At 59.3% G+C, this 57,671-nt stretch carries 37 protein-coding genes, 2 tRNA genes and 1 CRISPR repeat array (2 of these 40 running past the window's edge); of the genes, 30 read left to right on the top strand and 9 right to left on the bottom strand.

Annotation, left to right across the window (positions count from 1 at the left end; translation table 11 throughout):
- From ACTQZF_RS02350 to ACTQZF_RS02290, 13 genes are all read left to right on the top strand, one after another.
- Nucleotides 1-1,361, top strand: the 3' end of a protein-coding gene (locus ACTQZF_RS02350; RefSeq protein ID WP_441554471.1) for a PD-(D/E)XK nuclease family protein. 1,738 nt of this gene lie to the left of the window's left edge; 1,361 of the gene's 3,099 nt are visible here — the last part of the coding sequence; its start codon lies beyond the left edge, outside the window; its stop codon occupies nucleotides 1,359-1,361.
- A gap of 3 nt (nucleotides 1,362-1,364) precedes the next feature.
- Entirely contained in the window at nucleotides 1,365-4,988 is a 3,624-nt protein-coding gene (locus ACTQZF_RS02345; RefSeq protein WP_441554470.1) for a UvrD-helicase domain-containing protein, read from the top strand.
- Nucleotides 4,989-5,124: 136 nt separating this feature from the next.
- Nucleotides 5,125-5,634, top strand: a complete 510-nt coding sequence (locus tag ACTQZF_RS02340; RefSeq protein ID WP_441554469.1) for a DUF3284 domain-containing protein — start codon at nucleotides 5,125-5,127, stop codon at nucleotides 5,632-5,634.
- A gap of 103 nt (nucleotides 5,635-5,737) precedes the next feature.
- Nucleotides 5,738-6,937, top strand: coding sequence for an MFS transporter (locus ACTQZF_RS02335; protein ID WP_441554468.1), 1,200 nt, complete (start codon nucleotides 5,738-5,740; stop codon nucleotides 6,935-6,937).
- 240 nt (nucleotides 6,938-7,177) lie between these two features.
- A complete protein-coding gene (gene dnaE / locus ACTQZF_RS02330; protein WP_441014911.1) occupies nucleotides 7,178-10,981 on the top strand; it encodes a DNA polymerase III subunit alpha in 3,804 nt (1,267 codons plus the stop codon).
- Nucleotides 10,982-11,143: 162 nt separating this feature from the next.
- Nucleotides 11,144-14,617, top strand: coding sequence for a DEAD/DEAH box helicase (locus ACTQZF_RS02325; RefSeq protein WP_441554467.1), 3,474 nt, complete (start codon nucleotides 11,144-11,146; stop codon nucleotides 14,615-14,617).
- A 165-nt stretch (nucleotides 14,618-14,782) separates the two neighbouring features.
- Entirely contained in the window at nucleotides 14,783-15,145 is a 363-nt protein-coding gene (locus ACTQZF_RS02320; RefSeq protein ID WP_154515902.1) for a desulfoferrodoxin family protein, read from the top strand.
- A 117-nt stretch (nucleotides 15,146-15,262) separates the two neighbouring features.
- The gene (locus ACTQZF_RS02315) at nucleotides 15,263-17,248 is read left to right on the top strand and encodes a hypothetical protein (protein WP_441554466.1); all 1,986 of its coding nucleotides are present in this window, start codon (nucleotides 15,263-15,265) and stop codon (nucleotides 17,246-17,248) included.
- 137 nt (nucleotides 17,249-17,385) lie between these two features.
- Complete coding sequence (gene ruvC / locus ACTQZF_RS02310; RefSeq protein ID WP_035137351.1) at nucleotides 17,386-17,907, top strand: crossover junction endodeoxyribonuclease RuvC; 522 nt, start codon at nucleotides 17,386-17,388, stop codon at nucleotides 17,905-17,907.
- Nucleotides 17,907-18,527 (top strand): Holliday junction branch migration protein RuvA, encoded by a 621-nt coding sequence (gene ruvA, locus ACTQZF_RS02305; protein WP_154515896.1) that lies wholly within the window; start codon nucleotides 17,907-17,909, stop codon nucleotides 18,525-18,527. The genes ruvC and ruvA overlap by 1 nt, the downstream gene beginning before the upstream one ends.
- Nucleotides 18,527-19,594 (top strand): Holliday junction branch migration DNA helicase RuvB, encoded by a 1,068-nt coding sequence (gene ruvB / locus ACTQZF_RS02300; RefSeq protein ID WP_128620210.1) that lies wholly within the window; start codon nucleotides 18,527-18,529, stop codon nucleotides 19,592-19,594. The genes ruvA and ruvB overlap by 1 nt, the downstream gene beginning before the upstream one ends.
- A 144-nt stretch (nucleotides 19,595-19,738) precedes the next feature.
- Entirely contained in the window at nucleotides 19,739-21,406 is a 1,668-nt protein-coding gene (locus tag ACTQZF_RS02295; RefSeq protein ID WP_441554465.1) for a formate--tetrahydrofolate ligase, read from the top strand.
- 180 nt (nucleotides 21,407-21,586) lie between these two features.
- Nucleotides 21,587-22,543: a hypothetical protein gene (locus ACTQZF_RS02290; protein WP_441554464.1), complete on the top strand. Its 957-nt coding sequence runs from the start codon at nucleotides 21,587-21,589 to the stop codon at nucleotides 22,541-22,543.
- 110 nt (nucleotides 22,544-22,653) lie between these two features.
- On the opposite strand, the gene ACTQZF_RS02285 is transcribed toward ACTQZF_RS02290, so the two are convergent.
- Entirely contained in the window at nucleotides 22,654-23,835 is a 1,182-nt protein-coding gene (locus tag ACTQZF_RS02285; protein WP_441554463.1) for a cation diffusion facilitator family transporter, read from the bottom strand.
- 218 nt (nucleotides 23,836-24,053) lie between these two features.
- On the opposite strand from ACTQZF_RS02285, the gene ACTQZF_RS02280 reads away from it, so the two are divergent.
- The 9 genes from ACTQZF_RS02280 (at nucleotide 24,054) to ACTQZF_RS02240 (ending at nucleotide 35,422) form a co-directional block, all read left to right on the top strand.
- On the top strand, nucleotides 24,054-25,391 hold the full coding sequence (locus ACTQZF_RS02280) for a hypothetical protein (protein WP_441554462.1): 1,338 nt from the start codon (nucleotides 24,054-24,056) through the stop codon (nucleotides 25,389-25,391).
- Between the two features lie 361 nt (nucleotides 25,392-25,752).
- Nucleotides 25,753-29,940 carry a type II CRISPR RNA-guided endonuclease Cas9 gene (gene cas9 / locus ACTQZF_RS02275; RefSeq protein ID WP_441554461.1) on the top strand — a complete coding sequence of 1,396 codons (4,188 nt, stop codon included), beginning with the start codon at nucleotides 25,753-25,755 and terminating at the stop codon, nucleotides 29,938-29,940.
- Nucleotides 29,927-30,808, top strand: coding sequence for a type II CRISPR-associated endonuclease Cas1 (cas1, locus tag ACTQZF_RS02270; RefSeq protein WP_441554460.1), 882 nt, complete (start codon nucleotides 29,927-29,929; stop codon nucleotides 30,806-30,808). The genes cas9 and cas1 overlap by 14 nt, the downstream gene beginning before the upstream one ends.
- Before the next feature lie 23 nt (nucleotides 30,809-30,831).
- Nucleotides 30,832-31,140 carry a CRISPR-associated endonuclease Cas2 gene (cas2, locus tag ACTQZF_RS02265; protein WP_441554459.1) on the top strand — a complete coding sequence of 103 codons (309 nt, stop codon included), beginning with the start codon at nucleotides 30,832-30,834 and terminating at the stop codon, nucleotides 31,138-31,140.
- Nucleotides 31,137-31,817, top strand: coding sequence for a type II-A CRISPR-associated protein Csn2 (csn2, locus tag ACTQZF_RS02260; RefSeq protein WP_441554458.1), 681 nt, complete (start codon nucleotides 31,137-31,139; stop codon nucleotides 31,815-31,817). The genes cas2 and csn2 overlap by 4 nt, the downstream gene beginning before the upstream one ends.
- A 55-nt stretch (nucleotides 31,818-31,872) precedes the next feature.
- Nucleotides 31,873-34,279: direct repeats of the CRISPR family, unit length 36 nt; unit sequence GTTTTGGAGCAGTGTCGATCTAACTGGTAATCAAAC.
- Nucleotides 34,280-34,351: 72 nt separating this feature from the next.
- Complete coding sequence (locus ACTQZF_RS02255; protein WP_441554457.1) at nucleotides 34,352-34,912, top strand: hypothetical protein; 561 nt, start codon at nucleotides 34,352-34,354, stop codon at nucleotides 34,910-34,912.
- 53 nt (nucleotides 34,913-34,965) lie between these two features.
- Nucleotides 34,966-35,039 (top strand) — tRNA-Trp (locus tag ACTQZF_RS02250).
- Nucleotide 35,040: 1 nt separating this feature from the next.
- Nucleotides 35,041-35,125, top strand: a tRNA-Leu gene (locus ACTQZF_RS02245).
- A gap of 102 nt (nucleotides 35,126-35,227) precedes the next feature.
- Nucleotides 35,228-35,422: a hypothetical protein gene (locus tag ACTQZF_RS02240; protein ID WP_441554456.1), complete on the top strand. Its 195-nt coding sequence runs from the start codon at nucleotides 35,228-35,230 to the stop codon at nucleotides 35,420-35,422.
- Here ACTQZF_RS02240 and ACTQZF_RS02235 read toward each other — a convergent pair.
- Nucleotides 35,419-36,207 (bottom strand): ADP-ribosylglycohydrolase family protein, encoded by a 789-nt coding sequence (locus tag ACTQZF_RS02235; RefSeq protein WP_441554455.1) that lies wholly within the window; start codon nucleotides 36,205-36,207, stop codon nucleotides 35,419-35,421. The genes ACTQZF_RS02240 and ACTQZF_RS02235 overlap by 4 nt on opposite strands.
- Nucleotides 36,208-36,349: 142 nt before the next feature.
- Complete coding sequence (locus ACTQZF_RS02230; protein WP_441554454.1) at nucleotides 36,350-36,802, bottom strand: helix-turn-helix domain-containing protein; 453 nt, start codon at nucleotides 36,800-36,802, stop codon at nucleotides 36,350-36,352.
- Between the two features lie 210 nt (nucleotides 36,803-37,012).
- Here ACTQZF_RS02230 and ACTQZF_RS02225 point away from each other — a divergent pair, with 210 nt between their 5' ends.
- The gene (locus ACTQZF_RS02225; protein WP_441057771.1) at nucleotides 37,013-37,267 is read left to right on the top strand and encodes a hypothetical protein; all 255 of its coding nucleotides are present in this window, start codon (nucleotides 37,013-37,015) and stop codon (nucleotides 37,265-37,267) included.
- 171 nt (nucleotides 37,268-37,438) lie between these two features.
- On the opposite strand, the gene ACTQZF_RS02220 is transcribed toward ACTQZF_RS02225, so the two are convergent.
- The 3 genes from ACTQZF_RS02220 to ACTQZF_RS02210 all read right to left on the bottom strand — a co-directional run bounded on the left by ACTQZF_RS02220 (nucleotide 37,439) and on the right by ACTQZF_RS02210 (nucleotide 42,644).
- On the bottom strand, nucleotides 37,439-39,892 hold the full coding sequence (locus ACTQZF_RS02220; protein ID WP_441554453.1) for a phosphatidylinositol-specific phospholipase C: 2,454 nt from the start codon (nucleotides 39,890-39,892) through the stop codon (nucleotides 37,439-37,441).
- Nucleotides 39,893-40,197: 305 nt separating this feature from the next.
- A complete protein-coding gene (locus ACTQZF_RS02215) occupies nucleotides 40,198-40,791 on the bottom strand; it encodes a hypothetical protein (protein WP_441554452.1) in 594 nt (197 codons plus the stop codon).
- Nucleotides 40,792-41,147: 356 nt separating this feature from the next.
- On the bottom strand, nucleotides 41,148-42,644 hold the full coding sequence (locus tag ACTQZF_RS02210) for an InlB B-repeat-containing protein (RefSeq protein ID WP_441554451.1): 1,497 nt from the start codon (nucleotides 42,642-42,644) through the stop codon (nucleotides 41,148-41,150).
- 449 nt (nucleotides 42,645-43,093) lie between these two features.
- On the opposite strand from ACTQZF_RS02210, the gene ACTQZF_RS02205 reads away from it, so the two are divergent.
- From ACTQZF_RS02205 to ACTQZF_RS02175, 7 genes are all read left to right on the top strand, one after another.
- On the top strand, nucleotides 43,094-43,726 hold the full coding sequence (locus ACTQZF_RS02205) for a cyclodeaminase/cyclohydrolase family protein (protein WP_441554450.1): 633 nt from the start codon (nucleotides 43,094-43,096) through the stop codon (nucleotides 43,724-43,726).
- A 2-nt stretch (nucleotides 43,727-43,728) separates the two neighbouring features.
- The gene (locus ACTQZF_RS02200) at nucleotides 43,729-44,583 is read left to right on the top strand and encodes a bifunctional 5,10-methylenetetrahydrofolate dehydrogenase/5,10-methenyltetrahydrofolate cyclohydrolase (protein WP_441554449.1); all 855 of its coding nucleotides are present in this window, start codon (nucleotides 43,729-43,731) and stop codon (nucleotides 44,581-44,583) included.
- A gap of 99 nt (nucleotides 44,584-44,682) precedes the next feature.
- Complete coding sequence (locus tag ACTQZF_RS02195; protein WP_441554448.1) at nucleotides 44,683-46,206, top strand: C69 family dipeptidase; 1,524 nt, start codon at nucleotides 44,683-44,685, stop codon at nucleotides 46,204-46,206.
- Between the two features lie 147 nt (nucleotides 46,207-46,353).
- Nucleotides 46,354-46,770: a hypothetical protein gene (locus ACTQZF_RS02190; RefSeq protein ID WP_154515830.1), complete on the top strand. Its 417-nt coding sequence runs from the start codon at nucleotides 46,354-46,356 to the stop codon at nucleotides 46,768-46,770.
- Between the two features lie 8 nt (nucleotides 46,771-46,778).
- Nucleotides 46,779-48,542 carry an ABC1 kinase family protein gene (locus ACTQZF_RS02185; RefSeq protein ID WP_441554447.1) on the top strand — a complete coding sequence of 588 codons (1,764 nt, stop codon included), beginning with the start codon at nucleotides 46,779-46,781 and terminating at the stop codon, nucleotides 48,540-48,542.
- Nucleotides 48,543-48,974: 432 nt separating this feature from the next.
- A complete protein-coding gene (locus ACTQZF_RS02180) occupies nucleotides 48,975-53,804 on the top strand; it encodes a DUF4430 domain-containing protein (protein ID WP_441554446.1) in 4,830 nt (1,609 codons plus the stop codon).
- Between the two features lie 9 nt (nucleotides 53,805-53,813).
- On the top strand, nucleotides 53,814-54,704 hold the full coding sequence (locus ACTQZF_RS02175) for a DUF4430 domain-containing protein (RefSeq protein ID WP_441554445.1): 891 nt from the start codon (nucleotides 53,814-53,816) through the stop codon (nucleotides 54,702-54,704).
- A 586-nt stretch (nucleotides 54,705-55,290) separates the two neighbouring features.
- Here the strand turns inward: ACTQZF_RS02175 and ACTQZF_RS02170 are convergent.
- The 3 genes from ACTQZF_RS02170 to ACTQZF_RS02160 all read right to left on the bottom strand — a co-directional run.
- Nucleotides 55,291-55,698 (bottom strand): GtrA family protein, encoded by a 408-nt coding sequence (locus tag ACTQZF_RS02170; RefSeq protein WP_370450581.1) that lies wholly within the window; start codon nucleotides 55,696-55,698, stop codon nucleotides 55,291-55,293.
- A gap of 221 nt (nucleotides 55,699-55,919) precedes the next feature.
- Nucleotides 55,920-56,315, bottom strand: a complete 396-nt coding sequence (locus ACTQZF_RS02165; protein ID WP_427719820.1) for a GtrA family protein — start codon at nucleotides 56,313-56,315, stop codon at nucleotides 55,920-55,922.
- Between the two features lie 78 nt (nucleotides 56,316-56,393).
- A protein-coding gene (locus ACTQZF_RS02160; protein ID WP_427719821.1) for a fructose-1,6-bisphosphatase crosses the window boundary here: on the bottom strand, nucleotides 56,394-57,671 show its 3' portion. The gene runs 639 nt beyond the window's last position; 1,278 of the gene's 1,917 nt are visible here — the last part of the coding sequence; its start codon lies off the right edge, out of view; its stop codon occupies nucleotides 56,394-56,396.

Here is a 57,671-nt window from a genome sequence, read left to right as displayed (position 1 = left end):
ACGAGGAAGGACCGTTGGCCACGTTGGCTGCGGGCCTTGGTCGCGAGGGCGTGACGCTTGAGCCTGCGGCCTTGTTGCGCGTGCGCTTTGGCCACGCGATGGAGGCGGCACGTGGCCCGGTTGCGCTTGCGCGCGTGACGCACGATCGCCAGGCGCGCGAGTGCTATCCGGCTGCCGTGTGGACCGAGTTGCGGGCGCATGCCGAGGCCACCGGTGCCGCTCAGGTGACATGCGTGGGCGAGGGCGATATCGTAGGTGATTTTGACCCTGCAGTCGGCAAGGGCCTCAAGCGCGAGCGCGTGGCATGCGAGGCTCCTCAGCATTTGAGCGAGGCAGCCGTGCCATATCTGGTCTTGCGCCATCGGGACGGTGAGGGCGAGGACGCGCCGCTTGTACCGCGTCTGACGTCTGCCTCGCAGATCGAGGCCTATTCCACCTGCCCGCTGTGCTGGTTCGTCTCGTATCGCGTTAAGCCCCAGTCTATCGACGCGGGTTTTGGCAACATGGAGAAGGGCAACTTTGTCCACGACGTGCTGGAACATCTGCATGCCCGTTTGCCCCAAGAGGGCATGGAGCGTGTGACGCCCGAAAACCTGCCGCGTGCGCAGGAGCTGCTGCACGAGGTCTTTGACGAGACCTTGGTCGAGCACGCCGGCAAGCGTGGCAACGAGGGCCCGCTGGTGCCGCTCTCGCCGGTGGAGGAGCGTCAGGTGGCCGAGATCTTGCCGCAGCTGGAGGGCGTGCTTGCCTACGAGTCCGAGGCGCTTGCCCCCTTCGCTCCGCGCTACCTGGAGTTTGCGTTCAACGAGCTCCAGGTCGAGTATGCCGGCTGGCCGCTCGGCGGGCGCATCGACCGTGTGGATGTGGATGCCGAGAATCGCGCTGTGGTGATTGACTACAAGCATCGCACGGGCGTTGAGGAGTTTAAGCTCGCCGATCCTACGGTGCGCGACGAGGAATCGGGCACGGCGCCCATCGACGATCCGCGCTGGTTGCCGCCACATACCCAAACGCTCATCTACGCCCAGGCCATGCGCCGGGCGCTGGATTTGGATACCCGTGCGGCACTCTATTTTTCGACCAAGGGCGGCAAGCCGGCGTTGCGCGGTGCCGCGAGCGCCGAGCTGCTCGAGGAAGAGCGTGGCGACGGTCGCATCCCGGGCCTTAAGAAAGGTTTCCCCGGCGAGGGTGGCAGCATGGACTTCGACGCCCTGCTCGATCGCGTGGAGGCCGGCATCGCCGAGCGCTTGCGCGAACTCGAGGCGGGCAACGTCACTGCTGTCGACCCGGCGTCGACGCAGGCCGCGCATGCCCGCTGCTCGTATAACCACGAAGGAACGTTTGTAAGGAGGGACGTGTAGACCATGGATCTTTCGACCTTGATGCCGCAACAGCTGCAGATCGTCAAGACGCTCGACCGTCCGCTGTTTGTCTCGGCGGGCGCCGGTTCGGGCAAGACCTTTACCCTCACGCGCCGCATCGTCTACGCGCTCTCGCCCGAATCCGGTCCGTTCGTCGAGCATCTGGACCAGGTGCTCGCCATTACCTTTACCAAGGATGCCGCGGCCGAGATCCGCGACCGCGTGCGCCGTGCGCTTATCGACGAGGGCATGGACGAGGAAGCGCTGACCGTCGACGACGCGTGGATCTCGACCATTCACGGCATGTGCTCGCGTATCCTGCGCGCACACGCGCTGGAGTTGGGCATCGACCCCGAGTTCACGGTGCTCACCGATACCGACGAGCTCATGGACCAGGCTGTTGAGCATGTGCTGGCCCGCGCGACGGCACCCGATGCCGCCCCCGAGCTCGCGGCATCGCTCAAGGCCCTCTACGCCTGGTATCCCATGGCGGGCGAGGGCGGCCCCTTTGGTGCCGGCACGACCATCAAGGGTCTGGTGCGCGACCTGCTGGAGCTCTCGAGCCAGCTGCCGGGCGGCATGGACGACGTGTGCGTGGCGCGTGGCCAGGCCGATACCTCGGCGCTCGCCGATGCCTATCGCGCGGCGCTGGGCGCAAGCAAGGCGGCGACCGAGAAGGCGCAGACGGCGCTCGACGCCATCGACGCGTTCGAGGCGAGCGGCAAGACCATGGCCGATGCGGCGCGGCTCATGATGTCGTGCACCATGCCGCGCGCGAGCAAGGCGTTCCCCAAAGAGCAGGTCGAGCTGCTCAAGGCCGAGACCGCCGATGCATTTATCAATATCGTGCTTGCCTGCGGTGGCCCCGCGCTCGATGCACTGGTGGGCTTGGCCCGCTCTGTAGAGGCCGAGTATCGCGCACTGAAGGCTGCCCAGTCCGCCCTCGATAATAACGACCTGCTGCGCATGGCCTACGAGGCCCTGCGCGATTACCCTGCCATTCGTGCTGCGTACGAGGGCCGCTTTAAGATGGTCATGATCGACGAGTTTCAGGATACCGATCAGATGCAGGTCGATCTAATCCGCTACCTGACGGGTGCGGGGGAGCGCGCGCTGTGCACCGTGGGCGATGCGCAGCAGTCGATCTATCGCTTCCGCGGCGCCGAGGTCGAGGTGTTCCGTCGCCAGGAGCGCAAGGTGGGATCGGCGGCGTCCGCGGCGACTGCCGTGGCCGACACCCCCGCCGGCGAGCTCGTCAAGCTCGTTCGCAACTTCCGCAGCCACGACGAGGTGCTGCGCTATGTGGCCCGCGTCTTCGACGGCGATGACGGCGGCCTGATGCAGGGCTTTTTGGATCTTGAGGCGAGCGACGGCCGCAAGGACACGCTGGTGGCGGATGCCTCGCGCCGCCAGGCCCTCTTTGTTGCCGGCGGCAGTGCGCAGGAGCGCACACAGGCCAAGGCCCGCGCGATCGCGGAGCGATTCCGCGCGCTTGCCGATGCCGGCCAGCCCCAGGGCGGCATGGTGCTGCTGCTGGGCCGCATGACCAACGCAGACGTCTACGCACAGGCCTTCCGTGACCAGGGGCTCGACTGCGTCATCGCGGGCGGCTCGGTTTTTGCCCAGGCTGCCGAGGTGCAGACGGTGCGCGCCCTGGTTTGTGCCCTCGCCAATCCGGCCGATACGGCGCAGGGTCTTATGCCACTGCTGGCCTCGCCGATGTTTGCGCTGGGCGCCCAGGAGTTCCTGGCGCTGGCGACCAAACTCGACGATCAGACGGGCGAGACGTCGCGCCGCAACATCGATGCGGGCATCATGAGCGATTCCGATGTGCCGGGCTTGCAGGGCTTGCCGCTCGTGACGCGTGCCCGCGAGGTGCTGCGCTACGCACTGCGTCGCGTGGGGCGTGATTCGTTCGCCGCCATCGCGCGCGACGCGGTCAATGCTTCCGGCTGGTTCGTGCGCCTGGCGCAGCGCGGCCCCGAGGGCAAGGCCATCGCCGCCAACGTGCTCAAGGCGCTCGATGCCGTGGCCGAGGCGGAGGCCGAGTTCGGTAACTCGCCGCGCTCCATTGCGCTTGCCTTCGATCGCTTCCTGGCGGGCAAGGAGGCCCCGGGCGCCCTCAACGAGGAGGGCGACGGCGCGGTGCGCATCATGACGGTTCATGCCTCCAAGGGTCTGGAATATCCGGTCGTTGCGGTCGCCGAGTGCTTTGGCGTGCGTAAGTCCTCGGGTGCGGCACAGATGGGTCGCGTCGAGGGCGGAGCGCAGGTCGTGGCGCTGCCGGCACGCTTCGACGGCGTTAAACTCTCGGACGGTACGTTCGTAAAGGGCGATGACGTCAAAAAGCAGTTTGAGCATGCGTTTAAGGGCAAGGGCACGTCGCTGTGGCTACCGCCGGAGCTCATGGAGGACGTCTGTGCGACGGGTTCTCCCGCCGAGGCATTTGCCCGCCTGCGCAACGACGACCTGCAGCTTTCGCTCGAGGAGCGGGCCCGTTTGCTCTATGTTGCCATGACCCGTGCGCGCGAGCTGGTGATCTTGGCGATGGATGCCGGCGTGAGCCGTGGCAAGGTGACGGCGCCGACCTTCGATGTCGAGACCGATCTGACCTACGACGTGCTGCGCCGCATTCTGCCGACCGACGCTCTGGACATGCCGCAGCTCGATGCCGACCGCCTGGTATTCGACAACTCCCAGCCGGGCGACTACGAGTTCATTTCGCTTTCGGACTTTACCTTTGGCGAGCAGGCGTTTGAGGCCAACGCTTCGCTGGATGCCGAGGGCAGGCTCGTTCGTGGCGATACCGATGTCGCCGATAATGCTGCGCACTCAACCGTGTCCGGTCCTGCCGACCCCAAGCCCGATTCGTTTGAACTCGTATATCCCCAGGCGGCGGGCGTGCGCATGGGCACGTGTCCGTTCCCGGCGCGTGATTCGTACAGCTATTCGTCGATCGCCGCGGCGCTCCATGCCGAGACGGAAGACCGTGCCGCCGAGGCGCGTGTTCCCATGGATGAGGCGGGCGACGATGCCGAGTCGGATGGCTCGGAGATGGCCGATGCAGACGTGGCTGCTGTCGAGCCCGCCGGCAACCCCATGGCGCTGGGCTCGGCGTTCCATGCCGCCTGCCAGTGGCTCATCGAGATGGGTGCCGATGCGCTGCCCGCTGAGCGTGCCGATGCGCTGACGCGCCTGTGGTGCCTGACGCCGGAGCAGCGCGAGCGTTTTGACGTTGCCCTGAATCGCTGGCTCAGGTCGTCGGTCCGTGCCGAGCTTCTTGCCTGGCCGTGCGTCCGTGCCGAAGTGCCGTTCTTCTCGCTGGGCTGCGAGGACAAGGACATTGCCCGCTACGGTGCATATGCCGAGGGCGCCATCGATGCGCTGGCGACCGACCCGGCCGATCCGTCACGCGCACTGGTCATCGATTACAAGACGGGTGGCACGCCGGATGAGACACCCGACCAGCTGCTCGAGAAGCACGCCCTGCAGGCGCGCGTCTATTCGGATGTTCTGCATAAGGCGGGCTTTAAGACGGTGACGGTCAAGTTCGTCCGCGTGGAGCAGCCGGATCCAACCATCTTCGTCGAACCCGCTGAACCTCAAGTAGTCACCTACAATCTCTAGCCACCTCAGGCTTTACGGTGCTATTTGGTTGGTTTTGCGGCCGCAAAGCCCTCAATCGTCCAAATGGCACCGCAACGCATGGGAGAGCCTGGGGCGGTACAATGGCTCGAACGGTTCAAACGAATTAGGAGGCATCATGCAGCTCACCAAAACGCTTAAGGTGACGCCGGAGGAGCTTTTTGACGCTCTGGCGGGGTTCATCATGCAGGATATCGAGAACGCCACGGGCAAGCGTCCCAGCCGCAACAAGCTCAACGGCTATAAGTACGAGAAGCGCGCCCAGTCCGCAAAAGGCAAGGCCAAGGGCACGGCGATCAAGGTTAAGATCAAGCACTTTGAGTACCCGTGTCTCTATGAGGTCCGTTTTCAGTATGCGACGGGCATCAATACCATGCGCTATGAGGCTGCACCTGCTGGCGATGGTGCCTGCGAGCTCACCTATACCGAGGATTTTCAGGGTGTGGGTGGCAACACGTCTGGCACGCGCGGCAAGCTCGGCCTCTTCTTCTATGAGCGCAAGCTCAAGAGCCATGCCAACCAGACGATTGATCAAATCGTCAAATACATCGAGGGTGAGCGCCGCGTAAAGGCTAATCCCGCCTTCGCCGATGATACTGCCGAAAACGCTTTGGATGTATTCCATTGATACCCTGTGCAAAAGCTTTACCGCTCTTCACATCAACTGTGAACACTTCAGGCTTCGAGTCAGTAGCGACCGGCCCGACAAAATTAGTTGATGGAAGTGCCAAATGAATAAGAATGCCGCTTCGCAACTGCACATCTATTCCGCCTTTTTCGTTCTCGCGGGATTTGTTTTAAATCGGGGAGTGTTTCTACTTTTCCTTGCGGAGAAAGGAATGTCTGTCACGGAAATCGCGCTTTATCAAGCCCTGTTTAACATTGCAACGGTCGTCTTCGAGCTGCCAACAGGGTTGATAGGCGATTTCTTTGGAAAGAAGTTTTCGATTCAAGTGGGCGTGCTGCTGCTTTTCTTCCATACGGCTGGCATGCTGTTGCTCTCAGGCCCCTTTCTCGTCGCGCTTTCCCTTGTTGAGGCACTCGCCTACTCCCTTCAATCGGGATCCGAACAAGCGCTTTTATATGAAATTGCCCGGAATGCCGGTCAAGGAGAGCGCTTCCTCACCATCAACGCTCGGCTGCTTGCCGCGCAATCAATCGCGACGGGAGTGGCAATCGTACTCGGATCATTCATTGCCCAAGTATCTTGGAGTGCCCTCTACGTATGCGTTTCCGTTTTCTATCTCCTGCAGCTTTTCCTTCTGTATCCCATTGAGAGGACGGAAGCGACCCGTTCTGAAAGCTCTGAAAAGGGAAGGTTTGACACAGCCAAGATGTTCAGACGCGAAACCTGGCGTGTTGGAGAATCCGCTTTTGCGGTATTGCTTCTTCTAATCGGCACAAGCATGCTCGATGGATTCTATGGGAGTTATTACAATTTGAATCAGTTGGTATTCGACGCATTTGATGCTCCCGTCTCCATAATAGGAATCTTTTTCGGTGCATCCTATGCAGTAAATGCGACAGCCTACATTGCAGCAGATTTCTTCTCATCGCGTTTCGGGAAAAGAAATACCATGCTCGGCTCGATGCTAATCGAGGCTGGCCTTTTCATGATTCTTCCGTGGTTCGCTTCAAATCCGCTGTGTTTGTTTGGCCTTAGCATGGTGCTTTGTTTTCTCCCAGAAGTGGTGTACATCACTTCGGAAAACTTAATCCAAGACGCGATAGCGGACGATCTCCGCGCGACGATCCTTTCCGTCGCGTCTCTGGTAAGGGCTCTCTTTTCCGCAATGTTTTTCTCCATATTTGGACATGTGTTGGGGTTATATCCCATTCAGATAGCGCTCGGTATTATTGGTGCAATCGCGATAGCAATTACCGCCGTTGTTTCATTAAAAATGATAGGAATACAGGTCTCCAAGCATTGATATATCGATTGACGAGCTATCCGAAGCGTCGAGCCTTCTTGATGGACATGACTATTCGTCACAAATCATTCCGCGCATCGCCGGGGTTCCAGTAATGCTCGATATATCTGGATGCCCTCATTCCCCTTTTTGAAGGTCCCAAAAAGACTACCCGTGTGGGTTTGGCTAGGTTCGGGCGCTGTCCGCGCCGTGGGGTAAAATCGTTCAGTCAGAACACGAACCCGCATCGGAGCTCATCACATGGCATTCGTCCATCTGCACAACCACACTGTTTTCTCCATGCTCGACGGCGCAACCCGTATCCAGGATATGGTCAACCGTGCCGTAGAGCTGGGCATGCCCGCCGTGGCCATTACCGACCACGGCTACATGTATGGCGTGCCCGATCTGGCGCTGGCCTGCGACGCCGTCAACCACAATACGCCCGAGTACAAAACGTGGAGCCACGACAAGGCCTTCTTGGAAAAGGACCGCCGCGACGAGCTGGTGGAGCCCGATCCCGAGGCAAACCCGCGCGAGCATGCCCAGTATGTGAAGGACATGGCCATGTGGGACGAGAAGGGCAATATCGACGAGCTCAAGCCGCCTCTGGTCATCAAGCCCATCTTTGGCTGCGAGGTCTACTTTACGCCGGACGAGACGCTCGCCCGCGACCACAAACCCGAGCTCTACCACATGATCCTTCTGGCCAAGGACCAGGAGGGCTACGTCAACCTGATGCAGACGGTCTCCGAGGCCGCCGTGCAGGGCTTTTACTACAAGCCGCGCGTGACGCTCGACAACCTGCGCCGCCACGCCAAGGGCATGATCTGCACCAGCGCCTGCATCGCGGGCATCATCCCCAAATACATCGACCGCGGTGACATGGAGGGCGCCATCAAGTGGGCCGAGACCTTCCGTGATACTTTTGACCCCGGCGACTTCTACATCGAGATCCAGGAACACGGCATCACCACCGATAACGGCCTGACCGACGAGCAGATGGACCGCACGCTCATTGATATCGCCAAACAGGTGGGCGTCAAGGTCATCGCCACCAACGACTTCCACTACCTGCGCCGCGAGGACGCGCCCGTGCAGGACGTCATCATGTGCATCGGCATGAACGCCAAGGTCGACGACCCCAACCGCATGCGCATGACCGGCTCGGAGTTTTACATGAAGACCGAGGAGGAGATGCGGGCGATGTTCCCGTATTGCCCCGAGGCCTGCGACAACACGCTCGAGATCGCCGACAAGTGCTACGTTGAGCTGGACTGGGACTCCATCATCCTGCCGCGCTTTCCGCTGCTCGATCCCGGCGAGACGCACGAGAGCCAGTTCCGCCGCGAGTGCGAGAAAGGCCTGCGCCAGCACTACGGTGACGACTGGGCCACGCGCGAGATCGGTGGCGTCAACATCAAAGAGCGCTTTGAGTACGAATACAAGGTCATTTGCGACAAGGGCTTTGCCGCCTACTTTTTGATCGTCGCCGAGTACGTGCAATGGGCCAAGGACAACGGCATCGGCGTCGGCCCCGGCCGTGGCTCGGCCGCCGGCGCTATCGTCGCCTACGCCATGAACATCACCGCGTTCGACCCGCTCGAGAACGGTCTGATGTTCGAGAGGTTCCTGTCCCCGCAGCGTACCGAGATGCCCGATATCGATATGGACTTCGACGATGAGCGGCGTCTCGAGGTCGTGGAGCACGTTCGCCAGCTCTACGGTCCCGAGAAGGTCACCCACGTCATCACCTACTCGACCATTAAGGCCAAGCAGGCCATCAACGACGCCGCGCGCGTCCTGGACTACCCGGTCTACATGGGCCAGCGCCTGTCCAAGATGGTCTCGAGCGACCCCAAGGTCAAGCTCAAGCAGGTGCTCGAAAAACAACCCGGCAAAGAGGATCTGTTTAATCCCGACTTTGCCGAGGCCTATAAAAAGGACGACGACGCCCGCCGCATCATCGACACGGCGCTCTCGATCGAGGGTCTCACCCGTGGCGAGGGCGTGCATGCGTGCGCCGTTCTGATCTGCCGCGACCCCGTCAACGAGCACGTGCCCACCAAGCTCGACACCAAGGGCGGCGTCGAGATTACCCAGTACGAGGGCCATACCGTTGCCGACATGGGCCTGCTCAAGATGGACTTCTTGGGCCTGCGTACGCTGACGGTTATCTCCAAGGCCAAGGCAAACATCAAAAAGAACTTCGGCATCGACATCAAAGAGGAAGAGATTCCCTTTGACGATCCCGAGATCTTTAAGCTCATGGGCTCCGGCCACACCGCCGGCGTCTTCCAGGTCGAGTCCGCCGGCATGACGGCCACGATCAAGAACATGAAGCCCACCGAGTACAAGCACGTCGTGGCATTGATCGCCCTGTACCGCCCGGGCCCGCTGGGCGCCGGCATGGTTTCGTCCTACATCAACCGTATGAACGGCAAGGAGCCGGCCGTCTCCTACGACGACCGTCTGGACGACATCCTGGGCGAAACCTACGGCACCATGGTCTACCAGGAGCAGGTTATGCTCATCTCCGTCGAGATGTGCGGCTTCTCCAAGGGCGAATCGGACTCGCGTATCCGTAAGCCCGTGGCTAAGAAGAAGATCAAGCTGCTCACGTCGACGGTGCTCCACTGGGAGGATGGCTCGGACGAGACCACCTACGACCACTGGATGAACGGCGCTATCAAGAACAACTACACGCGCGAGGTCGCCCAGAAGATTTGGGACGATGTTCTCGAGTTCGCGTCCTACGCCTTCAACAAGTCGCACTCCGCCGGCTACGCCATCTTGGTTATGCAGACGGCGTGGCTCAAGGCGCACTATCCGCACGAGTACATGGCGGCCGTCCTGACGTCCTATACGGGCAAGACCGACAAGATCGTGCACTACGTCTCGGCATGCCGTCACGACGGCATCCCCGTGCTTTCGCCAGATGTCAACGAGTCCGGTACCGAGTTCACGGCTACCAAGGAAGGTGTGCGCTTTGGTCTGGCCGGTATCCGCGGCGTGGGCACCGGCGTGGCGCAGGCGATTATCGCCGAGCGCGAGGCGGGCGGTCCGTTTAAGACGCTGCATGACTTTGTCGAGCGCGTGGACTCGAGCCAGGCCAACCGTCGCGTGATCGAATCGCTCATCAAGGCAGGTGCCTTCGACTCCACGGGGTATCCGCGTCGTCAGATGATGCACTTTGTGGACAAGAACAACCCCGAGAACATCATCGATGCCGCGGCAAAGCGCCAGAAGGATCGCGCGAGCGGCCAGACGTCGTTCTTCGACATGTTTGGCGACGTTGAGGGCTCGGGCTTTGAGGTGAGCGTACCCGATCCGGATGGCCAGGAATGGGACCGTCACCTTAAGCTGAGCCAGGAGAAGGAGGTTCTGGGCATCTATGTCTCGGACCACCCGCTGCGCCCGTTTGAGTATGCGCTCAGCAAAGCGCGCGACTTCTCGTTCTCGCAGATCGACACCGGCTACGAGGTGCAAAACCCCACGGGCGGCACCATCAACCAGGAAATTCCCGAGGGCAAGGCGCTGTGGTGGGCCGGTATGGTCTCGAGCGTGTCCAAGCGCGTGACCAAAAACGGCGATCCCATGGGCATCGTGCAGCTCGAGGACATGGAAGGCGAGGCTACGGTCGTGGTGTTCCCCAAGACCTTCAAGGAGGCCGAGGGGTATCTGTACGGCGAGGTCGACCCCGAGACCGGCGCGCAGCTGTCCGATGCGTTTGTGCGCATTAAGGGCAAGCTCGAGCGCTCGGACCGCGGCGACCAGATCATCGCGCAGGAGATTGTGCCGCTTGAGCTCAACGAGGAGAACAACAAGCCCAAGGTGTTTGAGGTCATGGTGCCCAACAGCCGCTTTAGCCAGAGCAACATGGCGCGTCTTGCCACGGTGCTCACCGCCAACCCGGGCGGCGACCGCGTAGAGATCTTTATCGAGCAGGCGGACGGGCGCGTGCTGCGTGCCGAGGTACCTGCTAAGGTCAACGCACGCTCGATTCCGCTGTTGGCCGAGGCCAAGGCCATCGTGGGTAACCAAGGCAGAGTGACGGTGATCTAAGGACGCCGTTGGCGGGGTAGCTAATTTGGGACGGGGCTTTTTTAGCTACCCTTTGGCTGACGGCGAATGAGTCGGGGTCGGAACACATCTCAACCGACATATGGGGGTAGCTAAAATAGCCCCGTCCCAAATTAGCTACCCCGGGTGAGATTGGAGGAAGCGATGGCGCAGGGGACGTTTGTGCAGGCGCTTCGTAAGGAGGCGGCGCTCAGCAGTACCTTTATGAAGGGGCGTTCGCTCATGCTCAACGGCGCCGTGCTGTCGTTTGAGGACTCCGGCTCGCGCTTCTCCAAAAACGTGAATATCGAGGGTACGGTGCGTGGTTCGCGCGGCGACCTGTATAAGACGCACGTGGCGCTCGATATGGACGAGCACGAGGTTGTCGACTACGACTGCGATTGTCCCGCCGCCTTCCGCTATTCCGGCATGTGCAAGCACGCCATCGCCACGGCGTTGGCGTATCTGGATGCCAGCGGCGCCGAGCCCGTCGAGGGTTTGCGTACGCCGGTCCGCACGTTTACGGTGTCGCCCGCACAGTCCAAGCAGCCCACACGCCCCGCGCCCAGCGCATCTGCGGTCAACCCCAACTTTCCCTTCCCGGCGCCCGTGCCCACGAGCCCGAGCCTTGTGGCAGCGCTTTCCGATCTTTCGGACGCGCGCATGGACAAACTCGTGGCCATGCGCCGCAAGCTCGCTGGCACCATTGACCCCGATGCGCCCAAAGCAGTGCTGGAGCCCTCGCTGGTGTCGTACTACAATCCGCTGTTTGCCGATCGCTTTAGCTGGGCGCTTGAGTTTCGCATCCGCTGCGGCTCGGTGTCCTACGTGGTTAAGGATATCGACGGCATGGCCGATGCCTATGTGCGCGGCGGTACGTTCTCCTATGGCAAGAAGCTTACGTTTGCCCATGTGCCCGAGGCTTTCGATGACGTGTCGACAAAGCTGCTCGATTTTGTTGCAATGACGGTCGCCTTCCTAGGCGATATTACGAGCTCGCGCTCGGCATCGTACGACTTTGCCCGCAGCGGTTTTGTCGCCGAGCGTCAGTTGCCGGTATCCGAGTATTCCATCGTGTCCGTGCTGGACCTGCTGCGTGGCAGGACCATGTCCTTTGAACCTGCTTGGTCGCGGGGGACGACGACGCACCGCGCCTACGAGGTGGCAGTCGAGTCGTTGCCGGAAGGGGAGAACGAAGTCCCGGCTAAGCGCCCGCCGCTGATTGCTGCCAAGATTGTGCCGGCAGCCGGGGGCAGCTACGACTTGCGCCTTCCGGCCGATACGTACTGCTTTGCCTCGGGCGACGTCGCCTATCTGGTCGATACGCGCCGCGCGCGCCGTACCGACACGGCGTTTGCCCAACATGCCGCGCCGTTCCTATCGCACTTGTTGCCCTGCCGCACACCGGTCCATATCGCCGCCGACCAGGTGGGTGAGTTTTGCCGCATGGCGCTGCCTATCTTGCGCGACTACACCGACCTTACCGCGCCCGCTGCGCTCGATACCGTGGCGCCCGAGCCAAGCTTTGCCATGGCGATCGGCGTCGACGATGGCCTTGTGACCTGCAAAATTACGGTTACCTACGGCGACTGGTCGGCAGATCTCTTTAGCATGGGCGCTCCGGGCAGCCCCTTCGAAGAGCAGCGCCCGGGCGTGCCGCCGCGCGACGAGGTGGCAGAGTTTCGCGTTATGGATACGGCGGCTCTGTATTTCGACTTTTACGAGGGTGGCCTGGCGTTTGAGGAACGCGATGACGAGAGCCTGTTCCACTTGCTGACTGAGGGCCTGTCTGCCCTGTCCGAGCTGGGCGAGGTCATGCTCAGCGACCGTTTGCGCCAGATCTCGGTCCGTCCTGCGCCCAAGCTTTCGGTGCGCGCCACCGTCAAGAGTAACCTGCTCGACGTCGAACTGGGCGCGAGCGGCCTTTCGGCGGCAGACCTTGCCATCTACCTCGATTCCTACAAGCGTCACCAGACGTTTGCTCGTCTCACGTCGGGCGACATCATTCGCCTGGACGAGGGAGCGCGCGCCGCGTTTGGCCTTGCCGAGGATCTGGGGGTCGATGCTGTCGACCTGCTCGACGGCGTGTCGCTTCCCGCGTCGAGTACCCTGTTCGTCGACAGCATGCTTGCGCGCACGCCCGCGCTCGAAGCCGATCGCGACGCTGCATTCCGTCGCACCGTCGAGCGCCTGGACACGCTCGGCAAGATGGACTTTACGGTGCCGGCCTCGCTCAAGGCCACACTGCGTGGCTACCAGGTCGACGGCTACCAGTGGCTCGGTTCGCTCGAGCATCTGGGTCTTGGCGGCATTTTGGCCGACGACATGGGCCTGGGTAAAACGCTCCAGATGATCGCGCATATCCTGGCGCGCGTGGAGGCGGGGGACGCTAAGCCCACGCTCGTGGTATGTCCCGCATCGCTCGTGTACAACTGGACTGCCGAGCTGGAGCGCTTTGCCCCCTCGATTGATGTGTGCGCCATTGTGGGTGCTAAGGCCCAGCGTCGCGTGCAAATTGCCGGCGTGGCCGAGCATAACGTGGTCGTGACGTCGTATGACCTCATGCGCCGCGATATCGACGAGTACGTCGAGCAGGACTTTGCCCGCGTGGTGCTGGATGAAGCCCAGTACATTAAAAACCCGCTCACGCAGGTGGCTCGCGCCGCCAAGCGTCTGCCTGCCGGCGTGCGCTTTGCCTTGACGGGCACGCCCATCGAAAACCGCCTGTCCGAGCTCTGGAGCATCTTCGATTTTTTGATGCCGGGCCTGCTCGGCACGCGCGAGTCGTTTGCCAAACGCTTCGAAAGCCCGGTCGAGCACGCCGAGGGTGACAGCGCCGCTCGCCTGCAGGCGCTCGTGTCGCCGTTTGTGCTGCGCCGCGTCAAGGAAGACGTGGTGGCCGACCTGCCCGAGAAGATCGAGGATACGGTGATGGCGCAACTCACCGGCGAGCAGCGCAAGCTCTACCTGGCCAACCAGGACCGCATTGCCCAGCAAGTGCAGCACCGCGAGGCCGGGGAGTTCAAAAAAGATAAGCTCAAGGTACTTGCCGAGCTCACCAAGCTGCGCCAGATCTGCTGTGATCCTCATCTGCATTACGCGGACTACAAGGCGGGAAGCGCCAAGCTCGATACGTGTATGGAGCTCGTCCACGGCGCGCTCGACGGCGGTCATCGCATCTTGCTGTTCAGCCAGTTTACGGGCATGCTCGATATCATCGGCAAGCGCCTGGCCAAGGAGGATATCGCCTTCCTTAAGCTTACGGGCGCATCGTCTAAAGAGAGCCGTGCCAAGATGGTTGCGCAGTTCCAAGTGGGCGAGGTGCCGGTGTTCTTGATTTCGCTCAAGGCGGGCGGCGTGGGCCTTAATTTGACGGCTGCCGACGTGGTCATCCACTACGACCCGTGGTGGAACGTGGCGGCGCAGGACCAGGCGACCGACCGCGCCCACCGCATTGGCCAGCAGCACACCGTGACCGTGTACAAGCTCATCGCCAAGGACACAATCGAGGAACGCATCATGCAGATGCAGGAGTCCAAGCGCGACCTGGTCAACAGCGTGCTCGGCGGTGACGGCATCTCGTCGGCGCTGTTCACGCGCGAGGACGTTCTGGCGCTGCTCGGCGGCGACGGTCGCTAGCCGCGCGCGGGATGGGGCCGCCGGGCTGGGCCGGGTCGCCGGTTCGTCCTGGCCCGACCGCTTGCCTCACCCGTTATGTGTTCATTTGCAATGGCATGGATGGTTCGGCGCTCTTTGGGCATAAGAACTATCGAGAACATTGGCACATCAGCAAAGGAGAACATCATGGCGAAATTCTTTAAAGACTCCGACGGCAAGCTCGTTGCCGCTCTTGGCGACGACGTTGCGACCCCTGCCGGCTGCACGGAGCTGACGGCAAACACCGAGGATGCGGCGCACGAGAAGCACGTGCCTGTTGTCGAGATCGAGCGCGACGGCCACGTCATTCGTGCGCGCGTGGGCTCGACGGAGCACCCCATGCTGCCCGAGCACTACATCGAGTGGATCGCGCTTGAGGCCGAGGGCCGCCTGGAGGTCCATTACCTTGAGCCCGGCATGAAGCCCGCGACGTTTTTCGCTGGCGGCTCCAAGACCGGTACCGTCTATGCCTACTGCAACCTGCATGGGCTGTGGTCCGCGACGTTCTAGGAGCGTGCCCCCGCTCGGGGTATCATAGCTAGCATATGCACATGCAAGCGCCGGCTGCATTATGCGGCCGGCGCTTTTACTACGGTTTTGATGGTTTACGACGGAAAGGGCTGGGCCATGAAGCTCGCGCTTGCACAGATCGATATGCGCCTGGGTGATATTGAGGGCATTTGCGGTCGCATCGAGGACCAGGCTCGTCTGGCCCACGAGCGCGGGGCGCGCGTGCTGTGCGTCCCGGCTCCGCTCATTATGGGTGCTCTGCCCGGCGGTCTGGTGGGTACTGCCGACTTTGAGCACGACATGCTGACAGGCCTGACCGGTGTTGCCGAGCGTATCCAAGAGCTCGATATGATCTGCATCGTGCCCGCGGCGGTTTCGTTTGAGGGCCAGCCGCTGCTCGACTACATGATGCTCAAGGACGGTCATGTGGTGCCGGCGCGATCGAGCATTGCCCTGCAGCGTGGCGAGAACAACGACACGCGTTGGGCGCCGCCGGTGTTCGACGTGGACGGCGTGCGCATCGCCGTGATTTTTGACTTGGACCGCGAACTCGAGATGTTGCCGACCGGTGTTGACCTCATTGCGTATTTCCAATTCAGCGCGTTTGACATGACCGACCGCGAGACTGCCGCCATCGCCGCCGTTCGCAGCGGTGCCTACCGCAAGATCGCATCTAAGCGCAGCGTGTGGTTTGCCTGCATGGCGCCGGTCGGTGCGTACGACGAGTCGGTGTATACCGGCGGTTCGTTTGTGCTCGACGACTGCGGTCGCGTGGTGGCCCAGGCGCCGTGTTTTGAGGAGAGCCTGCTGGTTCAGGAGATTCAGCGCGGCGTGATGCTCGATGCCCTGGAAGATCACGAACTGCCCGAGTTTCGTTCCGAGGCGTGGCTGTGGCAGGCGCTGGTGCTCGCCGTGCGCGACAATGCCCGCGCTCGCGGCGCGTCGCGTGCTGTGGTGGCACTCGAGGGTGACTTGCCGTCGTCCCTGCTGGCGGCACTTGCCGTTGACGCTCTGGGCCCGCGTAATGTGATTGGCCTTGTGCTGGGGCGCAACCGTATCTTTACGCCGGCTCAGGAAGAGGCCGAGGCTGCCCGCTGTGCCGCCGTCCGCGCGATTGCCGAGCGCCTGCACATTCGCACCGTCGAGCGCGACGCACCGGATGCGGCGCGTGTGCTCGATCGCGACGTGTCGGCGGGCGATGCCGAGCGTCTGCGCTCGCGTGCGCTGGGGCTGATGCTCGAGGATACGGCGCTCGAGCTGGGCGCCATGGCGTTGAGCCCGCTCTCCAAGACCGAGTACGCGCTGGCGGCGCCCGCACTGTCCGGTGGCTACCAGGGCGACTTTGCGCCCTTTGGCGATGTGTACCTGTCGACGCTTGAGTTTGTGGCGCGCGTGCGCAACCGCACGTCTGCCGTGGTGCCCCAAGAGCTCGTGACGCTCAACGCGGTGGAAGATTGTATGGAGCGAGTGCTGGCGCAGGCGCTCTCGACGCTCGACGGTCCGGTCGATATGCTCGACCGCGCGGCACAGCTGCTCGGCGGGCTTGAGCCGGGTGAGGTCGATGGCGCGCTCGAGGCGCACGTGGATCGCAATCGATCTTTCGACGACATCCCGATGGCCGCTGGCAAGCCTGAGGCCTGCTCGCTGCTGCTGATGCTCGTTCGACAGGGTGAGGCTGCCCGTCGCATGTTGCCGACGGCGCCGATCGTTTCGGCCCGTTCGTTTGCCGAGCGCGCTTGGCCGTACATGCTTGCGTGGTCCGATTTGGGGCTCAACGGCAAGGAGCACATGACGGTTGATTCACTGGCGCGCGCCGAAGTGCGCCGCTTTGCCGATAGCGATACGGGCGATCGCATGCGCGGTGAGATGATGGGTCTGTTGGGTGAGCTGTTGGGTATTTCGCCCGAGCAGATGGAGGAGCTGCGCTCTGAGGACGGTCAGCGTCGTTTGCACGAGGGGATGAAAAAGTTCGAGGGCGAGGTCCAGGACGCCATCGAAAGGATGATGGGCGGCCAGGGCGGACCGCAGGGCGGTCCCCAGGGTACGCCGATGCCACATCCGCCGGTGGATCCCCGTCAGTTTCCTTTTTTCTCGCAGAACTAAACTGGGGATAGGATTCGCTCCCAACCCCGATGCTTTAACTAAGCATCTTGGCCCCGTTGTGTTATTCTAGAACAGACGTTCGTGAATAGTGCGTGGGGCCTTGCCTTGCGCTGCGCTTGTGGCGAGGGGAGGTTGGCTTGGTTATCTTGGGTATCGACCCTGGTTTGGCCCATACGGGGTGGGGGATTATCGAGGAGCGACGTGGCGAGGTTCGCTGTCGTGCCTATGGCTGCATCGAGACCAGTGCGGGCAGCCCGCTCGCGGTGCGCCTGTCGCATATCGCCCGCGACCTCAAGGGCGTTGTCGAACGCTATCGTCCCGATACCGCTGCTATCGAGAGCATCTACTTTGGCGCCAACGTTCGTTCGGCCATCCCCACGGCGCATGCCCGCGGCGCTGCGCTTGTGGCGCTTTCGGAGTGCGCGCTCGAGATTGGCGAATACACGCCTATGCAGATTAAGCAGGCTGTTGTGGGCACCGGCGCCGCAGATAAGCGACAGGTCGCCTACATGGTGCGTACGCTTACGCAGCTCGATCACGACCCGCACCCCGACCATGCCGCCGATGCCCTGGCCTGCGCCATCTGCCACGTTAACCTCAGCCGCACCCGAGCGCTTACCGGCGGCGAGTTCTATCAACAGAGAGGAACCGGATACTGATGATCTCCCAGCTCCACGGAACGCTTGTCGAGGCCACGATGAGCTCTGCTGTCGTCGATGTGTCGGGCGTGGGCTTTGAGCTCGGCATCTCGGGCAGCACTGCGGCCACGTTGCCGACGCCCGGCGGCGAGGTCCGCCTCTACACGCGCATGCAGGTGCGCGAGGACGCCATGACACTTTTCGGATTTTCCTCAAAGGATGAGCGCACAATGTTCGACCGGCTCGTGTCCGTCTCGGGCGTTGGCCCGCGCTTGGCGCTCGCCGTGCTTTCCACCTATACCGTAGGGCAGCTGTATTCGCTGGTGATGGCCGAGGACGACAAGGGCATGGCTAAGGTGCCCGGTGTGGGTAAAAAGACAGCTCAGCGCCTCATTCTGGAGCTCAAGAGTACCTTTGCCAAGGATAAGGGCTTTGTGCCGGTCGACGTGATTCCCGGACAGGTTGCGATGCCCGTGCCTGCTGCCGCTCCCTCGGCCATCGATGATGCCCGCGCGGCACTCCTTTCCATGGGCTTTAGCCCGCAGGAGGCCGATGTCGCTCTGAGCGGGTATGATGGGCAGGATATGCGTGTCGAGGATCTGCTCGGCGCGGCGCTTAAGCGACTCGGAATGGATGCGTGATGTGGGAAGCCGATGACTCTCAGGACCTGTGGGCGACGCCCGGCAGCTCGCCGGCGGCATCCATGGCGCACGGTGAGCGCATGGTGGGCTCGGAGCTGACGCCCGAGGACCTCGATGTCGACCGTACCCTGCGTCCCCAGCGCCTGGACGACTATTGCGGTCAGGAGCATATCAAGCAGAGCCTTCGCGTGCTGATCGAGGCGGCGCAGAGCCGTGGCGAGACGCTCGACCACGTGATCTTCTCGGGCCCTCCGGGTCTGGGCAAGACCACGCTGGCCACCGTTATCGCCAACGAGCTGGGCGCTCAGATTAAGACGACGAGTGGCCCGGCCATCGCGCGCACCGGCGACCTGGCGGCCATCCTTACCAACTTGCAGCCGGGTGACGTGCTGTTTATCGACGAGATCCACCGTCTCAACCGTTCGGTCGAGGAAGTCCTGTATCCCGCGATGGAGGACTTTGCGCTCGATATCGTAATTGGCAAAGGTCCGGCGGCGCGCTCGATTCGCCTGGATATCCCCAAGTTTACGCTGGTGGCGGCAACGACCCGCTCGGGTATGCTGACCGGCCCGCTGCGCGACCGTTTTGGTATTTCGTATCGCCTGGACTACTACACGGTCGAGGAGCTTGCCCAGATTGTGACGCGCTCGGCAACCATTTTGGGCGTGACAATAGACCATCCGAGCGCGCTCGAGATCGGCTCACGCTCGCGTGGCACGCCACGTCTTGCCAACCGCTTGCTCAAGCGCGTGCGCGATTACGCCCAGGTGCGCGGCAACGGTCCTATTGAGCTTGATATCTGCCGTCAGGCGCTCGAGTTCTTTGAGATTGATGAGCTTGGTCTGGACTGGATGGACATTCGCATCTTGGAGACGCTCGCCAAGACGTTCTCCGGCCGTGCCGTGGGCCTGACGACCCTTGCCAGCGCGGTGGGCGAGGATCCGGGTACGCTCGAAGATGTCTACGAACCCTACCTGCTGCAGTGCGGCTTGATGATTCGCACGCCGCAGGGTCGCCAGGCAACGCTTCGCACCTTTGAACACCTGGGGATTGAACCTACCGTTTAGGGCGCTTTGTTTTGGCGGGCTGTCAGGCTATCGCTGGGCATTGGATAAACATATCGCCGTTCATCGGTTATGGGCGTTTTACTATTGCGCGCCCGTGCTATGCTGAATTGGTCTTTTTCTCATCCGGTAACGAAAGGACCGCCCATGCCTACTGATATCGAAATCGCACGTTCCGTCACGCCGCTGCCCATTACCGAGGTGGCCAAGAGCGCCGGCGTCGACGTAAAGCACCTGATTCCGTACGGCTTCGACAAGGCAAAGGTCGACTATTCACTGCTCAACGAGCCGTCCGATCACCAGGCCAAGCTTGTCCTCGTGACTGCTATCAATCCCACGCCTGCGGGCGAGGGCAAGACCACCACGACCATCGGTCTGGCCGACGGTCTGCGTCGTCGCGGCGTCAAGAGCGCCGTGGCCCTGCGCGAACCTTCGCTCGGCCCCGTCTTTGGCGTCAAGGGCGGTGCCGCCGGCGGCGGCTGGGCCCAGGTCATCCCCATGGAGGACATCAACCTGCACTTTACCGGAGACTTCCACGCTATCGGTGCCGCCAACAACCTGCTGGCCGCCATGCTCGACAACCATATTCAGCAGGGCAACCAGCTCGGCATCGATGTTAAGCGCATCACCTGGAAGCGCGTCGTCGACATGAACGACCGTCAACTGCGCCATGTTATCGATGGCATTGGCGGCAAGGCCCAGGGCGTGCCGCGCGAGGACGGCTTCGATATCACCGTTGCCTCCGAGGTCATGGCAATCCTGTGCCTGTCCACGAGCATCAGCGACCTCAAAGAGCGCTTGGGCGAGATCGTTGTCGGCTACAGCTATGCCGGCGAGCCCGTCCGCGCCCGCGACCTTAAGGCCCAGGGCGCCATGGCCGCGCTGCTCAAGGATGCGCTCAAGCCCAACCTGGTGCAGACGCTCGAGGGCACGCCCGCGTTTGTCCACGGCGGTCCCTTCGCCAATATCGCCCACGGCTGCAACTCCATCATGGCCACCCGCATGGCCATGCGTTTTGGCGACGTTGCGATTACCGAGGCCGGCTTTGGCGCCGACCTTGGTGCCGAGAAGTTCCTGGACATCAAGTGCCGCATGACGGGCGTTCGCCCCAGCGCCGTCGTGGTCGTCGCCACTGCCCGCGCGCTTAAGTACAACGGCGGTGTCGCCAAGGCCGACCTCAACGACGAGAACCTCGAGGCCCTTAAGGCCGGTATGCCCAACCTGCTGCGTCACGTCGACAACATCCAGAACGTCTATGGTCTTCCCTGCGTGGTCGCCATCAACCGCTTCCCGACGGACACCGAGGCCGAACTTGCGCTCATCGAGTCCGAGTGCCAGAAGCTCGGCGTCAACGTTAAGCTGTCCGAGGTTTGGGCCAAGGGTGGCGAGGGCGCGCTCGACCTGGCTGATGAGGTCATGCGCCTGATCGATCAGCCGAGCGAGCTCAAGTTTGCCTACGAGGACGGTGCCGATGTGGCCGACGCCCTGGAGGCCGTTGCCACCAAGGTCTACCGCGCCGATGGCGTCGACTTTACGCCGGCTGCCAAGCGCCAGCTCGCCGAGCTGCGCGAGAACGGCTTTGGTAACCTGCCGGTGTGCGTCGCCAAGACCCAGTACAGCTTTAGCGATAACGCCAAGGCTCTGGGCGCGCCCGAGAACTTCCGCATCACCGTGCGCGAGCTCAAGGTTTCCGCCGGCGCCCACTTTGTGGTCGCGCTGACCGGCAGCGTTCTGACCATGCCGGGCCTACCCAAGGTTCCCGCGGCCGAGAACATCGACGTCGACAACGACGGCAACATCACCGGCCTGTTCTAAGCCTGCTGCTCATAGCCGCTTGCCCGCCCCGCCGCGCCTACCAAGGCCCGGCGGGGCTTTTTGATCCTTAGGCCCGCGCATGTCTTGTAGATACCGGCGGGCTTTGTCCATCATAGGCTTTTGCGCGGGTAGAATGCATGGATAACTTGATGCTTACGGGCGACGGAAAGGAATCGTTGCATGGACCAGGACAAGACGACCGTAATGGGTGGCTACGGCTCCCTGCGGACGGGCAATGGCGCCGATGAGACCCGCGTCGTGCCGAATCCCGGCTACGCTGCCCCCGATACGACGCAGGTGTCGGCCGATCCCACGCGCGTTGTGAATTACGGAAGCGCGGCGCAGGACCCGCATGGTGTCTCATCGCAGAACCCCTACGGCAACGCGGCGGTAGACCCTTATGATGACCTGCTGCAAAATCCCATTCCGCAGCCCCAGCAGACGACGTATATGCCGCGCACGGCACAGCCGCGCTACGAGTCGCACGACCGATACGCGCGCGAGCCGTATCGTGAGTATCCCAAGTCCATCCCCCAGTATGGCGAGGACGAGGAGAAGAAGCCTTCGCGTTCGTCGAGCGTGATTAAGAAGATCCTCATCGTGCTGGCGATCTTCTTTGCCTTGTCGGTTGTGTTTGCCATCGTGTCGGGCATGCTCAACAAGCGGGGCGCCACGACTGATACCACGGCCGAGCAGACCGAGACTGTCCAGTCCGGCACCGTCGACCTGAGCGATATCCCGGGTCAGTACTGGTCAAACGCCAAGAAGCTCCTCAAGTCGCGCGGGGCCGACCTTTCGAACGCCGTGATCCTGACCGATGATGGCTCAACACCTGTTGTCGATGCCAATTGGGTCGTGACGTCTGCCTACTATAACGACAACGGTAACCTCGAGATTCAGCTCACGCGCAAGGACAGCTCGTCGAGCAACGCGTCCGGCGACCAAGGCGCCACGGACAGCTCGAGCTCTAACACGCTGGAGGACCTGAGCAACAAGGCACAGGAGTTGGGAGACAAGGCCCAAGAGCTGGGTGACACGGCTCAGAATCTCGGCGATACTGCACAGAACCTGGGCGATATGGCAACGAACGCCTGGGATGCCCTGCAAAACGGCATTTCGGGCGCGCAGGGAAACTAGCGGCCGAGCGGCTAGAGCCTCAGCGGTGCAAACAAAAACGGGACGCAGGATTGCGTGACCGGGCGCATGGGCGCGTTGGTCGGCGGTCCTGCGTCCCGTTTTGCTGTCGATTACAGCTGTTCGGCCGGACGGTCGGGCGAGCTAAAGCCCGAGTCAAACGTGACAACGCATGATGCATCGGGCCTGCGCTCGTGCACGATATGCGTTACGCGCTCCAACAGCTCGTCGTCGGAGATGCGAAAGCCGTCGGGACGCACCAGGTCAAACGAAACGAACCCGTCGTGCTCGTGCAGGTCATGGATAGAGAGCGCGGGATCGATCTGCATGACGCCACGCTTGACCCAGCCGCGCAGGTCATCGCCGGTGGTGGCGATGGGGTCGCAGTGCAGCGTGATGTCGATGCCCATCTGGCGTTTAATATCGTGCTCGATGGTGTCCAGGATCTCGTGGTGCTCAAAGGCATCGCCCTCGCCGGGCATTTCCACGTGTGCGCTGGCAAACTGACGGCCGGGGCCGTAGTCGTGCACCATGAGGTCGTGTGTGCCCAAGACCTGGGGGTACGACATGATCCTGTCGCAGATTTCCTGGACGAGCTTGGGGTCGGGCGCTTGTCCCAACAGCGGGCTGATGGCGTCGCGCACCAGGCCCATGCCGCTGATGCAGATGAAGATACCCACACCCAGGCCTGCCCAGCCATCGAGGTCAAAGCCGGTCGTCTGCGAAATAAGCGCCGCCGCCAAGACCGAGCCCGAGGTGATGACGTCGTTTTTGGAGTCCTGCGCCGTGGCGATGAGCGTCTCCGAGTCGATGCGGTCGCCCAGCGCGCGGTTGAATGCGGCCATCCATAATTTGACGAGCATGGATAAGACGAGGGCGGCTAGGGAGACCAGCGTGTAGGCGGTGGGGGAGGGCTTGATGATCTTGGTAATGGACTCGAGCACCAGGTTGATGCCGACGGCGCAAACGAGGACGGCGACAAACAAGCCGGCGAGGTATTCGTAGCGGCCGTGGCCATAGGGGTGACCTTCGTCGGCCGGGCGGCTGGCAAGGCGGAACCCGAGCAAGCTCACAATGTTGCTCGAGGCATCGGAGAGGTTGTTAAAGGCATCGGCGACAAGCGAGACAGAGCTGGCGAGCAGACCCGCGATGCCCTTGGCCAAGCACAGGGTTATGTTGAGGCCAATGCAAATGAGGCTTGCGGCAAAGCCCGCGTTGGTGCGACAAGATGCATCGACCGGCTCGCCCTTGCTGCCAGGAACAAGTGTATGTACCAGACGATTTACAAATAGCATGGCGTACCTCCTCGCATCCTCGTTTAAGGGGATAGTGTAGCTCGCATGGGCGCGCCGTGCGCCGATGCTCAGAAAATGCAGCAATGGTCTGCGGGAGCTAACGAGCGGGGCTTCTTGTCCGACCGCGTGCTCCATTTTGGGCCACATGGGTATGGGCTTGTGCCTGCCTGCCCGACATACTTAATGTCGACAGCCCCTGCGTAAAGGAGGACGTATCCATGGACGAGATGTTTGCCATTAAATGCCAAAACTGCGGCGGCCCCATGTACTCACACCAGGCTCAACGCAGCTTTGAGTGCGCCTATTGCGGCACGGTCGTTCCGTGGCAGGCCGATGCGGGGGAGCCCAGGAGCGCCCTGGGCATTCGCCATGCGCCGCTGACGGTTGTCGATGGGCTGCTTAAGCTCACCCATGTGTCGCAGCTCGAGCGCCCGGAGGAGCCGGACTGGTATTTCTTTCATGCGCACTGGCGCAACCAGTCGGTTCTAGAGCATCTGCTGTGGGAGGACCGCGGCACGGCGCAGGAGTTCCAGGAGGCCACGCATGTGAGCATCCCGTGCCCCTTCTGCGGCGCATCCTTCGAAGGCGAGTCGACCCAGCGCGTGTTTGAGTGCCCGTCCTGCGGCAATAAGATCGGCGTTGCAGACCTACTCAAGCCCGGTACCTTTAGCAAGCGCCTGACCATGGGCGTTGGTGCGGAGTATGTACCCGAGCAGGGTATTCCCTGCGAAATCTCGCCGCAGCAGGCACGTGCCAACGCACTTCAGCTGGTGCGCCAGTATGCGGAAGCCTTTGCCGGGCACGACGTGGAAGATGCGATTCAAAATGACATGATGCTCTTCTACTTTCCCATGGCGCTCGCGGATTTGCGCATGATGGCGTCCTTCCCAGGCAAGGGGCTGAGCAAGGAGACCTTGGTGTACTACGAGGTGCTCGACTGGGCCTATCCCAGGGCAAACTACCTGGACGTTCGTCTTATGGGCATTTTGGAGCCGTGGGACTTTGCCAAGGTGGGGCCGTTCGATCCCGCCATGCAGGAAGGCGACTTCCGCGTTGTCTCCGTCGATGCGTCTACCAAGGACCAGGTGGTCATTGATAAGCTGGCGCTCGACATTGCCGGCAACGATGCCGAGGCGGTGCTGGGGCTCAATAAAAAGAGTATCCGCACGTGGGCGCGCAAGGCCCGCAAACACAAGGATGGTCTGGTGATGGTGCCGGTCTACTTTGTCGATCGTCCGGCGACGGACAGCCGCGAAGGCGAGCAGGTGCGCATTGCCGTAAACGGCCAGACGGGCCGTGCGGCCGCGGTAGTGTTTAGCGACAAGCGCGAGACACATGTGGTGGCACCGCTCAACCCGAGCCTGCATCTATCGAACGAAAGTACCGTGCACGCCACACCCATCGAGGTCAAATACGTTAAATCGCCGTTTCTGTACCAGATCGTGCGCCATGGAGGCGGTGAACAGCCGCGGCAGGTGGCGGCGGTGGCCGAGGGCTCCTACCGAGAAGAGAAGCCCAAGCGCCGCGGTCTGCTGGGTGCGCTATTTGGGAAGTAGGGGAGCGGTGCCAGTTGTTGCTGTAGCGTGAAAGCCAGGAGAAGGGGCGGCTCGCATGAGTGCGGGCTGCCCTATTTTTGTGCGGCGACAAGGCATGTGGGCGCTCAATTAAACGCTCATGCTCACAGCACAAACGTTGAGCAACATTACGTCTGCCGATAGCTATTAAAAAATGTCCGCTTGCGGTAGTAGCATTAAAAAAAGGGGGTCCCGAATGGAACCCCTCTGGCAAGTCAAATTGTCCCCTACGGGACGCCTTCCAAGGAAGGCATTTTTGGCAAAGCCGTATTTTGACTCGCAGTGTCGATGTAACTGGTAATCGACAAGGCAACTGTAACACAGCGCGGAAGGGCTGGTCGACATGAATTTAAGAAACTACTCTGGCGACTACAATATCGGCCTCGACATGGGAACCGGCTCCGTTGGTTGGGCGGTGACCGATGCCCAGGGCAAGCTTCTGCATTTTAAGAAACAGCCGACGTGGGGCAGTCGTTTGTTCGATAGCGCGCAGCCGGCGTCCGAGGCGCGCGTTCATCGTGGGCAGCGTCGCCGTTACGTGCGCCGTCGTTGGCGCCTCGACTTGTTGCAAAAGCTGTTCGAGCCTGCGATGAGCGAGGTCGATCCGGGCTTTTTCATGCGACTTAACCAGTCGCGGACCATTGAGGGCGATCCGATCTTTACCAAGGACTTCACGAAGGCCGATTACTACGATCGCTTCCCGACCATCTATCATCTGCGCACTTACCTTATGGTCACCGATGAGCAGGCCGATCTTCGATTGGTGTATCTCGCAATCCATAACATCGTTAAGCATCGCGGTAACTTCTTGCGCCAGGGGGAGAAGCTGACGGCAAAGACGGCAAAGACATCCGATGCCCTTAAGAATCTCAATGGCGCTCTGAAGGCATGGTGTGAATCGAGAGAATATGAGTTCGCGAAGCTTGATGAACTCTCTGTAGCGAAGATCTTGGCTGATGAGCGATCTTCTCGTTCGCAAAAGGCAAAAGACATTCAGGCGCTTGTAAAAGTGGATACTGCGGATGCGGCTGCGAACAAAAAGCTGGCGAAGGGTTTGTCGAGCGCTGTCGTCGGTCTCCAATGCGAGTTCAAAGATGTGTTTGGCGAGTTTGAGTGCGAGACAACTAAGCTCGCGCTTTTGGATGACGAGAAGTTAGAAGCGCTGCAGGCCGCATGTCCCGATGACTGCGTGGAGCTTCTTGAGTCCATCTGCGGTGTTTACTCTGCTTACGTGCTGCAGGGGCTTTTGTCCTATGCTGAGGGCCAGACAATCTCGGTCAACATGATCGAAAAATATAATTGTTACGCGAATGATCTTGATCGACTCAAGACTTTGGTCCACGAATATGCTCCCGGCTCATATGAGTCTTTCTTCCGCGGCGCAACCTATCACGATTCGAATAGCGATGACCCCTCGCGCGACTACGATGCCTCTAAGGCACAGGGTTACACCGCATATGACCTGCATAAACTGTCCTATGATGACTTCGCTAAATCCGTAAAGAAGCTCTTTGCGGGAACGGGCGCGGAGACGGATGAGCGCTATATTGCCATGATGGACGCATTCGACAAACAACGCTTTTTGCGTCGCCTTAAGACGAGTGATAACGGTGCCATCTACTATCAGCTGCATCTTGAGGAGTTGCAGGCTATTCTCAAAAACCAGGGCCGCTTCTATCCGTTCCTTAAGGACGAGGCTGCAAAGATCGAGAGTCTGGTTACGTTCCGTATCCCGTACTATGTGGGACCGCTGACGCCTAAAAATGCTGCCCAGGACAAACACGGCAACCATCGATTCCAATGGTCCGAGCGTAAGCCCGGCATGGAAGATGCGACGATCACGCCGTGGAACTGGGATACCGTGATCGATAAGAACAAGAGCGCCGAGAACTTTATTCTGCGCATGACGGGCGATTGCACTTATCTTGCTGGTGAAAAGGTGCTTCCCAAGCAGTCTCTGCTCTACGAGGAGTTCTGCGTTCTGAACGAACTTAATGGCGTTCGCTGGTCCGAAGATGGTGACGATTGGCAGCGCCTGGATGCCGCGCAGCGCGAAGGCATTGTCCATGAGCTTTTCCATAATAAGCGTCGCGTTACCTACAAGATGATTGCCGACTGGCTGGTAAAAGAGGGCGACGCGACAAATCCGGTTGTCCGCGACGGCCAGGGCGAGAGCGGTCTTGAATCGAAGATGAGCTCGTACATCTTCTTTGCCAAGGACATCTTTGGCGTGGACGAGTTGAGCCGCGCCGAGTATCCGGTTATCGAAAAGATCATTCTTTGGAACACGTTGTTCGAGGACCGCTCGATCCTTAAGGAAAAACTGCAGGATGAGTTTGGCCCCAGTGGCAACGGAATGCTCGATGCCGAGCAGATTAAGAAGATTTCCAATAAGCGCCTGACTGGTTGGGGACGTCTGTCAGAGAAGTTCCTGACGGGTATTAGGATTGATACGCAAGCCGGTCGCTCTATGAGCATCATGGACGTGCTGCGAGAGGGAAACCCTAGCTCCGAGCGTCGCCTGGGCGAGACTATGGTGATGATGGAGATTCTCCACGACAACACACTGGGCTTCCAAGAAAAAGTGGATGAGCACAATCGTAAATACTATGCCGAACACGAGAAGTCTCTAGGCGTAAATGAGCTTCCCGGATCTCCGGCGATTCGTCGCAGCCTGAATCAAGCGATTCGCATTGTTGACGAAATCGCAAAGATTGCGGGACACGCGCCGGCTAACGTTTTTGTTGAGGTGACTCGCGACGAGGACGAAAAGAAAAAGGGCAAGCGGACTACGAAGCGCTGGGACGCCATCGAGGACGCTCTCAAGGCGTTTAAGGCCGAGGGCGGCGACCTGGCTGTTATGGACGATTTCAAGGAGCTCAAGGCAGCTAATGTGGACCTTGACGAGCGCTTGACCCTCTATCTGATGCAAAACGGAAAATGTCTGTATTCCGGCCGCGCTATCGATCTCAATAAACTTATGGCGGGCTCGGGCGAGTATGAGGTCGACCATATCATTCCGCGTGCCTACATTAAGGACGACAGTCTCGAAAACAAGGCGCTGGTGTATCGCGAGGAAAATCAGCACAAGACCGACCAGCTTTTGATTGATAAGAGCATTCGCTGGAAGATGGGCGAAACGTGGAAGCAGCTGCACCAAGCGAAGCTCATTGGCGATAAAAAGTATCGCAACCTGCTGCGTTCTTCCATAAACGAGAACGCCATGAAGGGCTTTGTCGCGCGTCAGCTCGTGGAGACGAGCCAGATGGTTAAGATGGCGCAGGCGTTGCTTGAGGCGCGTTATGCCGACGAGGGAACTAAGATCGTTCCCGTTAAGGCGAGCGTGTCGCACAACCTCCGTGAGGCGGCCGGCTTGGTCAAATGCCGCGAAGCCAATGATTTCCATCATGCGCATGATGCCTATCTGGCATGCCGCTTGGGGCTGTTTATTCAGATGCGCCACCCCGGAATGTATGAGAACCCCATTGGCTACTCGCATGTGATTAAGAAATACGTGCGCGAGCAGTCCGAGCTGTTTAAGAAAACCCATCGCATGCCTGGATCGGCCGGATTTGTCGTCAATAGTTTTATGACTGCGGGTTTTGACCCCGAGACGGGCGAGGTCTTTGACGATGCCTGGACCGAGGACGACGAAGTCAAACGTTATAGGGGAAAGTATCTTCCGGACGGCTGGAACGCAGCGGCAGAGGTCGAGGGCATTCGCCGTGCGCTCAACTACCGCCAGTGCTACATCTCGAGGATGCCGCAGGAGGATACGGGCGCGTTCTGGAAGGCAACGATTTACTCACCGCGTGATCCCAAGATGGGCGCAAAGCTTGAGCTGTCGACCAAGCAGGGGCTCGATGCTAAGCAATACGGTGGTTTTTCGAGCCAGCAGTTTGCGTATTTCTTTATCTATGAGGCCAAAAAGAAAGGTAAGCCGGTGTTCCGGTTCTCTCAGGTTCCCGTGTGGCTTGCGGCACGCATCGAGGGAGACTCGGCAGCGCTTAGCGAGTATGCGAGGGGACTTGCGGAGAAGGAGGGCCTGGAGTACGTCGGTATCACGAGGTCGAAGATCTACAAGAAACAGCTGATTGAGGTGGATGGAGAGAGGCTGCTGCTTCGCGGCAAGAGAGAGCTTTTGTCAGCAGGTCAAATTGCCTTCACTCAGTTAGAACAAAGGGCAATTCTTGGCGAGAATATAGAGAATATCGATCGTGTTCTGAAGAAGATATCGGCGGCGTCGGATACTGTTGGGTCTAGAGTCGCAAGAATGTTGTCTCTTGATTCGATTGCCAGCAAGGCGGAAGGGCTAAGCGACGGCGATAAGGTGGAACTTGCGAGGGCACTTTGTCCGGTTTTAAATGGCTCGTATGATCGAGTCGATCTATCCTGTATTGGTGGGTCGAAGCGGACGGGAACGCTCTATGTGGTCTTTTCAAAGTTATTAAATGATCCTAATTTACCATTCGTCATTGTCGACCAGTCTGTAACGGGTATGTTCGAGAGAAGGACCCGTGTCGGGCTTTAGGAACATTGTCATTTCTAGCCCCTGCAAATTGCAGTACAAGGGCGGGTACATGGTTGTCCGTCGGGAGGACGACACGGCGAAGGTTCACCTTTCGGAGATTTCGTCGGTCGTCCTTCAGACCAACCAGGTGTTCATAAGTGCTTATCTGCTCTCGGAGCTTGCCAAGGCAAAGGTCGCGTTTGTCGTGTCTGACGAGAAACGCGACCCCATTGGGCAATATTTGCCGCTATACGGGGCTCATAACACCAGCAAGCGTATTGCAGAACAGCTTGAGTGGGGCGAACCAATCAAAAAGCGCGTATGGCAACGAATCGTGCGCGACAAAATCAAGCATCAATCTGATGTGCTCCACGCCCGTGCGCGTGAGGAACAGGGCGAGACGCTCAGGAGCATTGTTGCCGAGGTGCGTTCGGGTGATACGACGAATCGCGAAGGACATGCAGCCCGGCTGTATTTCAGCTCTCTGTTTGGTTCGTCCTTCTCGAGGGATGATGACACGCCTCTGAACGCTGCTCTCAATTACGGCTATGCGATTCTGCTGTCGAGCGTTAATCGCGAGATTGCGGCGCGCGGATACCTTACGCAGGCGGGGATTTGTCACAGAAATGAGTTTAACCAGTTCAACTTGAGCTGTGATTTTATGGAGCCGTTTAGGCCTCTTGTAGACCGTATTGTGTTTGACAACTTTGACGGCGAGTTCTCTAAGGAGACAAAGCTGCTTTTGGTCGACATGCTCAATCAGGGAATTGCGTATCGAGGCGGCACGTATCGCGTGGGCTCCGTAATCTCTCTGTATGTTGCTGACTGTTTCAAGGCTCTTGACCGGAAGTTGTCGGTGGACGAAATCGAGCCGTTTGAGGTTGTATGAGTGTCGGGGAAAGGATCAGATATATGAGGCTTGTCGTCTTCTTTGATTTGCCTGTCGATACTCCTGCGCAGAGAAAAGACTACCGGGTGTTCCGCAAATTCCTTCTTAAAGATGGCTATCTTATGCTCCAGGAGTCCGTGTATGCAAAGCTTGTTGTTAATGATGGGGCGGCAGGAAGCGCGGTGCAAAGACTCAGGAGGCATCGCCCGCCGTCCGGTCTCGTGCAAGTCCTTCGCGTGACTGAGTCTCAGTTTTCGACCATGGAGTACATTACGGGTAACCGCGAGGCTCATGAGGAGATAGACACAATGGAGGAGCTTCTGGTTTTATGAGGCTCGTGTTTTCGGGACTTGAGCACTCGCTGGAGCTAACAGCAGGGGAGACATCGGTTTTGCAAGTCGAAAACTCTGCTCTGTTCGCGCGGATTGTAACTTCTTTGCAAAACGGATTGGGGCGCCAGGCGATGGAACCTTACTCCCTTTGGAAAGACGATGAGGAGATTAAGCCCGGCAGCGCCCTGATGGTAGTGCCTGATGCGCTGAATCTTCCATGGGATGACCGTGCATTTATGACCGCAATCACCAAGAAGGTTGAGCGCGAGTTTCTAGAAGACGAAGATCTGCGTATGCAGGTGGAAGAGGCTGAGCGTGCAATAAAGCTGCGTTTAGGCGGATTAAACCTTGGCTTTAATGCCGATTTGGGGTTTGGGCTAGAATGGGATTTGAAGCGCTACCTCAAGTTTTTAGGATTTGGCGCAGCGCCTCAAGAAGATAAATCGTTCCTTGATAATCTGCTGAATTTTCTTTCATTTGCTCTTGACGCTGGCTGCAGAAAGACAATCGTATTTGTAAATCTCAAAACATTTTTGACGGAAAATGAGTTGCAAACGCTCTATGACCACGTGTTTTTTCTTAAGTTGAGCTTGTTGCTCCTGGAGAATAAAAAGGACACCATGGCTTACGGACATGAACATAAACTAACGGTTGACCTGCAGTTTTTAGAGCATTGAAAGAACTGACCGGTTAGATTGAACGTCCCGTCGCAGTAGGGAATTTGTTCCAATGGTTTTGGAGCAGTGTCGATCTAACTGGTAATCAAACCTCGCTGCGCTTGGCGCGCTCCTCCCACTGTTTTGGAGCAGTGTCGATCTAACTGGTAATCAAACTTTAGAGTCTTTGTAATAGTGCGCTTTGTCGTTTTGGAGCAGTGTCGATCTAACTGGTAATCAAACAATTGCATCTGTTCCATGGCTTGCACTCGGTTTTGGAGCAGTGTCGATCTAACTGGTAATCAAACCTCGTGGACCTCCATGAGCGCTACGTGGTCGTTTTGGAGCAGTGTCGATCTAACTGGTAATCAAACCGAGGGAAGCATCCTAGACGGCGACTTGAAGTTTTGGAGCAGTGTCGATCTAACTGGTAATCAAACAGCTGCCCGCGCCCACCTCTCCCGCGATGCGTTTTGGAGCAGTGTCGATCTAACTGGTAATCAAACGTCATGAACGCCTACCTCATCTTGGGCCTGGTTTTGGAGCAGTGTCGATCTAACTGGTAATCAAACTTCATCAGTCCTCACCTCTCAGCTTGCTGGTTTTGGAGCAGTGTCGATCTAACTGGTAATCAAACCGTGTCTAGCTTGCCTTATATGGCGCTTCTGTTTTGGAGCAGTGTCGATCTAACTGGTAATCAAACAAATTGCACCTGTTCCATGGCTTGCACTCGGTTTTGGAGCAGTGTCGATCTAACTGGTAATCAAACGTGCAATCGCGACGAGGCGTCCGGGACGTAGTTTTGGAGCAGTGTCGATCTAACTGGTAATCAAACCCCCGCACAATGGCACGTTTGCGCACCTATGTTTTGGAGCAGTGTCGATCTAACTGGTAATCAAACCAAGTGGCAGCATCAACATTAACGGTAGTGTTTTGGAGCAGTGTCGATCTAACTGGTAATCAAACTCATTGCTTGCTCCTTTCAGTGTCACCGTTGTTTTGGAGCAGTGTCGATCTAACTGGTAATCAAACTATGGCTATCGGCTTTGTGTACGGATATATGTTTTGGAGCAGTGTCGATCTAACTGGTAATCAAACGCGACCGTCTGGACGAACCCTACCACGGGGGTTTTGGAGCAGTGTCGATCTAACTGGTAATCAAACTTAAGATGAATCTTATCCCCATTAACCAATGTTTTGGAGCAGTGTCGATCTAACTGGTAATCAAACAACTAATCGAGAACTTACGATGACTTGATTGTTTTGGAGCAGTGTCGATCTAACTGGTAATCAAACAAGGCGAATATTGAGGTTGTGATTGAGTAAGTTTTGGAGCAGTGTCGATCTAACTGGTAATCAAACTACTACAAAAACGACCTAGACGTTGTGGAAGTTTTGGAGCAGTGTCGATCTAACTGGTAATCAAACCGCTTGTCGAACCCGACGATATGCCCGATAGTTTTGGAGCAGTGTCGATCTAACTGGTAATCAAACCGTACAGCACTTCGGTATCTAGCGGAATCTGTTTTGGAGCAGTGTCGATCTAACTGGTAATCAAACAACGCGCCCACCATGCCGCGCGGTTATCGTGTTTTGGAGCAGTGTCGATCTAACTGGTAATCAAACCTCACCGGCGACCAGTGCAACGGCATCTGGGTTTTGGAGCAGTGTCGATCTAACTGGTAATCAAACCTCACCGGCGACCAGTGCAACGGCATCTGGGTTTTGGAGCAGTGTCGATCTAACTGGTAATCAAACGATGAGCGTTTGCAGCGCTATGGTCTTCGCGTTTTGGAGCAGTGTCGATCTAACTGGTAATCAAACATCGAGGGTATGCGCCTCTACGAGCTGTCAGTTTTGGAGCAGTGTCGATCTAACTGGTAATCAAACCAACGAGACGACTCAGGAGGCATGCGACTCGTTTTGGAGCAGTGTCGATCTAACTGGTAATCAAACGCCAACATCGGAATCACGTGCGGAGCGCCGGTTTTGGAGCAGTGTCGATCTAACTGGTAATCAAACTCGTGAGCGCTCCGCACGTCTTGAGACAATGTTTTGGAGCAGTGTCGATCTAACTGGTAATCAAACCGCTCACGACAGGCGCGAGACGGTCTTGGTGTTTTGGAGCAGTGTCGATCTAACTGGTAATCAAACTCGAACAGCTCGCCCATGATCTCGATGAATGTTTTGGAGCAGTGTCGATCTAACTGGTAATCAAACTTCAAGCGCTCGGATGTCGTCGGCAAGGAGGTTTTGGAGCAGTGTCGATCTAACTGGTAATCAAACGAAGTGGTGCAGCCCGTCACGGTAGTCGCAGTTTTGGAGCAGTGTCGATCTAACTGGTAATCAAACTCGGCAAACTCGTCTCTGTTCGAGTAACCGTTTTGGAGCAGTGTCGATCTAACTGGCAATCAAACTCGTAACAGACTAACCACGGGAGCGCCCAAGTTTTGGAGCAGTGTCGATCTAACTGGTAATCCGGCCCTGCTGCGCGTCACCATGGCGACCTACAAGCCGGGCCCCCCGGCTTCGAGGACGACCAAGACGCGGAGCTCGTGGAGGGAGTGAGGCCGGAGGAGCTGCGCGACCTGTGGGCTCAGTTCAAGGATATCGACGAGGACGAAAGCCTGACGAGAGTCGAGAAGGACGCGGCGAAGCGTGCCGTGCTCGGTTCGCCTGGGCCTCCAGTCGTGTATAAGAAGCCGAAAGAGACCTTCGCGCACGAGCGCGGCGGCTCCTACGACCTCGCGGCGCACGAGGCGCTTCGGGCAGCCGGTCACGAGGTCGTCGTCCGCAAGGAGGACGCGCCGGAGGGCTTTTCCAATATCGACCTGCTGCTCGACGGCAGGCTATGCGAGCTGAAGAGCCCGACAAGCGATGCGTCTGGCATCAACGGGCTTAGGTTCATCGAGCGCAATATAAGAAAGGCAGTGCGGCAGTTCGAAAAGGTGGAAGGTGGGCCGGTGAGGCCCTCTATCGTCGTGCTTAACTGCGAGGAAGTCCCTGTGACAAGAGAGAATGCGCTGAAGCGCGTGCGGCTCGAGATGTCGAGGCATGACATCGACCGCGTTATCTTGTTGACCAGGGGCGGGGCCATAGACGACATAAAGAAATAAGCCCCAGGTTAGCTATCCAGCACGCCCAGGGCTTTTCAAATCAGATTATACACACCTGGCTAGCACAATGGCAGTGCGGCGGTCTCCAAAACCGCTTACCGGGGTTCGATTCCTCGGCCAGGTGCCATCGGGGCGTGGCGGAACGGCAGACGCGCGTGCCTCAGGAGCACGTGGGCATCGCCCGTGCGGGTTCGAGTCCCGCCGCCCCGACCAAAACGTTGAACCAGGCCATCCGCACGGGTGGCCTTTTTCATGCCGAAAAGCGCCCCGCACGGGGCAAGACGATGCCCCGTACGGGGCGGAAATGGAGGGAGCATGGCCCAGGAGACCACGCCCGCCGAGACCGATCCGATCGACCCTGCACAGGGCGGAGAGACCGGTCAAGAGCCCGACTACAAGGCGCTCTACGAGAACGCACTGAAGGAGTCGCGCAAAGACTTTCGCAGCCTCACGCAACATCGACCTCTCCATGATGCCTCCTGGCTTGTTTCTGCTGCCGACGCGCCCTAAAACAGGCAGCTCTCAATCAGATCCTTCCCTCGCAAGGCGTCGACCCACTCCTGCGGAATTGCGTCCATGCCGTAGGCTGTGCCGGCGAGGGCGCCTGCGACGGCTGCGGTGGTGTCGGTGTCGTCGCCCAGGTTGACGGCGGCAAGGACGCAATCTTCGTAACTGTTAGTGTTGACAAAGCACCAGCTGGCGGCCTTAAGGGTGTCGCGCACGAAGCCGCCAGACCTGATTTCACGCTCGGGCACGTCTTTCAGCTGGAGCACCCATGAGGGAAGCGCGCCGTCCATCGCGGACCTCATCAGCTCGATGAACGTGACGCATGACTCGGTCGACGTTCTGTGAGCGTGCGTGATCGCGGAGACCTTGCTGATCTCTTCGTCTGTCGCATCGGTGAACGCCAGGGGCGCGATGCGCATGAGCGAACCGTTGCCGTTGTCGCGCTCGCCGGAGCCTCCTTTGCCGGTGCGCAGGGCTCGAGCGGTCGTGCCGCCGTAATCGAAAACGCCGTCGATCGTATATTCGCCCCGGGCAATCCAGCTTACGAACTTGTCGCGCATGTCTGCAGTGTCGATATACCCGAGCTCCCTAATCGAGTCGCAGGTAGCAAGCGTCATAGATGTGTCGTCGCTCCAAGTGCCGGCGGGCTGCCCATGCGTGCCATAGCCAATCATGTCGGTGCATTTGAACGTGCCGCGGGGCCTGAACTCGTAGGGAACGCCCAGCGCGTCGCCGACGGCAAGTCCGTAGATGCAGTCGCGCAGTGTTATTTTCGGTCTGTCTGTCATGGAAAACTCCTCTTATACTTTGGATTGAGAATGCGCGGCAATCAGCGGCAATGTGTCCAATTCAATTCGGGACGCAGCGAGTCCCGAATTGGGAGAGCTTGTTAACAAATCTGGCAAATGAAAAACCTGCAACGCTATTGCTTTATACAGCAATAGGGGCCTCTTTCGGGCGTCCTGCCTTTGGGGTGTCGGCGAGTCGTGCCTCGATGGAAGCTTTGGACACCATGCGCTTGGTGCCATCCTTCCATGAATCCAACAGTCCTGCATTTATCAGTTGCGATACCCGTGCTGAGCTAACACCGAGCATACGAGCGGCATCCGCTGCGGTGACGGCGGGGATGTCGCCGAGTTCGCGACTGACGGCCACGGCGATAATCTTGCCACCGTGCTGCGGCTCGTGGCCAAAGTCCGGCGCAGGCAGGTCGACGCCGCCCATAAGGTGATCGTCGACCATACATGCGAGAAAATCAGCGGCGCTTTCGACAGCGTCGTTTAGGCCGGATCCGAACGTTCCGCTTCCGCCCAGCGAGCCACATGGCACAGCGTCGACAACGCCGTCCGAATCAAAGAACTCGAATTCCCATACGTAAACCATGTAAGACCTCCTCCGATGCCGGCGATTTGAGGAACATCCTAAGAGCTCACCAAGCGCATCAAACACCTTTATTGGCTCTAGTTTAAAGCCTCGTGCGGACACGATTTGGTGTTCTGCGCGCGACCGCGAAAAGGGTTTGCGGTGACTAAAATGTGGCCATAGAGATGGTTTTATCGAACTCCATGGGGTGGCGCGCGTGGATAACAACACGTGCTGTTTCACGATAAGGGTGCCGGCGTTTTCAAAGGAATAAGCATCTACCCCAATCGTATCGAGGCGGTCGTGAAGAACAACTTCCTCGGTACCCATACCAAGATCGTCTACCTCAAGGACATTACGGGTGTCAACAGGGTCAAGGGTAAGCGCGTGCTCCTCCGTAATAGGTTGCTGACCGCCTGTTCCCACAGGCTGAGCAGTCATTCCCAGGCTCAGGAACTTGTGAACGTGCCGAACTCGGTGATGTAGCCGATAGCGACGTTCGGGCTAAAATTGCGGCTGTGCATTGGACGACGCAGCGGCTGAGCGCTCGACCTGCGAGTGCGCTGGACACGCTGCTCACTCATCTGCAAAAGCTAGGGGCGCAGAACGGTATTCTGCGCCCCCGATTGAGTCGATGTGTCCAAACGGTCGGCTTGCCTATTCGCTAGCGCCTTCGCTGTCTTCGCGGTCGTTGACAAGCATTGCTGCGCCGGCGACCGTTGTAGCTATGGCGGCGGCAGCGAGCCCGGCGGCAATGCCAGAGCCGTCGCCCGTGTCGGCGAGCTTTCCGCCCGAGCCCTTGCCCTTGTTGCCCTTACCGTTCTTGTTCGCGCTGCCCGCGTTGGCGCCGGCGCCGCCTGCACTGTCCGAGGCCGCTACGGTAAAGCTTGCGGCTCCGTCGCTGGCGAGCGTGTAGTTCTGCGCCGCGTCGCCCAACAGGTCTTTTTTCGCACGCACCCAGTACGTTCCCGCGGCAAATGCCTCACCCTCGGCCATCGCCGTTCCCGGAGCGCCGTTTGCATCGTGCATAAACTCGAGTTGGGCGGTGCAGGCATCGTTTTCGAGCTTGCCCTCGAGTGATGCCGTAATCTTGGCGCGCACGTCCTCGCCGGCCTTAAGGCCCTCGAGCCCCTTAAAATGGGGCGTCAACGCGCGCGGATCGATATCGATGGGCACGGAGCCCCGCAGCGCCGTAACGGTCTTGTTGCCCAAGGCGTCGACATCCACATATACGATTTCAAACACATGGCCCGAAGCCGCCACGTTGAGTACGTTGCTGCTGTCGACGAGGCGGAAATAGCCCTCGCCAGCGGTCTTGCCATCCTGGAGCGAGGCATCGCTCAGCGAGTCGCCGTACGTCATGCGCATGCGGGTCGGGAGGTGGTACGAAGCCGTCTGCTTGTGCTCCGTATCGTAATTGCGCTGATAGATGCTCCGGGCCAGCGCTGCATCAACAAAGTCGGATGCGATGATGCCAATGTGCTTGAGGTAATCTGGCTCTGTATCCTCGGTGCCGTCGGGATTGATGTACGGGCTCTTGTACAGATGCTCGTTGACCACTCGCGCTGCGGTAAAAGGGTTGTTTTGCGTGCAGCTGGTGTAGTTGATAGACCAGCAGCGCTCCGTTGCCTGCATCGTTGTTCCATCCGCGGCAGTGATATCTACAGTCTTGCGCTCGAGTTCGGACGCTGCCTTCAGGGCGCTATCGACCCATGCTATCTTACTGGATCCCGTGCAGCTGTAATGGTCTTGGGCATATACCTTTGTGCAATAGGGCTCTATGTTGCCCGCATTGCCCGTAGTCTCAAAGCCCTGCGCGTCTTTGACGAGACACATAGAGGAGCTGTCTGAGTGTGCTGCGATTTTTTTGTCCCATTCGGTGAGGTCGAGGCCCCATGTGTGGCCGCTTACGCTGCTGCCGGCGAGTCCAAATCGACGCAGCAGGACGATCTTTCCGCGCACCTCGCCCAGTGTGGGAACGTGGCTCGACGTATAGAACAGATTGGGATCATTGCCCAAAACCTTGGCGAAAGCCGTCGTAGCACTTTCGTCGGTGGCTTCGTTGTTGCCTCGTGACACAAGCATGATGAGCGCTTCTGACGGGTTTTCTTTCAAAAATGTTTTGAAGTAACCGATGACATCGGAGAGCTGCATATAGTGCCCGTCTTTTTTGAACAGGTAGCATCCTCCATGGACGATACCGGGGTCGTCGTGCTCGTTGTTCCCTCCAAGTCGGATATCAAAATAGCGAATGCCTTCGAGCAACTGCGTGGGTATGTAATCCTGCTGGCACTTTACAAGCGAGGTTTGGGGCTCGGTGTCGTTGTCGACGCTGCAGGTGCTCGTATCATGCGTGCCCGGGATGCTCAGCTCGTCGAGGTATTTGTTGTTGTCGACGTATTTCATCCAACATGGTCCGTCGACGTAGCTGCTATACTTGATCCAGTCGATACTGCTAACTGTGGTATTGATCTCGCCCATGTCGTAACCGACAAGTTCGAGTTCCCACGGAATGCTCTTCCTCTTGTGGCAGATCTTGTTGTCGTCTTGGTCTTTGCCGTCCTTTTCTATGGCCAGGTAATTAATGTCTTTGTCCTCGTTTGTGCGGTCTCGGATGATGTAGGTTCCGTTTGGCTGGCGGTCGAACGCAAAAGAGCGGCTGGGCTTGCCGTCATGCTCGCCACTCCATACGTGGATGACCTCTCCATCTTTGTCCGAGTCGCCATCGACCGACCAAATGCTGTAGCCCGTCTTCTTGTGCTCTTCGAAATTGAGCAGGGTGCGGATGGCATACCATTTTGTATTATCTGTATCGGTCGCTACGTGCTCAAGGATGAGCTTGCTGGACGTGCCGTCATTAAATAGGTGGCAGACGTTGCCGATGACGTTGCCGTCTTCGTTGACGCTCGCGGTGCGAAAATAGCCCGCGGGGCGAAGGCGAATGACGAACTTGTCGAGGCTGGCCGCTGGATCGGCCGTGCCGTCCGCAAAGGCTGTCCGCGGACTAATGCCCAGCATGGCGGTTTCGGGCAGGCTTGCCAGAGGCGACAACGCTGCAAGTCCAAGGCCCAGCGTAAACGCTCGGCGACTGATGGCGTGATGTTCGGTCATAACTCCTCCATTCGCAGGGTGCGGCTGCGCGCTCGTTGTGGCCACTATACTGCCCATACGTTTAAAGAAGCCGGTATAATTGTCTGCGCGGCGCAATAAATCGGCGGGCGGACGTGTTGGGGTGCTTGCCGTTTTCGTACTGTTGCCACATTTGGGGTGGTTCCGGCATCCGGCATCCTCGCGTTCGTCGGCTACCGGCATAAGAAAGGGAGGGTCGGTTTACCGGCCCTCCCTGGGTACGAAGCGCTGGGGCACCGCCGCTTGTTAGCACTGCACTCGTGTTTCCCGTTGCGCTCGCCAGTCGCTTAGCGCTTGATCTCGATATCGTCGAGCTTGACGTCCATGGCCTCGGTCTTGGCCTTGGCGATGTCATCGGCAAACTCCAGGGACTTCATCATGGTCTCGACAGCGTCCTTGTGCTCTTCAACGTTGTCGATGCGCACATACACGCTACCACCGTCAACGTCGGTGAAGTACTCGGTTGTCACACCGCCCGAGTGCGTAAAGTAGGCGCTGCGCCAGGTTTTGCCGTTGTACTTAACGGGGTCGCTCTCGGTCCATCCGGAGTTGGCCTTCCACTTTGCCTCGTAGTCGAACAGCTCGTCGGCGTTCTTGTCAGAGTCGAAGACAGGGATGAAGCGATCGCTGGCGTGCTCGCTCTCGGTGAACTTAAACTGGGCCCTATCGGCGGTGTCGCCAGCGACGTCGGTGATCTCGACGCCCTCGGGGACCTCGACCTTAAACCAGATGAAGTCGGTCCTCATATCCACGGCTGGTTTTTCCGCGCCGCCGCCACTGCCACTGCCGGTAGCGCCACCGCTTCCGCCGCAACCCACCAGGGCAACTGCAGCAAAGAGACTGATGCAGAGGGTGAGAATCGCAAAGGCCTTCTTTTTCATGGTCGTGTCTCCTCATCTGTAACCGCCCATGGATTACCTGCCTTTACTGTACGCGCGAGCGGCTCGTAAGGGTGGGCCATGTGTCCCATTCTGAGGGCTGGATTTGCGCCGTTAAGTGGCAATATGTCCGGGCGCAAAAGAGGGGAGGGCCGGTGCTGCTGTCCTTCCACTGGTTCCATGTTTGGTGCGGTGGGGCGGAGCGTAGCCGGGGGGTACGGATCTTGACGACGGACGCATCCGGTTGGTCATCGTGGGCGCCTCGCCACAGCTTTTTGTGCAAAAAGGGGCCCGCACCTTTTGCGGTGCGGACCCCTTTGCGTTGCAACAAGTTGCTGCGGCGTGTTTCGAAGATGAGATTACTTACGAACCTTAGACACGACAGCGCTGGCGACAAAGCAGGCGATTGCCATGATGCCCATAGCAGCGACGATGTTGGCGGAGGCGTCACCCGTGCTGGGCAGAGCCTGCTTGTTGGCCTTGGTCTTTTTGGCGGGCTTGCCGGCAGGCTTGTTGTCGGAAGGCTTGGGCGCGGGCTCGTCCTTCTTCCACTGGGCGTAGAGCGTCACAGGAGCGGAAAGCTCAACCTTATCGCCCGCGGCATAGCTTGTGCCGGAGCCGTCCTTTGCGGTGTTCCAGCCCACGAAGGAGTAGCCCTTGCGCACCGGCTGCTCGGCCGTAACCTCGGCCTCGGTAACGTGCTCGACGGTAGCGAAATCGACAGCTTGCTTATCCTCGGAACCGTTCAGGTCGTAGGAGAGATCGTAGGCCTTCTCCACGAAATCAGGCTTGACGAAGCCGCAGAACTCGCACTTAGGGGTTCCCGTGCGAGTCCAAGTACCGGTATTGTCAGAGGTCCACTCGGTGTAGGTGACATCGTAGGCGTTGTCATGCTCGCCGTCGGTGTAGTCGTGGGTGAGCATCTTGCCACCGGACCAAACGAGCTTGCCGTCGATGGTTACATCGGTTCGGCCGGAATTCTGACTGTTTTCGCCGTACAGCTCGCCGCCAAAGCCAAACACCTTAGAGCACGTGACCGGGTCAGTCTTAAGGCCCGTGACAGTGGTATTGCCCGTGATGTTGATTTTATACTTATAGTCGATTTTATTCTCTTTGTCGACCATGTTGCTGTCGTTGATTTTGAGGGCGGTTTTGTTGGGCGAGGTCGACTTGAACGTGCAGTTGTTCACGTTGACGGTGATGTCGTTCTTTCCTGCGCCATAATCGGTGAAGACGTTGATAGCCTTGCCGGCACAATTGAAGGTACAGCCATCGAACGTCATGGTCGGCGAGCTGTATGTCCAGATGGAGTAGTCGCCGCCGGGCGCATTGAACGTCGTGTTCCTGAACTCGGCGGAAGAATAACCCCAGTAGAACGTCTTGCCATTAACAATGCAGCTGTCTACCACGGTTTTGTCGGCACGAATGAAGCCAAGATAGTCCGCAGAGCCCGAACGCAGCGTCATGTTCTTGAACGTCACGGTACCGGCGCCGTCAAAGGAATAGTCGCCGTTGTACTCGGTACCATAGTTTGCAGGATCGGGCACGAGCGCACCGATGTTCCATGCGGTCTTGTCCGTGCCCAGACCCTCAAAGGTAAGGTCCTTGCCCTTGGTGTGGTCCGTGGAGCTCACGCCGTAGAGGGTGTAGTTGCCCTTGCCGAGCTTGATGGTGTCGCCGGTCTGCGCATCGGCGGTAGCGTCGGCAAGTTTATCGTAGGTTTTACCGGTGCGGGCATTGGTAATCGTGCTGGTGACGTCGTCTGCGAAAGCAGGCGATGCTACGCCCATCGTGACGAGCGCAACGGCAAACAGCGCTGCGACCGCACGAGAGGCCGTTTTCAAAAACGACTTCATGCTGAGACTCCTTCGACTCTAAAAGTAATAAATCAGCGTTAATATTATAGAACTTCTGACATTTTACTAAACCTCTATTTCGCGCCTTTATCGGTACGCCAATCTTTCTCGCGCTTCTTGCATATTTATTCCGCATACCTGCGTCTTTGTTGCATCGGATTGTGCAACAAAGACGCATTCGTTTTGCCGGTGTGGTTTGCGCGATGGCACTTGGCGTGTCTATGGCCCAATGGGCTGGGCGCAAGACTGACCTTGACAGGAGGTCGGGATTGATTGCTTGGCGATAGGCGCAACGATGTTGCGCCTATCGCCCGCCATAGAAAAGTGCGATAACTGGGCGCACTGACGCGAATGCTCTTATGGGCTAGACTAGACACCACGAAATACACGATGCGTTCGGGCGGCGCCGACTGTCCGATTAGCTTGGCAAGCATTGAAGGTACATGCACATGAGCCAAGAGATGATGGATAAAACCTGTCGAGAGTTTGCCGAGGCGCTTGCCGCGCGCGAGCCGGTTCCCGGCGGCGGTAGCGCGAGCGCCTTTGTGGGCGCGCTGGGAGCCTCACTTTGCGGGATGGTTGCCCGCTACGGTGCGACCAATCCCGCGCTTGCTGATCGTGCAGATGACCTGACGCGCGCGTTTGCTCAGGCTGATGAGCTGGCCCATGAGCTTGTCGAGTTGGTTGCCGAGGACGTTCGTGCCTACGGGCAGGTGTCCGCGGCGTACGGTATTTCGCGCGAGGATCCGGCTCGACTGGCTGCGATTCAGGATGCGCTGCACGTGGCGGCTATGCCACCGTATCGCATTATGGATGCCTGTGGGCGCGCGCTGGCGCTGCTCGAGGACATGGCCGATAAGGGGTCGCGCCAGCTGCTGTCCGACGTGGCTTGTGGCGCCGTGTTCTGCCGCGCCGCCATGCAGGGCGCGAGTCTGACGCTCTTTGCCAATACCACGTCTATGAAAGACCGGGCACGCGCCGAGGAGCTCGAGGCGGCGTGCGATGAGCTGCTGGATACGTGGCTGCCGCGTGCCGATGCGCTGGCGCGCCGTGCCGCCGACGCAGCCAGGAAGAGGGGATAGCCATGTCAGAGCTGCTCAAGGGTGCTCCCGTTGCCCGTGCCTTGACCGAGGAACTCGCTGCTCGCTGCGCCGTCCTGCGCGAACGCGGCGTTGTGCCGACGCTGGCCATCGTTCGTGTGGGCGAGCGCGAGGACGATCTATCGTACGAGCGCGGCGCCCTCAAGCGCTGTGAAAAGGCTGGCATCGATGCTCGCCGCGTTTTGCTTCCCGCCGATGCTTCGCAGGATGAGCTGCTGGCGGCTATTAAGGACATCAATGCCGACCCCGCCGTTCATGGGTGCCTAGTGTTTCGCCCGCTGCCCGCTGGGCTTGACGAGGATGCGGTTGCCGCGGCACTCGATCCCGCCAAGGATGTCGACTCCATGACGCCGGCCTCGCTACTTACCACGCTTTCGGGGCGAGGCGAGGGCTTTGCTCCTTGCACGGCCGAGGCCGTGTTGGCGTTGCTGGACCATTACGGTGTTGAGCTGGATGGGGCCAAGGTCGCGGTCGTCGGTCGGTCTCTGGTGATTGGCCGTCCCGTTGCCGCCATGCTTACGGCTCGCAATGCCACGGTGACGACGTGCCATACGCACACGCGCGACCTTGCTGCCGAGTGTCGTGCGGCTGATGTAGTGGTTGCGGCCGTTGGACGCGCGCGCACGATTGGCGCGGATGCGGTTCGCGAGGGCCAGACGATCATCGATGTGGGCATTAACTGGGACGAGGCCGCCGGCAAGCTGGTCGGCGACGTCGATTTTGATGCTGCGGAGCCGATCGTTAACGCCATCACACCCGTGCCGGGCGGCGTGGGGGCTGTGACCACCGCGATTCTCGCCAAACACGTGATCGAAGCGGCCGAGCGCACATCGAAATAGGCTTTTGACCACGGGGGCTGCCGAGACTGTGGTTTCGCCCTTTTTGCACCGAAGCGATACACTGTTGCCGTTTGATTTCTTCGCTCAAGGAGGATGCGCATGCCGTGCACAACGATTTTGGTCGGTAAGAACGCGAGCTACGACGGGTCGACGCTGGTTGCCCGCAACGAGGACTCGTCCAATGGGGTGTTTGAGCCCAAGCGCATGCGCGTAGTGCATCCCGACGAGCAGCCGCGTGTCTACACGAGTGTCCTGAGCCACCTGACCGTTGAGCTGCCCGACAATCCCATGCGTTACACAAGCGTCCCCGACGTTGTCCCGGGTCATGGCATTTGGGCCGAGGCCGGTTTCAACGAGCTCAATGTTGGCATGTCCGCAACCGAGACGCTCACCACCAACGAGCGCGTCCGCGGCGCCGATCCGCTCGTGGATTTCGTGCCCGCCAAGGGTAACGAGGGCGAGGACGGCTATGCGCCGGCGCAGCCCGGCGGTTTGGGCGAGGAGGACATGGTGACCCTGGTGCTGCCGTATGCCAAGTCTGCCCGCGACGGCGTGCGCATTCTGGGCGACCTGCTCGAGCGCTACGGCACCTACGAGAACAACGGCATCGCCTTTAGTGACGTTGACGAGATCTGGTGGCTCGAGACCATCGGCGGCCACCACTGGATCGCCAAGCGCGTACCCGACGACGCCTATGTGACCATGCCCAACCAGCTGGGTATCGACAGCTTTGACTTGGACGACGCCGAGGGCGCGCAGGTCGACCACATGTGCTCGGCCGACCTACGCACCTGGATGGCCGAGTGGCATCTGGACCTGACGTTGGGCGTTAAGGGAGACGGTCCCGCCGCGGTCTTTAACCCGCGCGAGGCCTTTGGCTCGCATAGCGACAGCGACCACGTCTACAACACACCGCGCGCCTGGTACATGCAGCGCTGTCTCAACCCCAGCGATGTGTGGGACGGTCCCGACGCCGACTACACGCCCGAGAGCGACGACATTCCCTGGAGTCGCGTGCCCGAGCGCAAGGTGACCCTCGAGGACATCAAGTACGTGCTTTCGAGCCACTACCAGGGCACGGAGTACGACTGCTACGGCAGCAAGGGTACGCCCGCCACGCGCGGCGCCTATCGTCCCATCGGCATCAACCGCAACAGCCAGCTCGCCGTGCTGCAGCTGCGCCCCTATGCGCAGCCGGCGTATCGCGCCGTGCAGTGGATGGCGTTTGGCTCTAACTCGTTTAACGCGCTTGTGCCGCTGTACGCCAATGTCGAGACCATGCCCGAGTACTATGCCGACACGCAGGCTCGCGTGACGTCCGAGAATTTCTATTGGGCGAATCGCCTGATTGGCGCCTTGGCCGATGTCCGCTTCCATGAGTGCGGTCGCGCGGTCGAGGATTATCAGGAGAAGGTCGGCGGCATGGGCCACAAGCAGATTCACGACGTTGACGCTGTCGTAGCCGCGCTGCCCGAGGCCGAGGTGTCTGCCGAGCTCGCCCGCGCCAACGAGGCCTTTGCCGAGCTTGTGCGCGTGGAGACCGATGCCCTGTTGGGCAAGGTGCTCTACACTACGAGCTGTGCCATGAAGAATTCCTTCGCGATGAACGATAACGTAAGGTAAAGATAACCTTGCAACGAGCGAGCGGGGCAAACGCCGTCAAAGGCTTTGCCTCGCTCGATTTCTATCCCGGTGACAAACGATTTTGTGTCGTTTGCCCAATCTTGGGTACAAGTAGGCCAATGAAGTTGTTCACGATTGGAGCCAACCATGGTTATGAAATTCGATCAGCTTGTTAACGGTGCCATCAACGTGGGCTTCGGTGCCGCCGCCGTTGCCGTCGAGGGCGGCAAGAAGGTCCTCGACGACCTCAATGCCAAGGGCGAGCAGGTGCGCAAGGACGCCGGCACCCCCGATATCGCCCGCAGCGTGTCCGACATGTTCGAGCAGGCCGGCGGTACCATCTCCGACCTGACCGAGCGCCTGGGCATGCAGGGCGAGACTGCGGCTCAGCGCGTGCTCGACGAGCTCATCCTCGCCCGTGTGCGCGTCATGACCGCCCCCGAGCGCACGGCCTTTTTGGCCCATGTGCGCGACATCGTCGATTCGGTCGAGGACAACGTGACCTCGGTGCCCGTCGAGTCCGTTGAGCCCGACGATGCAGAGGACGCCGAAGAGGCCGAGTAGCAGCGCAGATGGCAGATTCCACCACCGATTACAGCAATCAAGATCCCTTGGGTGACGAGACGGCGGTTGTCGACGAGGTCGAGGCCGCCGTCTCGGGCGCTCGCAAGAAGCCGCGCGCTGTCGATATGGTCCCTGAGGAGCCCGACGCGATGGCGCCGGACGAGGAATACCAGCTCACGCCGGCAGGTCGTCGTGAGCGCATTGGGCAGATCGTTCGCCTGATCAAAAAGTATCGCGTGTGGGACAACCTTACGCCGGTGCGCCTGCGTCGTCTGCTCGAAGAGCTCGGTCCCATGTTCGTCAAGATGGGGCAGATTCTGGCCAACCGCTCCGAGATTTTGCCGCAGCGGTTTTGCGACGAGCTGCGCCGTCTGCGCTCCGACGTAGAGCCGGTGCCGTATGAGGTAGTGCTCCGCTGTTTGGAAGAGGAATACGGCCAGCGCCTGGGGCAGATATTCGACGCGATTGACCCCAACCCGCTCGGTAGCGCGTCGCTTGCGCAGGTGCACCGCGCCCGTCTGGTGACTGGCGAGGACGTGGCCGTTAAGGTGCAGCGCCCCGGTGCGCAGCAGGTGATGGCTCAGGATATCGACATCATTCGCTCGGTGGTGCGCATCGTTTCCAAGTTCGTCAACACCGACCAGTTTGTGGACCTGCATGGCGTGGTCGAAGAGCTGTGGACCTCGTTTCGCGAGGAGACCAACTTTTTGGCCGAGGCCAAAAACCTCAACGATTTCTATGACTTCCACAAAAGCGTGCATGGCGTCTCGTGTCCCAAATCCTACTTGGATCTTTGCACCGAACACGTCGTGGTCATGGACTACATTGACGGCATCTCGATTGCCGATCCCAAGCGCCTGGTGGCCGAGGGTTATGACTTGGAAAAGATTGGCGCCGCGATCGTCGAGGACTACTCGACGCAGGTGCTCGACGACGGCTTTTTCCATGCCGACCCGCATGCGGGAAACATCATCCTCAAGGACGGCATCGTCTACTTTATCGACCTGGGCATGGTCGGGCGCATGTCGAGTCACGACCGCGGTATCGTCAAGGACATGATTTTCGCCGTGGCCGAAGGTGACGTTCCCAAGCTCAAGGATTCGCTTATGCGCTTTGCCGTGACGCGCGGCGATTCTGCCGAGCTCGACCATTCGGCCTTTTTGTCCGACTTGGACTTTATCGTCGCCGACTTTGCAGGGCTCGATCTTAAGGATCTGGATATCGGCGAGTTTTTGACCTCGCTGTTAAATCTGGCGCGCAAAAACGACGTTGAGCTGCCGAGCGTGGTGACGATGTTCGCGCGCGGCATGGTGACGCTCGAGGGTCTGCTGACCGAGTACATGCCCGACGTCAACATGATCCAGATCATCCAGACGCACATCAAAAACGAGAAGAGCACCTATGCGCGCGTCCGCGAAATGGGGCACGATCTTGCCGCGAGCAGCTATCGCGCGGCAAAAGGCTCGCTCGAGGCGGCCGAGTATCTGGGCTTGGCGTCGCGCATGCTCACGCGCGGCCAGCTTAAGGTGAACACGCAGATTATGAGCAGCGATAAGGCGCTGCGACAGCTGGGTGGAATTGTCGACCGCATGTCGATGGCAATTGTGATCGCCGGCCTGTTTATCGGCTCGTCGGTGGTGTACTACGCGCGCATCGAGCCGGTTGTGTTCGGTATTCCGGTCATTGGCTTTATGGGCTACGTGAGTGCGCTGGTGCTGGCGCTGATGCTGGGCCGCGAGATCTGGCGCAACAGTCACGGCGGCAAGCGGTAGAGACTGCGACCGTCACCGCATTCTCCTATCGCAAACCATAGCTTTTACCTTGGGCTTCGCCTGCGTGCGGGGCCCTTTTGCGTGCTACCATATTGACAGTAATAATCGATGGCCTAGATGGTGGTGCGGAGACGCACGAATGCGCGGTTTTCCTGCGCGTTTGGGAGAATCGGGGTGCAAGTCCCCGGCTGTACCAGTAACCGTAATTCCTCTTGGCCCGGGATGGTCGCGCCGCAGATCGGACGGCGCGCCCGGGTCGGTAAGGTTAAGTCGGATCGCCTCCCATCTTGCACGCGGCCGCGGCGCATGCCGCCGGTACGCGTTGGGCTCTGGAGGGAAGGGGGGACCCCGATGGGGGTACTCGAGCGCAATGTGCGCGATGACGTGGGGCAGCCGCTGGGCAATGCTCCAAGTTCAGACAATAGGAGACAAATGGATATGTTTGAGGACGAGTGCCAGCGCGCCTCGTGGCGTCGTCATGGAGCGATTGCCCGCGGCATAGCCAAGCGCGGTCTGGTGGCGTTCCTGGCTTTTGCCATGGCTTTTGGCACCACGCCGGCGCAACTTTGGGCCGAGGGCGCCGAGGGCATTGCCGAGTCTGTGGCTCAGGCTGCGACGGGCGGCGAGGGCGCGGCGGCCGAAGGCGCCGACGATGATGCCGTCGAAAATGCCGCTGGCAGCGATAACGCGACGGCTGGTGATGCTGTCAATACAGAGGGTTCGGCTGCGCCGGTATCCGTCGCTTCCGAGCAGGGCGATGCGTCCGACTCCGTCGCCGTTTCCGCACATTCGGCATATGTGACCGTTAACTCGGCTGAAATTATTGATGCTGACGGCAACGGGCTTGCCTATGGCAGCGGTATCGCCAAGGTTGGCGATACCGTTAAGGTCGCAGCCTATTATTGGGACGACTACGACTGGGACGACGTCGAGATTTCCCAGACCGAGTACGCGAAACTGGGTTACCAGTGGTATGTCGGCAATAGCCAGTCTACCGCTCCGACGGCGTCGGGCTACTCCGCTATCGAAGGCGCAACTGCTCGTGAGCTCAAGCTGACCTCCAATCTTGCCGGCAAGTATGTCGCATGCCGTGTTACGTATGGCGCCGGCGCCGGTGACTACGAGTTCACGGCAAGCCTCAAGAACCCCGTAGAGGCTTCTGCCGAGCCCGAGGCCCCCAAGTCTGACGATGCGAAGAAGCTGGACGAGGCGGTTGCGAAGCTCAAAGCCGATGGCTATTCAGGCTGGTATCCCAATCCATCCCAGGGAACCGATACCAACATCTGCTCCATGCTTTCGGCGAAGCTTGCCAACTTGGGCTACTCGGATATCAAGGTTTCGCTTGCGGGCGTAACCTATGGCGGTCGCGATCCCAAGCAGGATGGCGGCATCGCGGATGATGGAAAGATCTCCTATTTCTTCCTGTCTCCTGCAGATAAGACTTCCGCGCTTGATTACTCGCTGCTTCGCCAGTTTACGCCGACGTATACGCTGACGCTTGGCTCCGCGAACGTGTCGTATACGCCCGGTCGCGCATCGACGCTCGCATGGGACGGCGGCAAGGTCATCGCCTATCTTAAGGCGGCATGGGCTCATGCTGAGGGTCTGCCCGACGAGATTGAGGCGGGCGTCACGCAGGGAACGCTTCCCAGCTCAATCAGCATCAACGGTATAAAGGTTGCTTCTATTGACTGGATGAGTCTTGATGACTCTGTTGCCAAGGTGAATTCCAGCTACGGCGATCCGACGGTTACGTATACCCACGGTATGACCGACCAGACTGCTTGGCTCACGGCTACGCTCTCGCTTGCGGTTCCTGGCTACAATAATGCCCCGTCAAACGGGACGGCTTATCTTGTCACCTATACCGTCAAGGCGAAAACTCAGGAGCAGATCGATGCCGAAAAGGCCGAGCTGTCAGCTGCGCTTGACCGCATTGTGCTCAAGGATTTCGCTACCCAAAAGGTAATCGATGCCAATGCCGTTGAGGGCGACATCCAGCTGCCCAATACCCGTCGTTCTGGTATCGACGCTCCATCCGGCGCCAAGCTCTCCTATGCATCGAACGATGAGGCTGTTGCGAAGGTCAACGGCTACCGCGTGGTTGTTACCCGTGATATCGAAGGCGTCTCGAATGAAGTAGTTATTACGGCTACGCTTGCCAAGGACGGCATAACCGTAACGCGCGACATCATCATCAAGGTTAAGCCCATCGACGATTCCGAGATTGACCAAGCTGTGGCATTTATGCAGCAGGTCAAGGATGCCTACGCAAAGTCTCTGCTCGGCGATAACGCTTCGGTTGACGCGGTTACCGAGAATCTGTCGACCTTTGCCGAGGCGGTGCCTACGGCAGACGGCGGTATCGAGTACCGCAAGGGTAAGGACAGCAAGCTGTCCGGCGTTGTGGCAGCAGACCTTCCTGGATACGACGCGATGTCGGGGAACGACTGGCGCACGTATCGTACGAGCGACACCTCGGTCATCTCGAACGAAAATCTAAAGGTGACGCGCCCTGAGGCCGATACCCTTGTTACGGTCGAGAGCAACCTGACGTACGCCAAGTACGAATCTCTGGCGAAGGCGCATCCCGAGAACGCTAAGCTGCAGAGCCTCATTAACCAGAGCGTTAAGGCGACGTATCGCGTTGTTGGTACGGTCGATCATTCCGACCCCAAGATTTCCGTTGCCTTTAAGCTCGTTGGTATCGACGCCGACGGCAACGACGAGGTTTGGGCCGATTCCGCCAAGAGTGTCGTTTACGGCTCGACTGCCGGCGATGTGATTGAAGACGCTCTAAAGGGCATGACCCATACCGCGACCGGTGTGGGCACGGCGAGTTACTATCTGAGTGATATCACTTCGGCGGATGGTCGCAAGCTGGGCTGGGATGCGTCGACGGGCAAGTACTGGCAGCTGTTTGTTAACGGGAAGGCGTCTGAGGTCGGCGCCGGCCAGGTTCACCTCGCCCCCGGCGATAGCGTCGTGCTGTATTACTCCGCCTTTGGCGCAAGCCTTGACGATGCGAATAAGGCTACCGTCAAAGCCTCGGTGAGCTTCATCGGACCGGCTGAGAATGGCGGCAACTCCGTATGGGCGTCTGCCAGCGACGTCAAGATGTCTGATGGATCCACCGCTGCCGATCTTACCGAGCAGGAGCTCAAGGCCGCAGGTCTCACCTATGACAGCCAGGATACGTCCGGTGCGTCGTTCTACCTTGCCAGCATCACCCGCAACGGCAAGACCTATGGCTGGGACCAGTCGACCGGTAGGTACTGGCAGCTCTATGTCAACGGCGAGTATTCTCAAAAGATGGCGGGCCAGATTACCCTCAAGCCGGGAGACAAGGTTCAGTGGGTCTACGCTGCAGATAACGAGAAGCCCCTCGAGGGCCTCATCGTCAATCCCTTCGCTTCGCGTCCGGACTGGACTGCAAGCTGGAACGGCTTTGGCAATGCGGGCGGCACGACGCTCGTGAACACGCCGACGCCCACCGAGTCTGCCGCGGAGCTGTGGAAGGTCAATCTGGCCACGGCTGCCGATAAGTGGGTTTCGCTGGGCGACCCCATCATTGCGGGCGGCTACGTTTTCGTTACCACGAACTCCGAGCTCGTCAAGATCGACAACGCGGGCAAGGTTGTTGCGCGCGTTTCCAAGGGCGGGACCACTAACTATTTCTCGCGTCCTGTGTACGCGGATGGTCTGATTATCTCGGCAAACGACGATGGTTCTGTGTACGCCTTTTCTGCCGAGACACTTGAGTGCGTGTGGAAGACCTCTGCGCTCGAGGCTCCTGCCGCGGGCGGGCGCTATCAGGCGAATTCGACCATGACGGTAGCGAACGGCTGTGTATACGCCGAGTTTGTCACGGGTGCCGGCGCTTCCGGTACCGCAACGGGCGGGGCCATGGTTTGCATCGATATTGCGACGGGCAAGATCGTCTGGTCGGATGTCATCACAAAGACCGGTTCCTCGACCGGCGAGGGTTACTACTGGGCGGGTGCCGCCGCTTCCGGCTCCGATCTTGTTATCGGTGACGAGAGCGGCTGCGTGAAGCTCATTGACGGCAAATCCGGCAAGGTCAAATCTTCTGTGAGCCTGTCTGGAAATCCCGTTCGTGCAACGATCGTTTCTGCCGGTACCGAGGGTGGCAACCCGGTCTTTTTGGCGATCGGTCGTCAGCCGGCTACGCTCTATAAGATCGTTCGCGAAGGCGATGCCCTTCGTCTTGCTGACTCCTGTGAGTTCGCAAAGGTCTCGACCTCTACGCCTGCCGTGGCAAACGGCAAGGTCTATGTTGGCGGAAGCGACTCCTCGAATAACGGCCAGTTCACGGTTGTCGACCTTGCGTCCATGAAGGTCGAGAAAACTCTCGATATGGGCAAAATGGCCGAGGTCAAAGCCTCTCCGATTGCATCTGTGCAGGGCAGCGATGTCTACGTGTACTTTACCTGCAACAAGACTCCGGGCGCTGTCTACTGCTTTAACCAGTCAACTGGCGAGGCTGTGGAGATCTATACGCCGTCTGGCCCCAATGCGAACTATTGCACTGCAAGCGTGATCGCCGATGTCCAGGGCAACCTTTACTACACCAACGATTCCGGTACGCTATTTGCTCTCAAGGCTGCTCCGGGTTATACGGTGGCCTTCGATACGCGCGGTGGCAGCACGGTTCCCAGCGCTATGACCGCACAAAACAAGACCATGATTGCCCCTGCGAACCCCGAGCGCTCCGGTTACACCTTTGCAGGCTGGTATAAGGATGCCGATTGTAATCAGGCTTGGAATTTCTCCAAAGACGCCGTGACGGCCGATATGACGCTCTACGCCAAGTGGACCAAGAATACCGTTGCCCCTGGCGGTAACGGCGGCTCTGGCTCCAACGGCGGCAATGGCGGCTCGGGTAATGCCGGTGCTGGTTCTGGCTCCGGTAACGGCACAAATGGCCAGCAGACTGGCGGTGCTGTTGCTCCGGGCCAGAAACCGGTATCCACCACGACCAAGACCGAGACCAAGGACGGCAAGGATTCCAAGAAGGATTCCGGCAAGGGCGACAAGAAGGACAGCAAGAAGTCTGACAAGAAGTCCGGCAAGTCCAGCTCCAAGTCCGATACGGGCTCGGCCGCCGCGGCTACCGCTAAGAAGTCCGCCGAGGCTCCCGTGCAGCAGTCTGGCTTCAACCCGCTCGCCATTGTCGGCGTAGCGGCCGGCGTGATCGGGCTTGCGGTCATTGGCGTGTTCGTGTTTACCAAGCGCCGGTAGGTGAGAGCTGTGTCCAATAAACCTCAGGATGCCGACTCCAAGCAACCCGAATCGTCGTTCATTCAGCTCGACGATGCTAAGCAAAAGGGCGCCGCCTCGGCGGCGTCCGCCTCTCGGCGCAAGGCGCTTGTTGGCGCCCTGACAGCCGCCTGTATTGCACTCATTGTCGTCTCGCTGGGCTTTGTTCACCCTTCCGCCAGCGGCGCCTGGTCCATCGATTGGATCGCTCGGGCCGTGGCGGGGAGGAGCGTTGCCGACTCTGGCTCTATCGCCTCTCGCAAGACGGAGACAGCGGGCTCCTCGTCTTCTGACGCTGTGGACTCCGAGTCCAAGGATTCGGATGAATCGGATTCCAAGGGCGCTTCCGAGTCTTCGGACGAGAAGTCAGACAAGGATTCGAAAGAGAAGAAGTCCGAAGACAAGGGCGGCAAGAAGTCCAACAACGCGTCTGCCGGACAGGGCTCCGAATCCGCTGGTGGATCGAGTTCTTCAAACGGCTCCTCTTCGGGCGGCGGCTCGGCGACCGGCGGTGGGTCTGTATCCAACGGCGACAGCGCCTCTGCTGGCAATCAGGGCGGCTCGCAGCAGCCTGGCTACATTACTGTGACGGTCTCTGTGACGTCGAGTGCCGTGGGTAACCCGGTGTCTTCTGGCGGTACGTTCACCTTCAACGAGGGCGCTACCCCCTACGATGCCCTGTGCGCACTGGGCCTTTCCGTAAATGCGCACGGCTCATCGTACGGCACGTATGTCGCCGCTATCGGTGGTTTGGCCGAGAAGGAGCACGGTGGTACAAGCGGCTGGATGTACTCTGTCAACGGCGTAACGCCCAACACGGCTTGCAGCAACTACGCTCTCTCCAACGGTGACAGCGTCGTCTGGTATTACGTGACGGGCTAAATGCCTCGACATAACACGCCAAACGGGCGGTTCGGACAAACATCCGAGCCGCCCGCTTTTAATACGGATGGGATGGGGTTCCTCAATCGAGGCTCAACCGGAAATCGCATCCCACTCTGAAGGTGAATTCCGGGACGCAATTTCCGCATCAGCATCCATTGGGAAAGCGCATCTCGTTCTAGACATCGATAACGGGATGCGCTTTCCGTTTCGGCGTCCGCGGGAAACTGCGTCCCGGAATCCACGCTCAGACCGGGATACGGTTTCCCGATGGGGCGGGTTTCGGAAAGCGTGTCCCGCTCTGGGGGCTCATTCCGGGATGGACTTTCCGCATGGGGGCTCATCTGGAAACTGCGTCCCGTTCTGTTGACTGATTCCGGGACACAGTTTCCGCTAGGACGGCGTTGCGGAAGCTGCATCCCATTCTGAGGCTGCAATCTGGGATACACTTTCCGGAACGGCGTTCATGGGGAAATTGCGTCCCATTCATGCACCGTAGCCCGCCTTCCTCGGCAGACTCTGCAAACAAAAACCGGCTGGAATGGGAATTCCAACCGGTTGCGAATGCAAGGGTATGTTTGGCTGACTACGACCGTGCGCCTTCGAGGAAAAAGCGACGGCTAAAGTAGTTGTACCAGGTGACCAGGAACGTGGCGATGGCCTTCATGGCCTGGTAGCCGATGCTCAAAAACGTGACGCCCACAAACATGTACAGGTCGTTGAGGCCCAGACCGATTACCGACAGGATGGTAAAGATCGTGAACTCGCGCTTACGGCTCATGCCCTCGCGATGGTCGAACACGTACTTCATGCTGAGCCAGTAGTTAACCACGACGGACGTGGTAAACGAGACCGTCGTGCTCATCAAAAAGTCGAGGTGGAACAGCTCGACGAGCGCAATAAGCATGCCCCAGTCGACGCCAAAGGAGATAAGGCCCACGACAGCGAACTTGAGGAACTGCTTGGTATGAGGTTGTGCCAGCGCGTTACGCACGTAATCACATCCAATGCGTTGATGAATCGAGCAACGAGATACTTTAGAGCTTTTGCATGGCAAACGTAAGGTCTTTGGCAAGAACTATACGAACTCGCCAAATATTCAAGAGGTAATCCGCAAACGTTGCAAATCTACCCGTAAACGAGCAAGGCCCGCGAATAACACAGCGCTCGACGCGCGTCATCCGCAGGTCCCCGTGGTGCAACGAGGAGGCCGACCTATTTGGCCTGCTCGCCCTCTAGGAAGATCTTTCGCGTTACAAAGTTGTAGACCATGACGAGTGCGGTAGCGCAAATCTTGGCGATATTGGCCTCGAGGCCCAGGCCGGCGTTGAGGGCAAGCACGATGCCGTCGTTGAGCGCCAGGCCAATAACGGATAGCACGACAAAGATGATGAACTCGCGGCGGCGGCTCATGCCCTCCTTGTGTGCAAACACGTACTTCATGCTCGCGACGTAGTTAAAGATGAGCGAGACGATAAAACCGCTGGTGTTGGCGATCAAGATGTTGAGGCCCAGGCCGTAGTGGAGCAGATTCATGATGCCAAAGTCGATGACGGTGGCAACGACGCCGACGACGCCAAACTTTATGATCTGCGCAAGGAGCTTTTGCATGGTACCTGCCTTAGGGTGGCGCCGGGGCGCCGCGGGGATGACAAACCCAGCAAGTTTAACCAATCCCCGCAGGTGGGGCTAGGCGCGCTCCTCGATAGCACCGTTTCTATATGCATCGAGGAGCTGGCGCAGGTCTTGGATCTGACTGCGAATCTTGACGCCGGTATCGGTGTCGCTCACCATGCGGCGCCGGTCGGCCTCGTCAAAGCGGTTGGTCTCGCTTTCGATATCGATGTTGCGGGTGAGCGCCTCGGCAACGCTGGTAAAGGCCTGGTGCGACTTGAGGCGGCATCCGCGCGAGCTCGAGATGAGCGTGTAACCGGCGATGCCCGTTTTGGGGTGGTAGGCGCGACAGAAACCGCCGTCGATGACCAGCAACTTTCCGTTGGCGCGGATGGGCTGCTCGCCCTTGGTGGTCTTGACGGGCGTATGGCCGTTGATGATATGGCCCGTCGGCGAGCAGGCCATGGGGGCGACGCCAAACTCCCGCATGATGTCGTCGCAAACGGACGAGGACGTGGTGAGCGTGTAGTACGGGTCCATCGGCTCGACCCACGTGCTCTTGTCGGCAATGTAGGCGCGCTCGAAGGTGCGCACCACGCGTCCGCTGGCGGGTGAGTTAAAGCCGATCCACAGGTACCACATCCAGTCGAGGGCATCGCGGTCGCCGACGCGCCAGGCGCGACGGGCGATATAGTCGCAAAAATCAAAATAATCGCGGCCGGCGTGCCAGGTACCCAGGCAGTTCATGCTGCTAAAGGTGCCGTCTTCGTTGAGCGGTACGCAGCCGTGGAACAGCAGATTGCCGTTGGCGACCTTATACATGGAGCCGTGGGTATAGAGGAAATCGATGTGGCGATGCAGATGATCGGCGGTGACAAACTCGGACACGAGCTTGTCGATGATGTGCTGCTCCTCGGGCGTGAGCGTGTAGGGGTCTGCCGGATCGACGGTGGGGAAGTCGTTGGTCGTGAGCGGCCACACACTGCCGTCGGCGAGGGTGACCGTGCCGGCATCGTGATCGACCTTGTCGAGCAGTAGACGGTCGGCCATGTCGAACTCGGGGTGGCGCTGGATAATCTGGCCCTCGAGCTTAAAGAGCAGAACGTTGATGGCTTTGATGAGCGGGCTGATGGGCTCGCCGGCGGTATAGGTAGCGTTGGCAAAGGCGACAAGCTCGCGCAGCGAGATGCCGTAGTCGTTCTCGAGAATCTCGTAGTTGTCGTAGCGCAGGTTGTTGCGTAGCACCGTGGCGATGCAGGCAGGCTCGCCGGCAGCGGCGCCCATCCACAACAGATCGTGGTTGCCCCACTGAATATCGAGCGAATGATAGGTGAGCAGACGGTCCATAATCTT

This window comes from Collinsella sp. LCP19S3_H3 (genome assembly GCF_052119145.1).
In the GTDB taxonomy this organism is placed as follows: Bacteria; Actinomycetota; Coriobacteriia; order Coriobacteriales; family Coriobacteriaceae; genus Collinsella.
This window is presented reverse-complemented; position numbering and strand designations above follow the sequence as displayed.

Coding starts and splice junctions, on each gene's coding strand:
- ACTQZF_RS02240 (WP_441554456.1), top strand. CDS start 35,228: ATGGCCCAGGAGACCACGCCCGCCGAGACCGATCCGATCGACCCTGCA.
- ACTQZF_RS02205 (WP_441554450.1), top strand. CDS start 43,094: ATGAGCCAAGAGATGATGGATAAAACCTGTCGAGAGTTTGCCGAGGCG.
- ACTQZF_RS02195 (WP_441554448.1), top strand. CDS start 44,683: ATGCCGTGCACAACGATTTTGGTCGGTAAGAACGCGAGCTACGACGGG.
- dnaE (WP_441014911.1), top strand. CDS start 7,178: ATGGCATTCGTCCATCTGCACAACCACACTGTTTTCTCCATGCTCGAC.
- ruvB (WP_128620210.1), top strand. CDS start 18,527: ATGTGGGAAGCCGATGACTCTCAGGACCTGTGGGCGACGCCCGGCAGC.
- ACTQZF_RS02235 (WP_441554455.1), bottom strand. CDS start 36,207: ATGACAGACAGACCGAAAATAACACTGCGCGACTGCATCTACGGACTT.
- ACTQZF_RS02220 (WP_441554453.1), bottom strand. CDS start 39,892: ATGACCGAACATCACGCCATCAGTCGCCGAGCGTTTACGCTGGGCCTT.
- ACTQZF_RS02230 (WP_441554454.1), bottom strand. CDS start 36,802: ATGGTTTACGTATGGGAATTCGAGTTCTTTGATTCGGACGGCGTTGTC.
- ACTQZF_RS02180 (WP_441554446.1), top strand. CDS start 48,975: ATGGATATGTTTGAGGACGAGTGCCAGCGCGCCTCGTGGCGTCGTCAT.
- ACTQZF_RS02185 (WP_441554447.1), top strand. CDS start 46,779: ATGGCAGATTCCACCACCGATTACAGCAATCAAGATCCCTTGGGTGAC.
- ACTQZF_RS02335 (WP_441554468.1), top strand. CDS start 5,738: ATGAATAAGAATGCCGCTTCGCAACTGCACATCTATTCCGCCTTTTTC.
- ACTQZF_RS02280 (WP_441554462.1), top strand. CDS start 24,054: ATGGACGAGATGTTTGCCATTAAATGCCAAAACTGCGGCGGCCCCATG.
- ACTQZF_RS02295 (WP_441554465.1), top strand. CDS start 19,739: ATGCCTACTGATATCGAAATCGCACGTTCCGTCACGCCGCTGCCCATT.
- ACTQZF_RS02200 (WP_441554449.1), top strand. CDS start 43,729: ATGTCAGAGCTGCTCAAGGGTGCTCCCGTTGCCCGTGCCTTGACCGAG.
- ACTQZF_RS02320 (WP_154515902.1), top strand. CDS start 14,783: ATGGCGAAATTCTTTAAAGACTCCGACGGCAAGCTCGTTGCCGCTCTT.
- cas9 (WP_441554461.1), top strand. CDS start 25,753: ATGAATTTAAGAAACTACTCTGGCGACTACAATATCGGCCTCGACATG.
- cas2 (WP_441554459.1), top strand. CDS start 30,832: ATGAGGCTTGTCGTCTTCTTTGATTTGCCTGTCGATACTCCTGCGCAG.
- ACTQZF_RS02285 (WP_441554463.1), bottom strand. CDS start 23,835: ATGCTATTTGTAAATCGTCTGGTACATACACTTGTTCCTGGCAGCAAG.
- ACTQZF_RS02345 (WP_441554470.1), top strand. CDS start 1,365: ATGGATCTTTCGACCTTGATGCCGCAACAGCTGCAGATCGTCAAGACG.
- ACTQZF_RS02325 (WP_441554467.1), top strand. CDS start 11,144: ATGGCGCAGGGGACGTTTGTGCAGGCGCTTCGTAAGGAGGCGGCGCTC.
- csn2 (WP_441554458.1), top strand. CDS start 31,137: ATGAGGCTCGTGTTTTCGGGACTTGAGCACTCGCTGGAGCTAACAGCA.
- ACTQZF_RS02340 (WP_441554469.1), top strand. CDS start 5,125: ATGCAGCTCACCAAAACGCTTAAGGTGACGCCGGAGGAGCTTTTTGAC.
- ACTQZF_RS02210 (WP_441554451.1), bottom strand. CDS start 42,644: ATGAAGTCGTTTTTGAAAACGGCCTCTCGTGCGGTCGCAGCGCTGTTT.
- ACTQZF_RS02190 (WP_154515830.1), top strand. CDS start 46,354: ATGGTTATGAAATTCGATCAGCTTGTTAACGGTGCCATCAACGTGGGC.
- ACTQZF_RS02315 (WP_441554466.1), top strand. CDS start 15,263: ATGAAGCTCGCGCTTGCACAGATCGATATGCGCCTGGGTGATATTGAG.
- ACTQZF_RS02165 (WP_427719820.1), bottom strand. CDS start 56,315: ATGCAAAAGCTCCTTGCGCAGATCATAAAGTTTGGCGTCGTCGGCGTC.
- ruvA (WP_154515896.1), top strand. CDS start 17,907: ATGATCTCCCAGCTCCACGGAACGCTTGTCGAGGCCACGATGAGCTCT.
- ACTQZF_RS02290 (WP_441554464.1), top strand. CDS start 21,587: ATGGACCAGGACAAGACGACCGTAATGGGTGGCTACGGCTCCCTGCGG.
- ACTQZF_RS02215 (WP_441554452.1), bottom strand. CDS start 40,791: ATGAAAAAGAAGGCCTTTGCGATTCTCACCCTCTGCATCAGTCTCTTT.